Raw genomic sequence first — 43,839 nt, 5'->3', positions numbered from 1 at the left:
GGCATACCGGACGCGCGCGGCGGAGGGTCGAGGGGGATACTCGGCCGCACCCGGACGGTCTTCGCAGAGACCGCCGGCCCGCCGCAGGCTTATGGGGTTAGGCGATAAGACCGCCACCACTCGGCGCCCCGAGCTTGCAGGTCAATCATCCGCGCGGAGCGTCGGACTTCGTCGAAACGGTACTCAAAACACAGAACTCCGGGCGAAGACCCGGCGCTCCGCCCAGCCCTCCATCAACTCCGCCCGATACGGCGGGGCGTCGAGTCATGCCCGCTCTAAATGTTCTTGCTTTGTTCACATCGTGTGGCATTCTCCGGTCATGGAAGCCGCGAAGGGAAGAGGCGCGCGTTCGAATGCGACCGGCCGTTACGAATCCAACAGGCAGGAGGGCTTCGACGACGGCTGGACCGGCGACGACGCCGAGGCCCAGCCGCTGCGCACCGTTCTCACGCCCGAGCACGCGCGCACCATCATCGCCCGGAACGACAGTCCGGACATCGGTTTCGACCGCTCCATCAACCCCTACAAGGGCTGCGAACATGGCTGCATCTACTGCTACGCCCGTCCATCCCATGCCTGGATGGGCCTATCCCCGGGCCTGGATTTCGAGAGCCGGATCTTCTTCAAGCCCGAGGCGGCAGGTCTGCTGGAACAGGCCTTCCTCGCCCCACGATACCGCTGCAAGCGCATCCACATAGGCGGCAACACCGACCCCTATCAGCCGGTGGAGCGGACCTTGAACTCCACCCGCTCCATCCTGGAGGTGATGCAGCGGTTCAACCATCCCTTCAGCATCATCACCAAATCGGTGCTGATCGGCCGCGACGCCGACATTCTGGGCCCGATGGGCAAGGCGGGCCTGGCTTCGGCCTTCGTCTCCCTCACCACCCTGGACCGCAAGCTGGCGCGCGCGATGGAGCCGCGCGCCTCCACCCCGGCCAAGCGACTGGAGGCGATCCGGCGCCTCGCCGACGCGGGCTGCCCTGTCGGCGTGGGCTTCGCTCCGGTCATACCGGGCCTGAACGACCACGAACTGGAATCGGTGCTGGAAGCCGCCGCCAAGGCGGGCGCGACCACCGCCATGTACGTCGTCCTGCGCCTGCCGCTCGAGATCAAGGATCTGTTCGCCGAATGGCTGGCCGACGCCCGGCCCGACCGCGCCGCCCGGGTCATGTCCCTGGTCCGCCAGACGCGCGGCGGCCGGGACTACGATCCCGACTGGTCCCAGCGCATGAAGGGAACCGGTCCCGTCGCCGAACTGATCGGGACCCGTTTCAAGGCCGCGATCAAGCGCTACGGCCTGGACGGCCCCCGTCCCCTGCTGGACGAAAGCCGCTTCCGCGTGCCGCCCGACGCCCGGCCCCAGATGGACCTGTTCGACCTGCCGTCCGCCCACCCGGACAAGGTTGCGTAGGGCGCAATCCGTACAATAGGATTGGGCGTTATTGGGGGATTTCGTCATGCTGAAGCCTCTTCTCAGGACCTGCGCCGCACTGGCCCTTGCCGCACCGCTGCTGACGGCCTGCATGACCGCCGACGTTCCCGAGGACGCCTTCTTCTATCCGGAGGCGCGCATCGCGGCCGAGAAGATCGTGCTGGAGCCCGGCGCCGCCATGCCCGCCACGGCCGAGACCCTGTCCCTGCCCTACCCCGGCGGCGCCGTCGCCGCGACCCGCGTGCGCACCGGCCGCGCCGATGCGCCGCTCATCCTTTTCTGCGGCGGCAACATGTTCCGTCGCCCCGTCTACGGCGGCAATGCGGCGCAGAAGCTGGCGCCCTTCGGCGACGTGCTGATGTTCGACTATCCCGGCTATGGCGACACGCCGGGGACCGCCGACTATGCGACCTTCCACGCCGCCGGCGCAGCCGTCGCCGTCTCGGCCCGCGCCCAGGCCGACGCCGAGGGGCGTCGCCTGATCGCCTGGGGTCATTCGCTGGGCGGCCCTGTCTGCGCCGAAGCCGCCCGCGCCGCCCGCGCCGACGCCCTTGTGCTGGAGGCCACGACCCCCTCGGCCAGGGCCGCCGTGAATGACATGATCGGCTGGAAGCGCGTCTTCGTCCGCGTCCGCCTGGCGCCCGCTCTGGCTGCCGTCGACGTGCCTGCGACCCTGGCCGGCTATCCCGGCAAGGTCGTGGTGCTGGAGGCCGGCCGCGACAGCACCCTGCCGCCGGCCCTCAGCCGCACCCTGGCCCGGGACCTCCAGGCGCGCGGCGTCGCCGTCGAACGCCTAGTCTTCCCCCAGGCCGACCATAACGGCATCGGCAGGCAGCCGGACTTCCAGCCCCGCCTTTCCGCCGCCCTGGCCCCCTAGTCGTTGGCGGCGCCGGGGTCGATCGCGTTCGTCACCAGGTCGCGCCAGGTCGGATCGCTGGCGTCCACCAGATCGACGTCGTCCATCAGCGCCACCGCTCCGCCGCCGTCCGGCAGGATCAGGCCCAGCACCTCCATCGCCTCGCCTTCGGCGTTCAGGTGACTTTCGGCCTGCACCGCCACCGCCGCCTGCTCGCCGTCATCGTCCCACCAGATCACCGGCTGGGGCAGGTCCATCGTGATCGGGCGCGGATCGTCGGTGTCGGCCAGGGCGAACACCGCGCGGCGCGCCTGCACGTCGTCCAGCGTGGCGATCGCGCCGGTGAACGGCTTCAGCCGCGTCCAGTCCTCGGCGTCGAACCCGCCGCCGTCCTCTTCAAAGGCCTCGTCCATCATCGCGCCTACCGCCTGAATATTCCGACCAGTTCGACATGCGCCGACCACAGGAACTGGTCCACCGGCGTGACCCGCTCCAGCCGGAAACCGGCGTCGATCAACACCCGGGCGTCGCGGGCGAAGGTCTGTGGATTGCACGAAATCCCCGCCACGACGCCCGCCTTGGTTCCGGCGATCTGCGCCGTCTGCTCGATCGCTCCGGCGCGCGGCGGGTCGAAGACGATCGCATCGCAGCCCTTCAGATCAAAGGGCGTCAGGGGACGGCGGAACAGGTCGCGCGCCTCGGCTGTGATCGCCTTCATGCCCTTGGCCGAACCCACGCCGGCCTTCAGCGCGTCGATCCCGGCCTTGGATGCATCCGCCGCGATCACCGGCGCGACCGTCGCCAATGGAAAGGTGAAGGTCCCGGCCCCGCAGAACAGATCGGCGATCTTCTTGGCGCCCCGCACCGCCTCGACGGCTCGCGACACCATGGCCGCCTCCGCCTCCGGCACGGCCTGCAGGAAGCCGCCCGCCGGAAGGGGCACGGTCGCCGGCCCGAACGCGATCTGCGGCTGGCGCACCATGAGCAGGGTCTCGCCCGCCAGGCTCAACCGCGCCAGATCGGCCCGGTATGCGGCCCCGATGGCCCGCGTCCGTGCGTCTCCAGACAGGCCGCCCGACCGTCGCTCCACCCCGGTCACGTCGACATCCAGGCCGCTCAGCGTCCAGGTCACATGCAGGGTCGGCGCGGATTTCGGATGCTCCAGGAAGGCGTCGGCCAGTTCGGCCAGCGCCGGGATCGCCCGCACGATCCGGGGATCGGCGACCGGACATTCCCGCACCTCGACCAGCCGCCACGACCGGCGCGCCTTGAAGCCCAGGATCGCCCGCCCGTCGGGCCCCCGTCGCGCATGCAGCGCCACCCGCCGCCGGCTCGCCGCCGGCGCGGCCACCGTCGGCTCGATCTCCGTCTCGATCTTCTCTCGGGCCAGCGCCAACCGGACCTGCTCGCGCTTCCACTCCAGATAAGGCCTGTGCGCCCAGTGCTGAAGCGAACAGCCGCCGCAGTCGCCATACTGCGGCGACACCGGCGCGATCCGGTCCGGGCTGGCCTCGACGATCTCGACCGATTCCGCCCTTCCCTCGCGCACCTCGGCGCACACCGTCTCGCCCGGCAGGGTCAGCGGCGCAAAGACCGTGCCCGACGGCGTTTCGGCGATCCCGTCGCCCTGCCCGCCGATGCGGTCGATCCTCAGCCTTTGCATCGGCCGCTTCTAGACGCCGCAGGGCGGTCGGCTCAAGCGGCGCGCGATGGCGGCGCGCGATGAACGAAGATGAACGGCCCGCTCAACGGCCGTTCACCTGACAGGCGTTATGCGTATGAAACGGACCGGACACGGTTAACGTTAAGCCGAAGGCACAACAGGTTTCAGGAGCCCCGCCATGTCCAAGCGTCTATCCGCCCGCGTTTCGCTCGCCGCCCTGGCGGTCGGCGCCGCGGCGCTCGTCCCCGCCGCCGCCTCGGCGCAGGGCTACTACTACGGTCGTCCCTATGACGCCCGATGCGAACAATACCGCGAAGGCCGCACGGGCGCCGGCGCCCTGATCGGCGGCACGGTCGGCGCCGTGGCGGGTTCGCAACTCGCCGCGCGCGGCCGCCGCACCGAAGGCAGCATTCTGGGCGGCGTGCTGGGCGCCGTCGTCGGCGGCGCGGCCGGCCGGTCCAGCGGCGACGACTATTGCCGCGACTATGCGCGCAACGATCGCTACTACGACGAACGTCGCTACGATGACCGATACGCCGACCGTTATGACGATCGGTACGACGCCCGCTACGATCGCCGATACGACGATCGGTATCGCGATGAACGCTATCGGGGCGACCACTACGACCGTCGCGACAGCTACTACAGCGGCGGCTACTACAATCAGGGCGGCTACCGCCCGCAGGCCTACAGCTACAGCTATTCCAGCGGTTACGCCTACAGCCAGCCCAGCTACAGCTACGGGTACAGCTACCGCCCGACGGTCGGCTACTACCCGCCCCAGCAACATCCCTATTATCCGCCGGTCTACACCTACCGCTATTCCTACGGATACTGAGGACACGGATCGCGGCGCCGGTTATTTTCAGCCCCCCTGTCGATCGGCGACGTGACGGGAGCCGCCGGAGGCGAAAGCCTTCGGCGGCCTTCTCATGTCAGGCCGGCGTCCTCAGGCCGAACGCCTGGCCCACAGCAGGAACTCGACATTGCCGTCGCCGCCGGTGATCGGGCTTTCGACCACGGCCCGGACCGTCCAGTCACGCCCTTCCAGCCAGTCTCTGACGCCCTGCACGGCTGCGGCGTGCGCCTCCGGGTCCTTGACCACGCCCTTCTTGCCGACGGCCTTGGGACCGGCCGCCTCGAACTGCGGCTTGACCAGGGTGATCAGGTCAGCGCCGGCCGCCGCCAGGGCCAGGGCGACAGGCAGCACCTTGGACAGGCTGATGAAACTGGCGTCGCAGACGACCAACTGCGGCGGCTCAGGGATCAGTTCCGGCGTCAGGTCGCGGGCGTCGGTGCGCTCCAGCTTCACCACGCGCGGATCGGCGGCGACGGTCGGATGCATCTGGCCGAAGCCGACGTCGACGGCGAAGACGCGGATCGCGCCCCGGTCCAGGCAGACCTCGGTGAAGCCGCCGGTCGAGGCGCCGACGTCCAGAACGGTCCGACCTTCGACGACGACGGGCCACAGATTCAGCGCATGATCCAGCTTCAGCGCGCCGCGCCCGACCCAGCGGTGGGCGGGCTCGGCCTGGATCTCCGCGTCCTCGGCGACCTGTTCGGAAGGCTTGTTGACCACCACGCCGTCGGCCACGACCCGTCCGGCCTCGATGGCGGCGCGCGCCCGCGCCCGGCTGTCGAACAGACCTCGCGCAACCAACAACTGATCCGCGCGCATCATTCCTCCCCCCGGGCGATGAGGCCCCCTCCACCTCTTCACGGTTTCCCTCCCCCCGATGGGGGAGGATCGGCGCCCTCATCCGATCTCGCTCAGACGCGCCAGGGCGGCCTGGAGCTTGGCCTTTCCGGCCTCTGCCTCCGCCAGCTTAGCGCGCTGCTCCTCGACCACCTCCGGCGCCGCGCGGGCGACGAAGTTGGGGTTGCCAAGCTTCTTGTTCACATGGCCGATGTCGCTGTCGAAGGCGGCGATCTCCTTTTCCAGACGCGCCCGTTCGGCCGTCAGGTCGATGATCCCGGCCAGCGACAGCGCGACCGTCGAACCGCCCGAGACAAAGGTCACGGCCCCGCTCGGCGCGGCCTCGGCCGATCCGACCTCGGACACCCGACCCAGCGTCAGGATCAGGTCGCGATGACGGGCGATCCGCTCGGCGGTGACGGCGTCCGGGGCGACGAAGGCCAGCGGCGGCTTGGCCGACGGCGGCACATTCATCTCGGCGCGCAGACCGCGAATCTCGCCGACCAGATCGACCAGCCAGCCGATCTCGGCCTCGGCGGAGGCGTCGATGAAGGCGTCCGGCAGAACCGGCCATTCGGCGCCGATCAGCAGGGTCTCCCGCGCCGGCCCCTCCTTGCCCAGCTCGGCCCACAGCTCCTCGGTGATGAAGGGCATGACTGGGTGCAGCAGCTTCAGCGTCTGGTCCAGGGTCCAGGCGGTCATGGCCCGCGTCTCGGCCTTGGCGGCCTCGTCCGCCCCCTGGAAGACCGGCTTGGCCAGCTCCAGGTACCAGTCGCAGAAGACGTTCCAGACGAACCGGTACAGCGCCCCGGCCGCATCGTCGAACCGCCCGCCCTCGATGGCCTCGGACACGGCGCGCTCGGCCTTGGTCAGCTCGCCGCGGATCCAGCGGTTGATCGTCTGTTCGACCGTCGCGGGATCGAAGCCCTCGACGCGCCGCGCCTCGTTCATCTGGCTGAAGCGGGCCGCGTTCCACAGCTTGGTGCCGAAGTTGCGATAGCCCTCGATCCGCTGCTTCGAAAGCTTGATGTCGCGCGTGCCCGACAGGATGGCCATGGTGAACCGCAGCGGATCGGCGCCCAGTTCGTCGATGATGCCCAGGGGATCGATGACGTTCCCCTTGGACTTCGACATCTTCTGGCCCTTCTCGTCGCGGACCAGGCCGTTGATGATGACGCGCCGGAACGGGACTTCGTCCATGAAGTGCAGGCCCATCATCATCATCCGGGCGACCCAGAAGAAGATGATGTCCGCCGCCGTGACCAGGTCGCTGGTCGGATAGAACCGTTCCAGATCCTCGGTCTTCTCGGGCCAGCCCATGGTCGAGAACGGCCACAGGGCCGAGCTGAACCAGGTGTCCAGCACGTCCTCGTCCTGGGTCAGGGCGACCTCGGAATCATAGTCCGCCATCGCCTGTTCGCGGGCGTCGGCTTCTGTTTCGGCGACATAGATCTCGCCGTTCGGCCCATACCACGCCGGGATGCGGTGACCCCACCACAGCTGGCGCGAAATGCACCAGGGCTCGATGTTCCTCAGCCACTCGAAATAGACCTTCTCGTAGCTCTTCGGCTCGAACACCGTGTCGCCCTGCTCCACCGCCTTCAGCGCGGGCTGGGCCAGGACCTTGGCGTCGACGTACCACTGGTCCGTCAGCCACGGCTCAATGACGACGCCGGAACGGTCGCCGTGCGGCACGACGTGCTTGGTCTTCTCGATCTCGCGCAGCCAGCCCTCTTCTTCAGCACGGGCGACGATGGCCTTGCGCGCGGCGAAGCGGTCGAGGCCTCGCCATTCCGCAGGGATTCGATCAAAGCCAGTTTCGCCAACAACTTCTTCGTCCGCCAGTGCCGTACCGTCCGCGTTAGGAGCCCTGTGCCCCCACGTGAACAGATCAAACTCTGAAGACAGCAAGCGCCCGAAGGCGTCGAAGATGTTGATCATCGGCAAGCCAGCACGCTTGCCGACTTGGTAGTCGTTGAAGTCATGCGCCGGGGTGATCTTCACCGCCCCCGAACCCTTGGTCGGGTCAGCATACTCATCGGCCACAATGGGAGTACGGCGTCCGGTGATCGGCAGGGTCACGGACTTGCCGACCAGCCCCTTGTAGCGGTCGTCTTCGGGATGAACCGCCACGCCCGTGTCGCCCAGCATGGTCTCGGGCCGGGTCGTGGCGACCACGATGAAGTCGCGCGTCTCGAACTCGGTCGCCTTGCCGTCGTCGTCGAAGGCGACCGGGTGCTCATAGGTCACGCCGTCGGCCAGCGGATAGGCGAAATGCCAATAGGCGCCGTCCACCTCGCGCTGCTCGACCTCCAGGTCCGAAATGGCGGTCTGGAAATGCGGGTCCCAGTTCACCAGTCGCTTGTCGCGATAGATCAGGCCTTCCTTGTGCAGTTGCACGAAGACCTTGCGGACGGCGGCGTTCAGCCCCTCGTCCAGGGTGAACCGCTCGCGGGACCAGTCGCACGACGCGCCCAGGCGGCGCAGCTGGCGCACGATGGTCCCGCCGCTCTCGGCCTTCCATTCCCAGACCTTGTCGATAAAGGCGTCGCGGCCCATGTCGCGCCGCCCGACGTTGCCGGCCGCCGCCAGCTGGCGCTCGACCACCATCTGGGTCGCGATGCCGGCGTGGTCGGTGCCCGGCAGCCACAGCACCGCCTTGCCCTTCATCCGGTGATAGCGGGCCAGGATGTCCTGCAGCGTATTGTTCAGCGCGTGGCCGATATGCAGGCTGCCCGTCACGTTCGGCGGCGGGATGACGATCGAATAGGCGCCGGCGGCCGTGTCCTGGCGCGGTGCGAACAGGCCGCTCTCTTCCCACTGGGCGTACAGGCGGGGCTCGGCGGCCTGGGGTTCGAAGGTCTTCTCAAGCATGGTCATTCTTTGTTGCTAAGGCTCCGCGCGCGGCGCGTCGCTGCATGAGCATATCGGAAATGCAGAAAGGCGGCCCCTTCAGGAGCCGCCCCTCGGATTAGTCTGGGCTGAGGCGAAGGGCTAGGCGCTGCGCGCGATGCGTTCGACTTCCTTCTGTACCGCCGCCTGGACGATGCCCGGCAGATTGGCGTCCAGCCAGTCCTTCAGCATCGGGCGCAGCATCTCGGCGACCATGGCCTCGACGGTGTTGCCGCTGACGAAGGGCATGTCGGAACCGGTGGACGGGGCCGCCGCCGGTTTCTTGAACGAGGCGTGCAGCCCCGCGAAGGCCGAGGCGGCGCTGGCGGCGGCGCTTTCGCCGACCAGGGCGTCATAGTCCGGCGCCGGGGCGGGCGCGGCGACCGGCGCTTCGACCGGCGTCGGATGGGGGGCGGCCGGGAACGGCTCTTCCGCCGGATCGACCACGTCCAGATCGCCGATGCTTTCGGTCGGGGCCTCGTAGCGATCGGTCAGTTCCAGCACGTCGTCTTCGGCCGGCGCCTCGGCGACGGGTTCCGGCTCGGGCGCGACCGCGGCCTCGACGACCGTCGGCTCGGGCTCAGGCGCGGCCTCGGGCTCGGGCGCCGCAGCGGCGGGCGCAGCGGGCGTGTCGGCCGGCGCCTCGTCTTCGGAGATGATCCGGCGGATCGACGCCAGGATTTCCTCCATCGTCGGTTCCTGGGCGGATTGGTCGGTCATGACGCACCCTTGGGCGAAGCCTGGGAAGACTCGCCGCGTCCGGCTTCAGGCCGCACGCCGCGAACGATTTCGACGCCGGAGAATTAGATTTTCCGACTCCGTATGGCTTGTCGTCGCATCAACGCCCGTCGGAATCAACGGGCGTTTTGGCGAAGCGGCGCCGGGACGGGGTATTCAGTCCCGCGGCGCGGTGCGAACGATCTCGCCCTTCAGCTGGCCGTCCACAGGGGCGTCGGGCGCGTCGACGGCGGCCACGATCGGCGGAGAAGCCACGCGGTCCAGCGCCTCGACCACGCCATCCCACGGCAGGCCGCCGCGATGCTGGACGCGGTCATAGTTCGACGCGGGGTCGTAGGTCTCGATCGTCGGGTTCAGGTTCGGCCCCTGCAGGCCGCCCATCGCCGCCAGCAGCGAGGCGCGCGCCACGTATTCGGCGGCGCGGGCGTTGGCCAGCGCGGTCTGGGCCGAGCGCAGAGTCACCTCCTGGTTCAACACGTCCAGCGTGGTGCGCAGGCCGACCTGGGCCTCCTGGCGCACGCCCTCGGCGGCGACGCTGGCGGCGCGCACCGCTTCCTCGCCGGCGGCGACGTTGGAGCGGCTGGACAGCACCTGGGCGAAGGCCGAGCTGACGTCCTGCAGCGTGGCGCGACGCTGGCCCTCGACCGAGATCTGGGCGGCGTTGGCCTGCTCGAGAGCCTGGGCCACGCGCGACCGGTTCAGGCCGCCGGTGAACAGCGGCACCGACAGGGTCGCGCCGGCGGTGAAGGTGCGGCGGTCGGCCAGCTCGTCCAGGTTTCCGACATCGGTCGCGGCCCCGCCGTACGAGGCGGTGGCGCGAACGGAGGGCATGTATTCGGCGCGGGCGGCGGCGACCGCGGCCTCGGCGGCCTGCTGGTTGTAGATGGCCGCCAGCACGCCCGGATTGGCGGCCAGGGCGGTCTCCAGCGCCACGTCGAAGTCGGTCGGCGTCTCGGGCAGCGCCGGCGCCGCCTCCAGGTCGGCCGGCGCCTGGCCGACGACGGCGGCGTAGGCGGCGCGCGTGGTCGACAGCTGCGCCTGGGCGCTGGCCAGGTCGGCCTCGGACTGGGCTAGCGAGGCTTCGGCCTGGGCGACGTCGGTGCGGGTCACCTCGCCGACCTCGAAGCGGGCGCTGGTCTCCTCGAGCTGGCGCTGCAGCACCGTCAGATTTTCCTGGCGGATGCGCAGGATCTCCAGATCCCGCGTCACGTTCACATAGGCCTGGATCACCGAAAGCATCACCTGCTGCTCGATGTCGCGAAGGTTCTCACGCCCGGCCAGAACGCCGGCGCGCGCCTGGTCGATGGCGCGGGCGGTGCGGCCTCCGGTCCACAGGTTCTGCGACAGGCTGATCCCGGCGTTGGCCGTGTCGCTCTCCGACGAGGACGAGGTCACCTGCGTGTCCGGCACGCCGTCGCCGTTGGTGTCGACGAACTGGGTCGTGGAAGGAAAGTCGCTGCGCGTGTAGTCGACCCCGGCCGAGGCGCTCAGCGTCGGACGCAGGCCCGAACGCGCCTGCACCACCGTCTCGTCCAGTGCGCGCTGGTTGGCGCGCTGGGCCAGCAGGCTGGGGTTGGTCTGATAGGCCAGGGCGATGGCGTCCTGCAGCGTCTCGGCCCAGGCCGGCGCGCCCAGACCGGTCACGATGGCGACCACAGCGGCCGAAGCCAGCGCACGAGAGCGATTCAGCATTGTCCGTCCTTAGACTGGCGCCCCCGGGAGCGCCGAATGATCCCCAGCGTAACTGCGACCTGAACAAGCCACACGCCAGTTAAGTTTTTTTCACGCTCGGCGGCGGCGATCCCGTCGTCAGACGCCGGGTCAGAGCGCGAAGGTGGGGGCCGGCGTCAGGGCCGCAAGCATCGCGGGCGTGGAATCGAACAGTTCACGACGCGACAGGCCCTCGCGGCCCTTCACGTACAGGGCGGCCTTGCCCACCGCATTGCGGCGCTCGACCACGACCAGCCGGCCGCCGGGACGCAGGGCCGCGCCCCAGGCTTCGGGCGCCGACACCACGCCGCCCTCGCAGACGATCAGATCCCATCCCGCGCCGACAGGCTGGTCCAGCGGCGCGACAGCCGTCTCGACGCCCTCGGCCGCCAGCGCCGGCCCCGCCACGTCGAACACCGCCTGATCGGCCTCCTGCGCGGTGACCTTCAGGCCCATCCGGGCCAGGACCGCCGCGGCGTAGGGCGCCGCGATGGCCAGGGCCGTCTCGCCCTCGTGCGCCTCGGCGGCCTGCAGCAGCTTGGCCACGTCCCGGGCCGGCATCAGCTTGCGGTCGCCGGCGATCTCCACCGACCCGTCCGCATAGGCGGCGAAGGCGCGGTCGGGCGCGCAGAAGGCCTCGCGCGGCGTCGCCAGCATGGCGGCGTGGATGTGGCGATCGGTGACGTCGTTCACGCGGACCTGGGAATCGACCATGGCCTTGCGCGCGGCGGTGAAATCCATCTTGTCAGCCTTCAACGTTTGTCCGGGAGGAATTCTGGCGCGCTTATAGGTCCGTGCGTTGCAGCGGACAATCCGATCTGATAGCGAACGCCCCTCGCGATGACCGCCCCCTGTTCCGACGGGGTTTCCGGCGGCCTGATGGCGGAGTGGTGACGCAGAGGACTGCAAATCCTTGCACCCGGGTTCGATTCCCGGTCAGGCCTCCATCGCGGGACAAAAAGCAGGGCGCGGCCGCATCGGCCGCGCCTTCTTCGTTTCAGGCGCCGGACAGCGCCGGCGTCGTCAGGTGATGCAGGGCGATGGCGCTGGTCGCCGCCACGTTCAGCGAATCGAATCCGCCCGACATGGGGATGCCGACCGGCTGGCAGCGCGCGATGACGGCCGCCGGCAATCCCGGCCCCTCCGAGCCGAACAGCACCGCCACCGGCCCCGAGCGCCGGCACGTCGCCAACGGCTGACGGGCCGAAGGCGTGAAGGCCAGCACCGTCACGCCCGCCGCCGTCAGGTCGTCCACGATCGCCTCCAGGCAGCCGCCGGCCGCCATGGGCGTGCGAAGGACCGCCCCCACCGACACCCGCACGGCCTTGCGATAGAAGGGATCGCAGCACTGCGCGTCCAGAATCACGCCCTTCGCCCCGAACGCCGCGGCGTTGCGAAACAGGCCGCCCATGTTGTCGTGATTGCCTACGCCGCCGGCGACCACCAGGACGTCCGCCTCGCCCACGTCCTTCACCAGGGCCTCCACCGTTTGCGGCTCAGGCTTTTCGCCCAGGGCGAGGATGCCGCGATGCAGCGGAAAGCCGGCGATCCGATCCAGGACCGCCTGACCGGCCGCATAGACCGGCGCATCCGCCGGCCAGCCCGCGATCAGATCGGCCAGGGCCCCCGTCCGCTTGTCCGCCAGCAGCAGGGCGCGGGGCCGACACAGCGAGGCCGCGGAGACCAGCCCCCGCACCACCACCTCCCCCTCGGCCACGAACAGGCCCTGGCGGCCCGTCAGGTCGCGCTCGCGGATGTCGCGAAAGGCGGCGACGCGGGGATCGTCGGGGTCGGTGATGGAGATCGGAAGATTTTGCACATTTTCCCCGTTGCACGACTCGAAGCCCCGCTGCTATAGGCCCGCCTCCCGAGCACGTTCCGCGGTAGCTCAGTGGTAGAGCAGCCGACTGTTAATCGGCTGGTCGTAGGTTCGAATCCTACCCGCGGAGCCACTCGGGGGCTCCAGCATCGTTCTCGTTGGAAGGTTTCCTTCCGAATCGAGTAACCCCCAAAGATCACCCCGAAAAGCCACCTCGCTCGCCTCTGCGAGCGCAGCCCGCAGATGTGTCGAAAGCGGCAGCGCGGGAGGATCGAGACCGATCGCATGGGCAGGCCGAGGCGCGCGAGCGCGCTCTCGCATGCGCCGCCCGACATCCCGGCTTCGGCGCGGCGCCAGTTTCTCATCCACTGGCCCTGCGGCGCGAGGCGGCGACGCTCGTCTTGGACCGCTGACGCAAGGCGCAAGGCGCACCAGCGACTGACCTCAGGCCCGTGTTCTGAGGTCGCGAAGGGCGTCGCGAAGCGTCGTCGCGGTTTCGGCCACGCGATCCCGGGCTTCGGCGAGCCCAGGCGTCAATCCGGCATGCGCGACGCCGCGGCGTAACCGCCCGAGCGCCCGGGGGGCGGCGATCAGGATCAGGTCCTGATAGTCACCCCCGCGGAGAATCTGGACGGCTCGGGCCGCGACGGCGTCGACGAAGTCGTTCTCTCGCCGCTCCTGCGGCGCGGGACCGCCCCCCGTATGGGAAGCGGGACCGAAGCGGTCGTGGATCCGGCCGCGAAACCCGGAGGCCGCGGGCCGGTGATGCGTAAGATCGCCGAGACGTCCGGTGACCTCGATCAGCGCGCCGCCACGGCGGCGCTCCTCGAAAAGGCGGGCGCGCCGCCCGTCGGCGACGAGCAGCAGGCTCGTTCCGGTCAGGGCCACGCCGTGCTCCTTACGCGCTCTTGACCGGAATCCGGACCTTACGGTCCGCGGCCTGGCCGTCCAGCGGAACGGTGACGGTCAGAACCCCCTGATCGAGTCCGGCCTCGATGGCGTCGACCTTCACCCCGGCGGGGAGACGCACCGAGCGGGAGAAGGCGCCGTAGCGGCGCTCCACGATCCGCAGCCCCTTGTCATGGGACTCGGTCGCCGACTTCTTCTCGCCGCTGACGGTCAGAACGTCATCCTGAACCTCGATGCGGACATCGTCCTCGTTCAACCCGGGAAGCTCCACGGTCAGTTCCAGGCCCCCGTCGATCTCGCGCAGGTCCATCCGGGGCGAGGGTCCGAACCGTTCGGTCAGGTCGAACCCTCCGAACTCCCCGAGCATGCGATCGAACTCGCGCTGGAGCGGGGCGAGGAAGGGGGCGACCCCGCGGGTCGGCGATGGAGCGGGGGCAGGCGTCGATGAAGCGGTCATGGCGATCTCCTCTGATTGCGGACGCCGAAAGGCGCGGACGGAGCGAGCCATGAGAGGCGGGAGCCCGCCTTGATCTGCCGCAAGTCGAGCCTGCGGCGACGGCTTTGACGGGCATCAAGGCGTCGATCCGACGTTGATGCGATGAAGGCGAAACCCTCCGGGAGAGTAGAGATGACCGCACGCGCCGCGCCGCAAGGCTTCGACCGCTTCGCGGAGGCCGTGGACGCCGGACCGCGGCGGCCGATCGTCGACCTCGCGAAGCCGGAGGTTGGCCGTCTGCGCGGCGCTGTCGAACGGTTGTGACGCGTGGACCATCATGTCTCCCCTGCCCGGCGGCCCGGCCTCCGTCGCAACGGATGCCGGGCCCGAGCCGGCTCGCATCCGGTTCTGCCCTGAGCCTGACACCAGCGGAGCCCCCTCGCCGGCTCAGTCCCCGTTCCACGCGGCCGGTTGGCCGAGGCGACGCCTTTTCGCGAGATTGTCCATCGCTATCCCTTGGACCAGTTGCAGGAGGCCTTCGCCGAGGGTCTAGTCACGGGACATCCGGCCATGCCGCCGTTCCTGTTCCGCGCCGGTGAGATCGACGACCTGATCGCTTACCTCGAGACCGTGAAGGCCGAGCCGTGACCGCGCCTCCGCCCATGCACGGACGGGCGGTGACCGCCGTCGTCGAACTGCTGGTTCGGGAGCGCCTAATGACGCTCGCCTGCAACCGGCCGGACGGCTGCGCGTCCATCTGCTCGAACACGGGACGGCCGTCACCGCTTTCGGAGGTGCAGAAGGCCGCGACCGCCGACAGGGCCTCGCGGTGACGGTCCAGATAGGTGCGCAACGGCGCGGCGAGGCGCCCGGCCCAAACCGGCGATCCGACGATCACGAGTCGGTATTGGGACGGATCCTTCCCCGTGGCGATGTCCGGACGCTCCCGACGCCCGGCCTGGTAGACGCAGCGCAGGAAGCCGAGGATCCCGTCATAGCCCTGCAGGGCGACGACTTCGTCCAGATCGGCGTCGAGAATGTTCGCCAGCCGCCGTGCAGCCGTTTCGGTGGTCCCGCTTCGCGAGTAGTAGACGACAAGCACATCGGACATGATCGGCTCCTGACGATGCGCCCATCGTCCATGCCGTGGAGGCGTCCGCCTTGACCGAGATCAAGGCGGCGGAGCGCGGCGTTCCGTTCCGGCGACATCCGTCAGCCGTCGGGCGACCCTCGGGTCAACCTTAAAGGCCCCTGCGGGAGCGGTCGGGAAGGTGGACGAACCGTGACCGTTTCCTTCATAGAGAGGGCGCTTTGCGGGATGAGAATGCACGCACGCCGACCGACCATTGATGACGTGGCGCGCCACAGCGGCGTTGGGCGCACGACGGTGTCGCGCGTGCTCAACGACGGCCCGAACGTCCGGCCCGAGGTGCGCGACCGCGTCTGGGCCTCGGTCCGTTCGCTCAACTACACCGTCAACCCCCAGGCCCGCAGCCTGGCCAGCGGCAGCAGCGGTCTGATCGCCCTGGTCTTTGCGTCCGATCTCGAGGCGCAACCCAACTCCTTCTACACCTCGGCTCTGGAGTTGGGCGCGCTGCGGGAATGCCTCGTCCAGGGCCGCCATCTCCTGACCCATCACGTGCCGCAGGACAGCCCCGACCGGAAACGGCAGGTGTTGGATCTGATCCGCGCCCAGCGCTGCCAGGGCCTGGTGTTGACGCCCCCCTTCTCCGACGATCCGGAACTCGTGAAGGCGGCCGCCGTCCAATGCGCCGTCGCCCTGATATCGCCGTCGCCGGCGACCCGCGGCCTGGCCGACGGCGTCGGCGTGGACGACGAGGCGGGCGGTTACGATGTCGCCCGGCACCTGCTCGCTCTCGGGCATCGGAACCTCGCCTATATCACCGGCCTGGAGAGCCACCGCTCAGCCGCCCGGCGGCTTGAAGGGCTGCGCCGCGCCGTTAAGAGCCATGGCCTCGACCCGGCGTCCGTTCGCGTGCTTGCGGGCGACTTCACCTTCCGCTCCGGCGTCGAACATACGCGGCGCCTCCTCGGCGAAAGGACACCGCCCACCGCGATCCTCTGCGCCAATGACGACACCGCGGCCGGCGCCCTGTCGGTCGCGCACGGCCTGCATCTGTCGGTGCCGGACGACATATCCATCACGGGGTTCGACGATACGCCGATGTCGGAGATCGTCTGGCCGCCGCTGACGACCGTGCACCAGCCGCTGAAAGACATGGCCGGTGCGGCGGTGAACGCCATCGCCCGCCGACTGGCGGGCGAAGACGAGGGGCCCCGCTTCGAGACCCTCCCGCACACTGTGATCGCCCGGGAGTCCAGCGGACCGCCCGGCGCGCCTTGACTTGGAAGTGAGGACGGCCATGCTGGAAGCGCTTCCATAGTGAAGCGCTCATAATCACGACCGGCCCAGCCGGCATGCAGGAGGAAATCGATGCGCCGGATAAAAGCCGCCCTCGGGGTTGTCGCGGCCATGACCTTGGCGACCGCGCTCGGAGAGACGCCAGCCCATGCGCAGGCGTCAGTGCGTCACTGGGTCACCACCGGCGACCAAAGCCTGCGTCTGACCGAGCAGCCCTCCTTCGCGCTTCGACGAGACACGCGCGACGTCCCCGGGATCACGGTCGCGCCGTACGATCGCAAGCAGTCCATAGTCGGTTTCGGCGCCTCCATCACCGACGCCTCGGCCTATCTGATTCAGACGCGAATGACGCCGCCGGCGCGCAACGCCTTGCTGCGGACCCTGTTCGGGCGCGACGGTGACGGGTTGGGCTTCAGCTTCACGCGGGTGACGGTCGGCGCCTCGGACTTTTCGCTCGACCATTACAGCCTGGCCGACGCGCCCGACCGCTCGCTGGCGGGGTTCTCGACGCAGCGCATGGAGGAGGACGTCTTCCCGACGGTGCGCGCGGCCCTGGCGATCAATCCGGACCTCAAGGTCATGGCCTCGCCGTGGAGCGCGCCGGGCTGGATGAAGACCACAGGCAGCCTGATCCAGGGCACGCTGAAGCCCGAACACTATACGACCTACGCCGACTACTGGCTGCGCTACATCCGGTCCGCGGCCGACAACGGCGTGCCGACCCACTACCTCAGCATCCAGAACGAGCCGGACTTTGAGCCGGACAGCTATCCCGGCATGCGCTGGCCGGCGACGCAGCGCGCCGTCTTCATCGGCCGCCACCTGGGCCCGGCCCTGGCCGAGGCCGGGATCGACGCGAGGATCCTCGACTGGGATCACAACTGGGACCAGCCGCAGCAGCCGCTGGACGTTCTGGCCGACGACACGGCCCGCCCCTATGTGTCAGGCGTCGCCTGGCATTGCTACGCTGGCGACGTCGCCGCGCAGGATGCGGTGCGCCGCGACTATCCCGACAAGGACGTCTTCTTCACCGAATGCTCCGGCGGGGATTGGGCGGCGGATTTCGACGACTCGTTCGGCTGGACCATGAAGACGCTCATCATCGGATCCACGCGTCACTGGGCGCGCGGCGTGCTGATGTGGAACCTGGCGCTGGACGAGAACGACGGGCCGCACGCGGGCGGCTGCGGAAACTGCCGGGGCGTGGTGACGATCGACAGTCGCACGGGCGCGGTGACCCCAAACCAGGAGTACTACGCCTTCGGCCACGCCAGCCGCTTCGTGCGGCCCGGCGCCGAACGGGTCGGGTCCAGCCAGGCCGAGGGGATATCGAGCGTCGCCTTCGTCAACCCCGACGGCCAGCGCGTGCTGGTGCTGTACAACGAGCGGACCGAGCCCGTCCCCCTGACCGTCGGCGAAGGCGCTTGGCGGGGCGAAACGGTTCTGCCCGCCCGAAGCGCCGCCACCTACGTCTGGGCGCCGCCCGAAGCCTGAGGTAGCGGCGTCGCCCGCGCGACCCTCGTCACATAGTCTGCGTGGGAAGGCATCCTGTCGACGCACTTCCCCACGACGCGACGGATGTCCGCCAGATAGTCCTCGACAGCCGCCGCTTCGGCCACCTCGACCAACGGATCGGGGCGACGCGGGATGATGCCCTGTCCGAGAAAGACCTGGATCCAGCTCTCCTCGGTGAACAGTTCGTCGTCCTCGCGGAACACCCGGCCGTTGGCGCGGAACAGCTCGATCTTGCGCCGCAGGGTCTCGGGGATCTCCATGTCGCGGCAGTGGGTCCAGAATGGCGTGTCGTCCCGCTCGGTCGCCTTGTAGTGCAGGATGATGAAGTCCCGCACCCGCTCATATTCGAAGTCGGTCTGGCGGTTGAATTCGGCGATGTTGGCGGGATCGAATCCGGCGTCGGGCATCAGCCGCACCAGACGGATCAGCGAGGACTGGATCAGGTGGAGGCTGGTGGATTCCAGCGGTTCGAGGAAGCCGGCCGACAGCCCGACCGCGACGCAATTCCGGTTCCAGATCCGCCGCCGTTTGCCGGTGACGAACCGGATACGGTTGGGTTCGGCCAGCTGAGCGCCGTCCAGGTTGGCCAGCAGGATGCGTTCGGCCTCGGCCTCGTCCATGTGCCGGCTGGAATAAACGTGGCCGTTGCCGGTGCGGTGCTGCAGTGGAATGCGCCACTGCCACCCGGCGTCCCGCGCGGTCGCCCGCGTATAAGGGGTGAACGGCTCGGCGCGGGTGCTGGGCACGGCGATCGCCCGATCGCAGGGCAGCCATTGCGTCCAGGCCTCGTAGCCCGTCTTCAGGGCCCCCTCGATGATCAGGCCGCGGAAGCCCGAGCAGTCGACGAACAGGTCGGCGTCGAGGATCGACCCGTCCTCGAGGGTGACGGATTGGACGAAGCCGTCCTCGCTGCGCAACTGGACGGAGGCGACCTTGCCCTCGCGACGCACGACACCGGCCGCCTCGGCCATCTGGCGCAGATAGCGGGCGTAGAGCCCGGCGTCGAACTGGAAGGCGTGGGCGATCTGGCCCAGCGGCGACGACGCCATCCTGGGATCGGCGCGCATGAATCGGTTGGCCATAGCGGCCGCGGCGTTGATGGAATAGTCGCCCAGATCGCCGACCTCGCCCTCGCCCCGCATCTTCAGCCAGTACTGGTGACAACGCAGCCAGCCGAGGTCTCGGCCGATCACGCCGAAGGCGTGCATGTAGCGATCGCCCTTCCGCAGCCAGTCGACGAACTGGATGCCCAGCTTGAAGCTGCCCTGGGTGCGGCGGATGAAATCGTCCTCGTCCAGCCCGATCAGCGCGTTGAACTTCTTGATCGCGGGGATCGTCGCCTCGCCGACGCCGATCGTGCCGATCGCGTCGGACTCGACCAGGGTGATGTCGTATCGCCCACGGAACAATTTCGAGAACAGGGCGGCCGTCATCCAGCCGGCGGACCCGCCCCCGACGATGAGAATCTTCTTCAGGTGACCCACGCCCTTCCTCCCTAAAGGGTCTTGTCAGGCCTTTAGTCGCAGGTTTGCGGCGGCGTCGGCAAGGGGAGTTCGCCGGTGTGCGCGGGCCGCGCATAGCTGAGCCCGTAACCGCGCGGGAACTGGACCACGTCGCCCGCCGCCTCGCCCGTGCTGCAGGCCGAGCCGGGCCAGGCGAAGGACAGCCGGCCGGTGAAATCGAACCGCCCTCCCAGAAGCACGTCCGCCAGACCCGCTCCTTCCGTCCCCGGCAGGAAGGCGGCGACGAAGGCGTCCGACAGGTTGATCAGGTCGTTGGCGTAGGCCGGCCGCCCGGAATAGAGCACCGACACCACCGGCGCGCCCTTGCCAAACACGGCGCGCAGGGCGGCCAGGTCGCGCGGATGCAGTCGGCTGTGCTGCACGGGCGTCGGGAAGCGGACATCGCCGTTGTATTCGGCGTAGGGCGTCTCGCCCATCACCACCACGACGGCGGAGAAGGCGCCCACGTCCACGCCGGAGCCGTCGGGGGAATAGATCACGTTCTCGGCCCCGAGCTGGGCCTTCAGCGCCTCCAGCAGCGTCGCCCCCGTGGCGAAGTCCCCGTTAGAGTTCTCCGTCCCTTGCCAGGTCAGCGACCATCCGCCGGTCTGGTTCGACAGGCTGTCGGCGCTGTCGCCGACGACCAGCACCCGGCCCTGCCCCCGCTTTAACGGCAGGACGCCGTCGTCGTTCTTCAGCAGCACCACCGACTTGCGCACCGCCTCGCGGGCCAGTTCGGCCGCGTTCACGGTTTCCTGCCGCCCATTGAAGCGGCTGTCCGAGGGCGCCCGGTCGAACAGGCCGGACCGCATCTTGACCCGCAGGATTCGCGTCACCGCGTCGTCGATGCGCGCCATGGGAATGCGACCGGCCTCCACGTCTTCGATGGTGTTCTGGATGAAGGCGCGCCAGTCCTCCGGCACCATCACCATGTCGATGCCGGCGTTGATCGCCTGGGGACAGCGCGACTTGCTGCAGCCGGGCACCTGCTCGATGCCGTTCCAGTCCGAAACCACGAAACCGTCGAAGCCGAGCCGGCCTTTCAGCACCTCGGTCAGCATTTCGCGGCTGCCGTGCATCTTGCCGTAGTCGCGGCCGGCCTGGACGTCGTTCCAGCTGCTGTACGAGGCCATGACGGTCTGCACGCCCGCGTCCAGCGCGGTGTAGTAGCCGGCGCCGTGGCGGGTGATCATCTCGGCGCGGGTCGCGCGGGTCTCGCCCTGGTCTACGCCTTGGTAGGTGCCGCCGTCGCCCATGTAGTGCTTGGCGGTGGCGACCACGTCCCCATCGCCGGTCAACCTGCCCTGAAGTCCGCGCACCAGCGCCGCGCCGTATTCGGCGACCAGCCGAGGATCACTGGAATAGCTTTCGTAGGTCCGGCCCCACCGACGGTTCTCTCCGACCGCCAGCGTAGGGGCGAAGACCCAGGTGATGCCCGTGGCGCGCACCTGCCGCGCCGTCGCCCTGCCTATGCGTTCGATCAGATCGGCGTCATGGGCCGCGCCCAGGCCGATGTTGTGCGGAAACAGCGTCGCCCCCGACACATTGTTGTGCCCGTGAACGGCGTCCGTGCCCCAGATCAGGGGAATGGGCGTCGTCATGTCGCTCTGTAACGCCGCGTCGTGGAAGCGATCCGACAGCGTCGCCCATTCGGCGACGGTGGCGTGCTTGTTCATCGCGGGCCATGCGCCGCCGCCGTTGAGCACCGAGCCGATGTAATACCGCCGAACCTCGTCGGGGGTGATGTAGCGCACGTCCGGTTGGGTGATCTGGCCGACCTTCTGGGCCAGGGTCATGCCCGACACGATCCCGGCGATGCGCGACTCCGTCGCCGCGTCCGGCGCACGGGGCGCCTGGAGCGCGGGCCAGTCCGAACCGTCGAGCGGACGAGCGAAGTCCGTCATGGGCGCCACGGCGCAGCCGGCCAGCAACAGCAGCGGAAGCAGCTTCGTCTTGCGGAAGGTCATGCGCCGTATCTCTTCGTACTGGAAAGGGGGAGAAGACGGGCGGGACGACCAGCGTCCCGCCCAGGCCAGGGCGGGGGAAGACGCGCCCTAGAACCGGTAGTTGACGCCGAACAGGAACTGCCGGCCGTACTCTTCATAGGTTTCCGGCAGTGCGCCGCCGTCGGCGGTGGTGACGCCGCCGCCGTCGAGACCGATGCGGGTCCGATAGGGCGAGTTGGTCAGGTTGTTGACCTGGAACAGCAGGCCCAGCCCCTCCAACGGCCCTGCCTCGAAGGTGTAGCCGATCTGGGCGTCGATCTGCTCGTCGTCGAGGATCTCGGTATAGCCGCGCGTGGCGAACAGCTGGACAACCTCGCCCTTGAACGCCTCGCGGAAGCGCTTGGAGATGCGGGCCTGGAAGCCGTTCCGCTCGTAATAGCCGGTGATGTTGTAGACCGTGCCCGACAGGCCGGGAATGCGCACAATCTGGCCGTCCGGCGCCGGGTTCAGATCCGACTCCGTGAAGGAGATGCTGCCCAGCACGCCAAGCCCGTCCAGCGGCTCCCACACCGTGCCGAAGTTCAGCGCGCCGCTGATCTCCAGCCCCTGCACCGTGCCGCCGTCGCCGTTGGCCGGCAGGCTCATCTGGCCGATCGGACTGATGATCGCGCCGGTCTCCAGAATGGCTGAGGCGGTGGTCGGCAACGGGATGCCTGTGAAATCGAAGGTCCCGTTCTGGATATAGATGTAGCTTTCCAGGTCCTTGTAGAAGCCGGCGATCGACAGATAGGTCGTCGCATCGACGTACCATTCGTAGGCCAGGTCGAAGGCGTTCGCCCGCCACGGCTCCAGTTCCGGATTGCCGCCAGACGCCGACCAGGGATTGACCACCTGGCCCGGCTGACAAGTCTGGCCCGTGCAGACCAGCGAGTTGAATCCGGGGGTGACGTTCGCTCGCATCTCGTCCATGCGGGGCCGCGCCATGGTGCGCGAGGCGGCGAAACGGACGCGCTGTCCCCGTCCCAGGTCATAGATCAGGTTCAGGCTCGGCAAGATATCCAGGTAGTCGGCGCCTCTCGTCACCGAGGTCGGCACGATCGGCTGCCCCTGCTCCGTCCCGTTGATGACGACGCCGGTCGATTCTTGGTGCTGACCGACGAACTGCATGCCGACGTTGCCGCGCCAGTTCCCACCCTCGAAGTCGAGCTTCACGAAAGCAGTCGTGACCTCTTCCTCGATGTCCCAGTTCTTGTCGTAGAAGTTGGCGTCGAGGATCGGCGCCCGGTCATAATAGACGTCCAGGGCCTGTTCGAGATCGATCGACAGCACCTCGCCGAAGCCGGCCCAATCCAGCGAGGTGGGCGTCACCAGATATTGCGGATCGACCAGCACCTGCTGGCGGCCGTTCTTCAGGAACAGATCGAAGTCGTCGACCCGCTTGGACTTGTCGCGATTGGCCCAGTTCACACCGTAGGTAAGGGTGTGGAAGAAGCCGTCCATCGCCGTCTCGCCCTTGACGTCGAACGCCAGGATGCTTTCCTCGACGTCCGGGAACCGGATGGCGCCGTCGTGCGCCCAGCCGCCCCAGGGGGCCCGATCGCCCAACGTCACCGCCGAGGCGTCGGCGTAGTCCAGGCCTTCGGAATAGGTCGGATACCCGTCGTCGTTGATGACGAAGTCGATCACGTCATAGGTGCGGCCGACATTTGGCGTCGCGCCCGTCACACCGCCCACGCCCTGACCATAGCCGGCGTAGGTCTCGAGAATCTGCTCCTTGCGTTGGTTGGTCGAATAGGAGAGATCCGCGACGATTCGCGTCCGGTCGCTCAGCTGGTACTCGGTGTTGAGGCCGGCCGAAAAGATCTCGTCCTGCCGGGTGTTGCGGTCGTTGCGGATGATCGGCACGGCGTTGTGGTGGGTTCCGCTGCGTGCGATCAGCGACCCGCCGACATCCTCGGCCACGACGTCGGTGAAGTAGGCGTTGTCGGCCCAGGCGTTGGAGAACCATTGCGCGCCGCGCGTCGTCTCCTCCTGGTCGAACTTCGAATAGTAGAGGTCAAGGACGGACCGAAGCCGATCGTTCGGTCGCCATTCCACGATGCCGATGACGGCGTCGCGCTGGTTCAGGCGCGAGGTGGCGAAGATTTCCTGCCCGTTGACGATCAGCGCGCCGTCGGCGCTGTCGGGCTGAACCGATTCTTCCCGCTCGACGCCATCCACGACGCAGGTCGCGGCGGGCGCGACCGGCTCGCAGACGCCGCCGAAGGCCTCATAGTTGTACGCCTTGAAGTGCTGGTTCTGCGACGGCGAGTCCAGGTGCGCATAGCCGAAGGCGACGCCCAGGGTGTCGTCCAGGAACTGGTCGATATAGCTGATCGAGAAGCGACCGCCATAGTTGCGCATGTCGTCGTTCAGGGCGTCGCCCTCGGTCATCTCGCCGCGCACGTTCACGGCGACCGCCCGGTCGCCGAACTCCAGCGGGCGTACGGTGCGCAGATCGGCCGTTCCGGACAGGCCCATGCCCGAGATCTCGGCGTCGGGCGACTTGTAGATCACCACCCCTGAGAGCAGCTCCGAGGGATACTGGTCGAATTCCACCGCGCGGTTGTCGCCCGAGCTGGCCTGCTGGCGACCGTTCAGCAGGGTGGTGGTGAAGTCCGGCGCCAGGCCGCGAATGGAGATGACCTGCGCGCGTCCGTTGACCCGCTGCGCCGCCAGGCCCGGCAAACGTGCAATGGATTCCGCGATCGAAACGTCCGGCAGCTTGCCGATGTCCTCGGCCGACACCGCCTCGACGATGGAGGTCTCGTTCCGCTTGGTGGCGATGGAGTCCGCAAGGCCCCGCCGCAGGCCCGTCACCACGACCTCCTCGACCTCTGTCGGCTGGCTGGCGTCCGCCGGCGCGGACGCCTCCTGGGCCAAGGCCGCCCCTGGCAGCCCGGCCGCGAGCGCCAGCAGAGACGCCGTCAACCGCAGTCGCGACCGTCCCCACGAACGTGTTTCATCGAAGCCAGCGAATGCGCTGCCCATGGCTCTCCCCTTCGTTTCCCTCGACACGCCTTTGCGGCATGCCCTTTCTTCATTGGCGCTTGGAAGCGCTTCCATAAGCCTACCGAATCTTGAAGGAACTGCAAGGCCGATCGCGTGGCGGCCTCAGGGAGGTGAACACGCGCGACCATCGGTCATGCGTAGACGGCACCGCCGGGCGTTCCTGAGGGCGGCTGCGCGTCTGTGGAACTTAGCTGGGCGAGGGCGCTAAGAGGGCGTTGAATGTCAGGGCGACGCTGTCGCGTCAGGCGATACGCGTTCTGTCGCGCAGATGAGTTTCCTGGGCCTTGTCCAATCTCAGGCAGAGACGCTCCATCATCCGGCTGGCCGCCAGGAGGTCCCGGTCGCTGAAATCGCTGAACACCTCGTCGCGCAACCGGGCGGCCAGTTGGTCGATCTGGGTCAGGACGGCACGGCCCTCATCCTCGAGGAACACCAGCTTGGCGCGCCGATCTCCGATCAGCGCACGCCGACTCACAAGACCCTGACGTTCAAGCGCGTCGAGCAGCCTGACCAGGGTGGGCCCTTGGATGCCCAGGCGTTCAGCAAGCTCCGACTGGGTCAATCCCTTCGGCGCATCGGCCAGGAAATAGAGCGTGCTCCACCGTGAATCGGTCTGATGCTCTTCCTTCATCAAGTCGGTGAACCGCGCCTTCCATCGTCGGCTGGCGAGCATGATCTGGTAGGCGAGATCCAGCTGCAGCTTTCCCCGGTCGGACGGCAGGGAAAGAGCGGAAACATCGGATAGTCGCGGCAAGTCCCCCCCTTACCCCGTTCTCGGGGTTTCCACCCGTATGAGTGGAAAAAGCTTAAGGACACACACGCGAGATCGCAAGCATGCTAACGGCTTGGTTCCTAGCGATTAGCTGACCACCCGTTCATCGCCTACTCATTAGTCCGGAAACAAGACGCAACCTGCGCGTCAACCGTTGTGTGTGAAGAAGGCTTCGACCGGAGCCTCGATCATGCCCGCAAAATCCGTCCGAACACGTCTGAGCTCGATAGGCGTTCCTATGCGGCAGGTGCTTGGACGAGAGGGACGACCCGGCCGCCTCCGGACGGATCCGCCCCTCGCGGACGGCGCACATTGCGTGGCTTTCGCCGTCGGGGTGAACGATGGCGGCGCCTTCCGCATCCCGGACGACTTTCGCGGGCTCGCAACCGACGGGCGCTCCCAGGCGGGCCACGACGCGGTCTGGCGGCTTCGCGCGCCTGCTCCCTCTGATTGTCCAACTTAGACAGGCTGGAGACCTGCAATGTCGCAAGACGAAGATGTGGCGCGTCGCCTGATCTTCATGAAGCTCGATCAGGCGAGCCGGGACGCGCTCCGCGCCGCCCGGGGACCGGTTCAGGCGGCCATCGGGCCCGCCCTCGAAAGCTTCTACGAACAGGTGCGGCGCTTCCCCGAGACCGCGGACATGTTCAAGGGCGACGCCCACATGACCCAGGCTCAGGGCGCGCAGCAGCGCCACTGGGACCGGATCATGACCGGCCAGTTCGACGCCGACTATGTCGAAAGCGTCCGGCGCATCGGCGCCGTCCACGCCCGTATCGGTCTGGAACCGCGCTGGTACATCGGCGGCTACGCCCTGGTCATCGAGGAATTGATCCGAAGCTTGATCGCAGACGCTGCGCCGCGCGCCCGCGGCTTCATGCAGCCTCCCCGCTCCGACGCCGGGCTCGCGGACCGCCTGAGCGCGGTCGTGAAGGCGGCGCTGCTGGACATGGAGATCGTCGTCTCGGTCTATCTGGAGGCGGCCGAGGCCGAAAGGAAGGCGGCGGAAGAGGTCCGGCGACAGATGGAGGCCGCCCAGGCCCTTGTCGTGAGCGAGACGGCGCGGGGGATGAGCGCGCTGGCCGGGGGCGATCTGACCTATCGGATCACCGAGACCTTTCCGGGCGACTACAGGGCCCTGCAGGACGACTTCAACAGCGCGATGGCCAAGCTGGACGCGGCGATGGCGACGATCAACGCCAACGCCAAGGCGATGCAATCGGGCGCGGGGGAGATCAGCCAGGCGGCGGACGATCTCTCGCGTCGGACCGAGCAGCAGGCCGCGACTCTTGAGGAGACTGCAGCCGCCCTGGACCAGATCACGGCCACGGTGCGTCGCACCGCCGAGGGCGCTCAGCGCGGCGACACCGTGGTGGTTTCGGCCCGTCAGGAGGCCGAGCAGAGCGGGCAAGTCGTGGACGAGGCGGTGCAGGCCATGGGCGAGATCGAGCGCTCCGCCGGCCAGATCAACCAGATCATCGGCGTGATCGACGAGATCGCCTTCCAGACCAATCTGCTGGCCCTGAACGCCGGGGTCGAAGCCGCCCGCGCCGGCGACGCCGGGCGGGGCTTCGCAGTCGTCGCCTCGGAGGTCCGCGCTTTGGCCCAGCGTTCGGCCGAAGCCGCCAAGGAGATCAAGGCCCTGATCTCGGCCTCGACCGCTCAGGTCAAGGACGGCGTCAACCTGGTCGGCAGGACCGGCGAGGCCCTGACCGCCATCGTGGCCCGCGTCTCGGAGATCAGCGTCCTGATGACCGAGATCAACGCCTCGACCCAGGAGCAGTCGACCGCGCTGGCCCAGGTCAACACGGCCGTGAACCAGATGGACCAGGTCACCCAGCAGAACGCCGCCATGGTCGAACAGTCCACCGCCGCCAGCCACAGCCTCACCCAGGAGGCGCAGGAACTCGCGACGCTTGTCGGACGGTTCCACGTTTCGGAGGACGGTCAGGCGGCCAAGGGGGCCGCGGGCGTCCGGCCCGTCGCGAGACCGATCCCACGCGCGCTGCCGCGCACCGCCGGCGCCCTCGCACTGAAGACTTCAGCAGAAGCGGAATGGGAGGAGTTCTGATGACCGCCGTCTACAGCCTGCCCGAACGCCTTGAGCGCCGCGCCCTCGCGACCGCCAGGTCGGCGATCCTGGCCCTGCGGGGCGCGGACCTCGATCTGGAAGGCTCAAGCGTGTCTCACCTTGGCCGCATGGGGCTCAAGTTTCTGTTGTCGGCCTTCCAGGCCTGGCGGGATGACGGGCGAAGACTTCGCCTTATCGATCCCTCCCCGTGCCTTCTGGAGGCCTTCGTGCGTCTCAGCCTGGCGACGGAGACGAAGGGAGAAGCGGCTTGAAGAAGATCGTCCCAACGCTGGACCACCACCGATCAGTCCGGACCGTGCTCATCTCCATCAGCGCGCCGCGTTACGCGGAGGCCTGAGAGTGAAGGCATGGCGATCGGGGCGCGATAGCGCGATCAGGATGCGGCGCGTGGTTGGGCGCCCCAACCTTCGAGCCTTGGGCGGGCGACTCGCTGATCGCTCCGCCGGAAGCAGAGGGCCAGCTGGGGAGCTGGAGGGATGGTGAGCGAAGCCCATCACGTCAGCGACGACGCGCGGTTGGATCTCAGGACCGCGAGGGTCCTCTGCATTGATGAGAACAGTCAGGGCTTGGATATCCTGGGCCAGATCCTGATGGGGTTCGGCGTCGAGAGCACCATGCGAGCGCAATCCGAGACGGATGCGCGGCAGTTGCTCGCTGCCAATCCCTTCGACCTGGTCCTGGTGGATGCGGGGCTTGGCGGCAACGGACATGCGTTCGTCCGATGGCTCAGAACCAGTCCACTGGAGCCAAATCGATATGCGCCCGTGCTCGTACTGTCAGGTTTCACCCCGAGATCACAGGTCGAGAGCGCGCGCGACTGCGGCAGCAGCTTCGTCGTCACCAAGCCCATAAGCGCGAGAACCCTGTTGGATCGCATCTGCTGGGTGGGTCGCTCCGGCCGGCTGTTCGTGGAAGCAGACTCCTATTGCGGTCCTGATCGCCGCTTCAAGAACGAGGGTGTGGCGGGAGGCGGACCCGGGCGACGCAAGACGGACCTGTCCGCCGAGGTGGGCGAGGCGACGGAACCAAATCTGTCTCAGGACGAGATCGACAATCTGATGAAACCTCGGAAGTCGGCCCTGTGACCCGCGTCGTTCTTAGACGGGTCGAACACCGCCTGGCTGCAATGGTGAAGCCGCGACGCGGCGGCGTTCGCGTAGCCGACGCCTTGGCGGCCGCTGCCGAAAATCTGAAGGGGATCGAAGCGGAGTGCCGCCGCGACCTCGAGGACAGCCTTGCCCCGATCATGGCTTTCCTCGCCCGCAATCCCGACGAACGACCTGCGGATGAGGAAATCGCGGCGCTATTGAGCCACGTCAACCGAGCCCTGACCGCCTGTGGCGCCCTCGATCTCCCGCTGCTGGGCAGAACCCTGATCATGCTGGGAGCCATGGCTGACGCGCTCGCCGCCACGCGTCACTGGCCGGCGGGGGCGCTGAACCCTGCGATCAACCTCGTGTGGTTATTCAGTCAGCGCACAGTGCCGAGCAAGGAAGCCGAAGCGCTGATCGCGCAACTGCAGCTCTGTCTCGACCAGTATAGAGACTATGCTCCATCAAGGCCCAGCCCATGATGCGGCGTCAGGCAGACCACGGGCCGCGAGTACGGCCGGTGACCGGCGGAAGGTCAAACGATCCTGTTCAATCGCCATGAAGGCGAGGGACCGCGCCGCTCTCCCACTTCGCGACGGCGAGGCAACCGGCCGATCCAGCGGGCGTTGCCTCTGACGGGCTCGCACAGGCTGGGCTGGAGCCGAAAGGGATACGCCATGCGCGACGATCGCAATTCCGTCCATTTGAACCTGGCCTCGCAGGAGGATCTTGAAGCGCTCGCCGGCGTGGGCGGCCACGCGGCCGCCATCGTCGACCATCGTCCCTTCAGGGACTGGTCCGATCTCCGCCGGGCCGGTCTCTCCCCCGAAGAGATCGACCGGATCAAGGCGTCCGGCGTCGGCCTCGGCGCGCCGTCCGAAGGCCCGATCGGCGAGCCCGGCAGCGGCGGAAGCGCCGACAGCGCGAGTGGCAATCTCGGGCGCGCCTAGCGTTCGGCGCCGATGCTCAGCGACGTCCACGCCTTCATCCAGCCCTTCGCCGTCGTTCTCGAGCTGGCGGGCGCAGGCATCATTGTCGGCGGCGTCCTCATCTCCAGCCTGCTGTTCGTCCTTGCCGGCCGACGGGATGGCGACTGGCGCGAAGCCTACACCCGCTACCGCGCCAATCTCGGTCGCGGCATCCTGCTGGGCCTGGAGTTGCTGGTCGGCGCCGACATCATCAGCACCATCACGGCGCCGCTGACGCTTGAAACCGTCGGCCTGCTGGGCCTGATCGTGCTGATCCGGACCTTCCTGAGCTTTTCGCTGGAGACCGAGATCGAAGGGTGCTGGCCCTGGCGCCGCGCCGCGGTGCTGGGCGAGCGCCGCGAAGATCAGCGCTGATCCTCGAACAGGAAGGTGATGTCGCCGTTGCGCTCCAGGTAGGCCCGCCTGACGCCCGCCAGGTCGGCCCGCCCCTGGCTACGCAGCGCCATCCGCAGATCGCCCTCGCCGATGCCGGCGTCGTGCATCGCGCGTTCGTCGATGGCTCCGTTCCCGACCAGACGCACCCGCCCGCCCTTGACCAGGAAGCTCAGCCACGGCCAGCGCGCGGCCCCGCGCGCCAGCGCGGTATGAACGCCCACCAGGGCCACGGTGGCGACCAGGGTGGCCACGAACGGCGCGCTGCCGGTCATCGCCCGCCCCAGGTTCGACCCGACGATCACCGCAAAGATGATGTCGAGGGGACTCCACTTGCCGAAGGCGCGGGAGGCGGCCACCCGCGCGGCGAGGACGCCCACCATGAAGACGAGCAGACCGCGCAACGTCATCTGCCACCAGCTGATGGCCCCATCTTCCGAGCCGATGAGCGCGTGCAGCGTCTCCATTGATCAGGTCCCCCGCCTGAGGGCCGTCAGCGATCCGTCCGTTTCCAGAAAGACGGCTTTGAGCTGGTTCGGGCGCTCCACGCCGGCGCCGCGCGCCGCCGCCTCGATCTCGCCCGCGGTGATGCGCGCCCGGCGCATGGCGCGCGCCAGCATCCGACCGTCGCGAAGGAGCAGGGCCGGCTCGGCCTTGATCACGCGGTTGAAGCCCCCGAACCGGACCGAGGCCGCGGTGACGAGGAACTGCATGGCGACCAGCAGACCGAGCGCGACCAGCCCCTCGACAAGCGCCAGGGACTTGCTGGTGATGATGGACGCCAGGGTGGAGCCGATGGCGATGGTGATGACGAAGTCGAAGGCGTTCAGCTTCGACAGGGTGCGCTTTCCGGACACGCGCAGGATCAGGACCAGGGCCGCATACGCGGCCGGAGCGATGATCAGGACGCGCAGCACGCCGGACCGACCGTCGAACAGCGCCTCGGGAAGCGGATTGGACTGCATCAGATGGCAACGGCGGCGGCCCGAGGGAGTTGCTTCGTGACGACTGGAGCACGACGCCGCCGGCTTCCCGGGCGGTTCGACATGCGGGATCCCTGAGAATGCCGCTCTCCTTATCCCTCGACGCCGCAACGCCGTCGATCATCCTGCCCGCCGCCCTCGGCTGGATCAATCACCGCTATTTGCCCTTGCCGCTATCACCTCCCAGGCGGCCAAGCTCGTCATGACGCCGGGATGTCCTGATACGGCAAAGCCCGCCTGCAGGCGTCGCCCACCCGGACCGTGACCTTGCTGGCGGTCTTACTTTCCCTGAAGGCGAACACCCAGCGCGGGAGGCGTAGCTCGGTCAGGCGCAGCGCCGACTTCGTGATTCGGGCGACAGGAGTTTCCGGCCGTCAGCCCATGTCGATTCACGGCGTCAGCAGCCACGCGGCGTTTCCGTGGCGCGGTTGTGATGGTGCAGCAGAGCGGCGGAAACGGGACGCCATGTCGACATGGAGCGTTGAGGCATGAATGTCAGTATAGCCGGCGCCGCAGCCTCCCGCCCCTGCCGCATCGTCGGCACCTGATCGGCTTCTATCCTCTAGCGCCCCTTCCGGCCGAACAAGATCGCGCCGTGGCAGCCGCCGTGGTTCGTGTGCTGCATGAGGATATTGTGGAAGCCGTGGCGGGTCGCGATCTCGTAAAGACGGCCGAGGTCATAGTCGTACATCATCATCGCGCCCTCGCCCGGCTTGGTCTGGTCAAAGATCACCAGGTTCTCACCGTCCCACCGGCCGCTCGTAACCGCCCCGAAGACGTGGGGGAGGAACGATGCATCTTTGTGGGTTGTGAAGTGGAGGCTGATGGCCCCGCCAGCGTTCACCCGCGCCAACAGATCGTCGAAGATGACATAGCCGCGCTGCGGGGGGATGTGCTGGAACACGATGACAGAGTTGATCCAGTCGAAGGTCTGATCGTCCAGCTTCAGGAGAAACTCAGCGTTTTCTGGCGGATTGCGCTTCGCTTCGGCGATCATGCCTGGCGAAATGTCCAGACCGACGACGTGTTGGCAGATGGCCGCCATGCCGTGTGTCAGCCGGCCGACGCCACAGCCGAAGTCCAGGCCTGTCGCCGTCGAGAAGTCGCCGTAGTGCGTCTTGAGCAGGGTGTACCACCCCGCGACATCGTTGATGCCGGTTTGCCAGAACTGAGCGAGGGTTTCCTTCGTCAGGTTCTCGCGGAGATACTCGGGCTGGCTCAGCACGCCGTAGTACGGCTCCCCCTCGCCCCAGATGCTCCAGTCGGCGTCAGTATCTTGCATCTCGTGCTCCCTCACTTCCACGTTGTATTTCGCACGTCAGGATTTGACTGTCACGACCCGCTCAGACCGTCACAATCCGTCCTTATTTGCAATAAAATCAATGGTTTATCTGTCATAAGAGTCCAGAACAGTCAGACGAAGACCTGCTTTTTCAACCACATGACGCCGAGTGTTAATCGGCTGGTCGTAGGTTCGAATCCTACCCGCGGAGCCACTCGGCGTGAATGACGGCCTCAAAGGCCGCGCCCCTCCCTCCTTCGCTTCAGACCTTCAACCGCCGTGGCGCGAATCCTCCGCGGGTCCTATCTTGGCGGGCTCATGCCCATTCGCCGCCTTCCGCCCGAGACCGTCAACCGCATCGCCGCCGGCGAGGTGGTCGAGCGGCCGGCCAGCGCGATCAAGGAACTGGTCGAGAACGCCCTGGACGCCGGCGCCGCCAATATCGAGATCCAGGCCGACGGCGGCGGCCTGTCGCGCATCCTGATCGCCGACGACGGTAAGGGCATCCCGAAGGCCGAACTGCCGCTGGCGATCGAACGCCACGCCACCTCGAAGCTGGAGCCTGACGACGCCGGCGACGTGGACCTGCTGCGCATCCACACACTGGGCTTCCGGGGCGAGGCCCTGCCCTCCATCGGCTCGGTCGCGCGCCTGTCGATCACCACCCGCGCCCGGGGCGAGACAGAGGCCTGGGCCATCCATGTGGAGGGCGGCGACCAGCGCCCGCTCAGCCCCGCCGGCTTCCCCGGCCCGCACGGCGCGCGGGTCGAGGTCCGCGACCTGTTCTACGCCACCCCGGCCCGGCTCAAGTTCATGAAGTCCGAGCGGTCCGAGGCCATGGCCATTTCGGACGAGATCAAGCGCCAGGCCATGGCGCACGAGGCCGTCGCCTTCACCCTGTCGCTGGACGGCAAGACCACCTTGCGCCTGCCCGCAGAACACCCAGGCGACGAGGGCCGCCTGCGCCGCCTGTCCGCCCTGCTGGGCCGCGATTTCGAGGCCAACGCCCTGCTGATCGACCAGGAGCGCGACGGCGTGCGCCTGTCGGGCTACGCCGGCCTGCCCACCTACAGCCGGGGCAATGCGGCGCATCAGTATCTGTTCGTCAACGGCCGCCCTGTGAAGGACCGCCTGCTGCAGGGCGCCCTGCGCGGCGCCTACGCCGACTTCCTGGCGCGGGACCGCCACCCGGCCGCCGTCCTGTTCCTGGACATCGATCCGCTCTACGTCGACGTCAACGTCCACCCCGCCAAAGCAGAGGTCCGGTTCCGCGATCCGGCCCTGGTTCGCGGCCTGATCGTCGGCGGCCTGCGCCACGCCCTGCACGCCGCCGGCCACCGCGCCTCCACCACCGTCGCCGCGGACGCCCTGTCAGGATTTCAGGCCCACACGGGCCTGGGCGCCTACAGCCCTTCATCGCCCCCGGCCCAGGGGTTCAGCGGCTGGACTGGCTGGTCCCAGCCGGCCGCCGCCGCCCAGGTCCTGCCCGGCCTGAACGAACGCTCAGCCCGCGTCGAGCCCAGCTGGGAAGCGCCCGCCTGGCGCCCGTCCGCGCCGACCGCGCCGACCGGCCCGGCGCCCTCCCCCGCGATCGACCCCCTCGACTACCCCCTGGGCGCCGCGCGGGGCCAACTCCACGCCAACTACATCGTCGCCCAGACCCGCGACGGCCTGGTCATCGTCGATCAACACGCGGCGCATGAGCGGCTGGTCTATGAGCGGATGAAGGCGCAGATGGCCCAGGGCTCCGTCACCCGCCAGGCCCTCTTGACGCCCGAGGTGGTCGACCTGGACCCGGCCGAGGCCGAACGCGTCGCCGCCCGCGCCGACGAACTGGCCGAGATGGGCCTGATCGTCGAACCCTTCGGCGCCGGCGCCGTGCTGGTCCGCGAAACCCCGGCCATGCTGGGCGACACGGACGTGCAAGGGCTGATCCGCGACATCGCCGACGACCTGGCCGAACACGGCGCCGCCCTGTCGCTGAAGGAGCGCATGGCCGAGGTCTGCGGCACCATGGCCTGCCACGGCAGCGTCCGCTCCGGCCGCGTCCTCTCGGCCCCCGAAATGAACGCCCTGCTCCGCCAGATGGAAGCCACTCCGCACTCGGGCCAGTGCAACCACGGCCGCCCGACCTATGTGGAGCTGAAGCTGCACGATCTCGAGAAGCTGTTCGGCCGGCGGTGACCTACTCCATCCTCTTCGTCTGCCTCGGCAACATCTGTCGCTCGCCCCTCGCCGAGGCCGCCCTGCGCGCCGAGGCCCAGCGGCTGCGGCTCGAGCTGGTCGTCGATTCCGCCGGGACCGGGAACTGGCATGCGGGCGAGGCGCCGGATCCCCGGGCGCAGGCGACGGCGCGGCGGCATGGGGTCGATATTTCGGGCCTGAAGGCGCGGCAGGTGAAGCCGGCGGACTTTCGCCGCTTCACCCACATCGTGGCGCTGGACCACGACAATCTGGCGAACCTGCGCCGCCTGGCCCCGGCGGATGCGACCGCCGAACTCAGCCTGCTGCTGGACCACGTGCCGGGCCGCGAGGGCCAGGCCGTGACCGACCCCTATTTCGGCGACGACGCCGGGTTCGAGGTGACCTGGGCCGAGGTGACGGCCGCCGCCCGGACCCTGGCGCTCAACCTGCGCGGCCGGTGATCTTGCGCCAGATGCGCTTGCGCGCCTCGACCACCGAGACGCCCAGCAGGGCCGCCACGGTCCAGAACAGCGCCTCGGTCGTCACCGCCGCCACGATCGCCAGGATCAGCCGCGTCCCCCGCTCCACGCCCAGGTAAAGGCCGATCCCCAGGGCCGCCCAGGCCGCGACCGCCGCGACCAGCAGCAGGACGGCAAGCACCTTCAGGAAGCCCTTGCCCCGGCTCAGGACGCCGGGCTTGGCGGCGGAGGTTTCGATGTCGACGGTCATGGCGAACTCCTTTGGTTTTTTGACGCCTGACGTGAAAGTCTCGACTCCTGGCCGAGTCTTTCATCCCGACCGCCGATTTATTTCCGGAGAGCGCCGCGCTTGGGACGCGACCAGACCTTCGAAGCCCTGCTGGCCGAGCACGGCGCCATGCTGCGCCGCATCGCCTCGGCCTATGAGGCGGATCGCGAGCGGCGGCGCGAGCTGGAGCAGGACATACTGCTGGCCGTCTGGCGCGCCCTGCCCAGACACCGGGCCGAGGCGCCGCTGCGCCATTTCATCGCCCGCGTCGCCCACAACCGCGCCATAACCCACGTGGCGCGCGAGGCCGCCGAGCCCCGCCGCCAGCCGCTGGACGAGGCCGCGCCTTCGGACGCGCCGACGCCGCACGAAACGGCCGAGACGCGGGACCTGCACGACCAGCTGGGCCGGGCCGTGCGCGCCCTGCCTCTGTCGCTGCGCCAGCCGGCCCTGCTGACCCTGGAAGGGTTCACGCCCGCCGAGATCGCCGACATGCTGGGCCTGAACGCCAACGCCGTCTCCATTCGCCTGACCCGCGCCAAGGCGGCGCTGCGCGAGGCGCTCGATCCCGCCCTGCCTGAGAAGGTCCGCCCATGACCCCGCCCCCCGACAATCATGCGGACGACTGGACCGACCTGACCCAGGCCTGGACCGACGTCCCCGATGACGAGCCGCGCCTGGACGCCGAGCTGATCCGGTCGCTGCGCCGTCGCGACCTGTTGGCGCGACTGAACTTCATCTCGGAGATGGTCGGCGGCGTGGTGGTGATCGGCGTTCTGGGCTGGGCCCTGTGGCGCGGCCTGCCCCTGCCAGCCGCCGCAGCGGCGTTGGGCTTCGCCGTGTTCGCCCTGGGCATGACCCTGTGGTCGCGGCGTGGCGACCCCGGCCTTCTGACCGAGACGCCCGAGGCGGTGTTGCGCTCGGCCATGGGCCAGGCGCGCACCGGCTATCGCTGGGCCATGGCCGGCGTGACGGTCAGCCTAGCGGGAATGGTCTTTCTGGCCGTCATGCTGTCGATCGTCGGCCTGTCCCACTCTGAAAACCGGCTGATCTTCGGCGTGGCTGCCGTCTTCCTGGCGGTCTGCATCGGCTTGTATCTGCGCCACGCCCGCCGGTGCCGCCGTCGGATGGCGGCGCATCAGGCGGCGCTGGACGCGCTGGGCGAGCGTGAGGCCGCGCCCCGCGCATCCTGACGACGCGCGTTCTTCCGTCGCTCAGCCGGCCGCCGGCAGCCGCCGGAGGAACAGCACGCGCGCCGCGCCGTAGTCGCGGGCGTCCAGCCGTTCATAGCCGGGGGTGTCGATCTCCGGCTCGTCCGAACCGCGCTCGAAGACCACCAGGGCGCCGGGCTTCAGCCAGTTCCCCTCGATCAGCCGCGCCAGCGTCTGCTCGCCCAGACCCTTGCCGTAGGGCGGGTCCAGGAAGGCGACGTCGAACGCCTCGGCGACCGGGCCGGGCCGGACGCCCAGGTCGGTCGCGCTGCGCCGGTGCACCCGCGTGCGCCCCATCAGACCATAGGCGTCGGCGTTCTCGCGTATGGCGCCGCGCGCATCGTCGTCGATCTCGACGAACAGGCAGAACCCCGCCCCCCGGCTGATCGCCTCGAACCCCAGCGCGCCGGAGCCGGCGTACAGGTCGATGACCCGCGCGCCGTGCAGCGTGTCGGCCCAGGCGGCGTGCTCAAGCACGTTGAACACGGCCTGGCGCGCGCGGTCCGAAGTGGGGCGCGTGTTGCGTCCCTCCGGCGCGACGATGGCGCGGCCCTTCAGGCTTCCCGCGACGATGCGCACGGATCAGCTCCGGGGCGTGCGGGGCTTGCCCCCCGGTCCGCGGCCGCTGGTCCCCGAGGGCCCGGCGGGCTTGCCGCCCGTGCGGGGCTTGAAGTCGCGCCCGCCGGGCTTGGCGCCCGCGCGCGGACCCGGCTTGGCCCCGGAACGGCCCGCGGGCTTGCGCCGGTCGTCGATGAACTGGTCGTCGCGGGGCTTGAAGGGACGCTTGGGCCTGTCGCCATCAGTCCGCGCCGGGCGCTCGCCCTCGGTGGCGGTGCGCTCGCGCGGCTTGAAGGTCTTGGAATGCTCGAACTTGGGCGCGGCCTTGGCCCAGCCCGCCTTCTTGACCGGCCGTTCGCGACGCTCGACCGCGTCGGCCTGGGCCGTCTCGGCGGCGCGGACCCGGCTGGGCTTGCGCGACGGATCCGACATGGCCGAGCCGGAGCGGCCCTTGACGATCGGGGTCGAGATACGACGCCCGGGGATGGGCGCGGGCGTCTCCACCGTATTGCCGGTGGGCAGGTTCTCGGGCCGGATGTGTTCGCCCAGCAGCTCGCGGATCACGCGCGGACCGACCTCCTCGACCGACCCCACCGGCAGGACGTCCAGGCGGAACGGACCATAGGCCAGGCGGATCAGGCGATTGACCGTCAGGCCGATCGACTCCAGCACCTTGCGGACTTCGCGGTTCTTGCCCTCGGTGATCGAGACCGAAACCCACAGGTTGGCTGGCGCCTTGCCGTCTTCGGACTTCGACTCCTTGGCCTTGTCCAGCGTCGCCTCGATGGGGCCATAGGACACGCCGTCCACGACCACGCCGTCCTTCAGCTTGTCCAGGTCAGCCTGGGTGATCTTGCCGCGCGCCCGGGCCCGGTACTGACGCACCAGGGCGGTCGAGGGCAGCTCCAGCGCGCGGCTCAGCTCCCCGTCGTTGGTCAGCAGCAGCAGCCCTTCGGTCGCCAGGTCGAGCCGTCCGACCGAGATCACCCGCGGCAGGCCCGCCGGCAGGGCGTCGAACACCGTCGGCCGCCCGGCGGGGTCGTTGTGGCTGGTCAGCAGGCCCGCCGGCTTGTGATAGCGCCAGACGCGCGTGGCCTGCGCCGCGCCGATGGGCTTGCCGTCCACGGTGATCACGTCGTCGCGCGTCACCAGGGTCGCAGGCGTGTCCAGGATGCGGCCGTTCACCGCCACCTTGCCCAGGCCGATCAGCCGCTCGACCTCGCGGCGCGAGGCGATGCCGGCGCGCGCCATCGCCTTGGCGATTCGCTCGCTGCGGACCGGCGCGTCGCTCGCCTTGGCGGGCTTGCCGTCCTTGGCGGCGCGCGGACGATCTCCCGTCGGCTTGTCGCCGAACGGCTTTCTCGGCCTGTCGCCGAAGGGGGCCTTCCCGTCACCGCTCTTGCGGGGACCGGAGGATTTGAAGGGCCGGGGCGACCGTTCGTCTTGACGGGCGCGGGGCTTCTTGTCGTTGTCGTCTGTATGGCGGACCATGATGAGCGGTTCATGCGCATGGCGCTGGACCAAGCGCAAGCGGCGGCAGACGCAGGAGAGGTGCCCGTGGGCGCGATTCTTGTCGATCCGGCCTCCGGCGAGGTGATTTCGACCGGCGCGAACGGCCCCATCGCCGCACACGACCCCACCGCACACGCCGAGATCGTGGCGATGCGGCGCGCCGCGACCACGCTGGCGAACTACCGACTGACGGGCCTGACCCTTTATGTGACGTTGGAGCCCTGCGCCATGTGCGCCGGCGCCATCAGCCATGCCCGCATAGGCCGCGTCGTCTGGGCGGCCGACGACCCCAAGGGCGGCGCGGTCGTCCACGGGCCTCGCGTGTTCGACCAGCCCACATGCCACTGGCGCCCCGCGGTCGACTCAGGTCCTCTGGCGGAAGAGGCGTCCGCCCTGCTGAAGTTCTTCTTCCGGCAACGGAGGGGAACGGCGGCGACGGGCGCACGTTAGGACGCCGCGCCAAGCGGCGCCGTGGGAGGGAAATCGTCTTGATCAAGCTGGATCCGCCGCAGTCGATCCTGTTCGCGGGCCTTGCGGCCTTGACTGTGATGACCGCCTGCGGTCCTGATCCCTCGCGGGTGCCCACGACGGGCGACGAGGTCAAGGAACGCGCCATCGAAGCCCAGACCGCCCGCAAGCGCACCGGCGCCGAAGTGCAGGACCGCATGCTGAACCGCGTCGTTCACACCGTATATCTCTGCGACAACGGCGAACGCCTGACGGCCGATTTCGACAACCCCCGCCAGATGGCCACCATCCGCAACTCGTCGGGCGAGGCGGTTGATCTCTATCAGGAACGCGCCGCGGACGGGATCTGGTACCGCGCCTCGGGCGTCGAACTGCGCGGCAAGGGCGTCATGGCGACCTGGTCCGTCGAGGGTCGCCAGCCGACCGAATGCCGGGCGGTGGACTAACCGGCCGCGCCCTCCTCGATCAGGAACGCCCTTACACGGTCGGCGTCCACGTTCTTGGCCACGAAGGCCTGGCCGATCCCATGCGCCAGGATCAGGGTCAGCGCCCCCCCTTCGGCCTTCTTGTCGCCGGCCATCAGCGCCAGCAGTCGGTCGGCGGCGAACGCGCCTGCCTGATCCAGACGTGTCGGCAGGCCCGCGGCCTTGATGACCGCTTCGGCCCGCTCGGCGTCCGCGGTCGGGCACAGGCCCAACCGCGCCGAATAGCGGAAGGCCATGCAGCAGCCCAGCGCCACCGCCTCGCCGTGCGCCAGCGCCGCCTCTTCGAAACCCAGTTCCGCCTCGATGGCGTGGCCGAAGGTGTGGCCAAGGTTCAGCAGGGCGCGCCGCCCGGCTTCCTTCTCGTCCTCTCCGACGACGGCGGCCTTGATCTCGACCGAGCGCACCACGGCCCGTTCCAGCGCCGTCGGATCGCCCATCGCCCCGGCCGCGCCCTCGCCCGCCAGCCAGTCGAAGAAGGCCGCGTCGCAGATCAGGCCGTGCTTCAGCACCTCGGCCCAACCCGATCGCAGTTGCTTCTCCGGCAGGGTGGCCAGCACGTCGATGTCGGCCAGCACCAGCCGGGGCTGATGGAAGGCGCCGACCAGGTTCTTGCCCCTGGGCGTATCGATCGCCGTCTTGCCGCCGACCGAGGAGTCGACCTGCGCCAGAAGCGTGGTCGGAACCTGCACGAAGTCGACGCCGCGCATGTAGAGCGCCGCCGCCAGTCCGGCCAGGTCGCCGACTACCCCGCCGCCCATGGCCACGACCACATCCCGCCGATCCAGCCCGATCTCCAGCAACCGGTCCAGAACCCGCTCCAGCTGCGCGAAGGATTTGGACGCCTCTCCGGCCGGCACGGTCACCATCTCGCTTCGCACGCCCGCGCCCTCCAGCGACGCCCGCAAAGCCTCGCCATGGATCGCCGCCACGGTTTCGTCGCTGACGATCACCGTGCGGCCCCGGGCCAGCGGGGCGACGCGCTGGCCCGCCTGGCCCAGAAGGCCGCGTCCCACCACCACGTCGTAGGTCTGAAAGCCGGCGCCGCTGACCGGGATGATCGTCATGTCTTCGTCTCCGCGCGCCGCTTCTGCTTCCAGTGCCGGCGCAGTTCGCGATGGATGGCGTCGACCGCCTGGCCGTGCGAGCCCAACCCCACGTCCACCGTCAGATCGGCCTGCGCATAGATCGGATATCGCGCCTCGGCCAGGTTCGTCAGCACCTCCAGCGGATCGCGCCCCCGCAGCAGGGGCCGGGTGTCGCGGCGCGCCACGCGCTCGGCGATGACGTCCAGCTCGGCCCTCAGCCACACCGTGTCGGCCTGGGCCTTGAGCAGCGCCCGCGTCTCGGCGTTCATCATCGCGCCGCCGCCGGTGGCCAGCACAATGGGCGGTCCTTCCAGCAGACGGCGGATCACCCGCGCTTCTCCGGCGCGGAACTCGGTCTCGCCCAGGCTGGCGAAGATCTCCGAGATGGTCATGCCGGCCGCGGCCTCGATCTCGACGTCTGCGTCGGCGAACGGAAGCTTCAGCCGATTGGCCAACCGGCGCCCGACGGAGGATTTGCCCACCCCCATCAGCCCGACCAGCGCTATGGTGCGCCGGGGCGGCGGAATCGCACGGCGCCTCATCCGGGTTTTCCGGCGGACAAGGGCATGGCGAAGGCGACGGCGCGGGCGGACATGATCGACCAACCCTCTACACCAAGCGTCGCCTCGCGCCATCCGCTGGCCGGGCGGATCGTCCGATGACGCCCCAGATCGAGGCCTTCCTGGAGATGATGGCCGTCGAACGCGACGCCTCGCCCCACACTCTTTCCGCCTATGCGCGCGACCTGACGGACGCCGAAACCTCGACCGGAGGCCTCATGCAGGCCGACGCCGAGGCGGTCGAGGCCTGGTTCGCGGACCTGTCGCGACGGGGACTGTCGGCCGCCACCGCCGCGCGCCGCCGCTCGGCCGCGCGCCAGTTCTACCGCTTCGCCCTGGCCGAGGGCTGGCGGACCGACGACCCCTCCCGCCGCCTCGACGCGCCGAAGCAGGGCCGCTCCCTGCCCAAGGTTCTGAGCCGTGATGAGATCGACGGCTTGCTGGAGGCCGCCGCCCGCCGCGACGCCGGCGCGGGCCTGCGCCTGGTCGCCCTGGTCGAGCTGGCCTACGCCTCGGGCCTGCGTGTTTCGGAACTGTTGGCGCTGAAGGTCGAGGCGGTCCGCCGCGATCCCGCCTATCTGATCGTGCGCGGTAAGGGCGGCAAGGAACGCCTGGTGCCGCTGAACGCGGCCGCACGGACGGCGGTGAAGGCCTGGCTGACTGCCCGCGACGCCAAGCGCAAACGCGAAGCGCCGGACAGTCCCTGGCTCTTTCCGTCCTCCGGCAGGTCCGGCCACCTGACGCCGCGCCGCTTCGCCCAGCTGCTGGACGAGGCCGCCCTGGTCGCCGGAATCGATCCGGCGCGGGTGAGCCCCCACGTCCTGCGCCACGCCTTCGCCACCCATCTGCTGGAGGGCGGCGCCGACCTGCGCGTCGTCCAGACCCTGCTGGGCCACGCCGACATCGCCACGACCCAGATCTACACCCACGTCGCCACCGACCGCCTGGCTCAGGTGGTGCAGCAGAACCATCCCCTGGCGAAGGACGACTGAACCGCCGCTTGCCCGGCGGCGTTGACGTCTCTAGGTTCCGCCGCCTTCCCTTGGGGCGTCTTTCGCTCGCCCTGCTGTTTCGGACGCCTTGATGGCCACGCACTACCTCGATTTCGAAAAGCCGATCGCCGATCTGGAAGCCAAGATCGCGGAGCTTTCGGCCCTGTCGGAAAGCGCGGGCTCGTTCGAGACCGAGGTCGCGGGTCTGCGCCGCAAGGCCGAACAGCTTCGCAAGAAGACCTACGCCAACCTCGATCCGTGGATGAAGACCCAGGTCGCGCGCCATCCGCAGCGGCCGCACTTCGTCGACTATGTCGAGGGCCTGTTCACCGATTGGAACGAGCTGCACGGCGACCGCCAGTTCGGCGACGACCAGGCCGTGCTGGGCGGTCTGGCCCGCTTCCGCGGTCGTCCCGTGGTCGTCATGGGTCACGAGAAGGGTCACGACACCGCCACCCGCATCACCCACAACTTCGGCATGGCCCGGCCCGAGGGCTATCGCAAGGCCGTCCGTCTGATGGACATGGCCGAGCAGTTCGGCCTGCCGGTCCTGACCTTCGTCGACACTGCCGGCGCCTATCCGGGCCTGGGCGCCGAGGAGCGCGGCCAGGCCGAGGCCATCGCCCGCTCGACCGAGCGCTGCCTGACCCTGGGCGTGCCGTCGATCGCCACAATCACCGGCGAGGGCGGCTCGGGCGGCGCCATCGCCATCGCCGCCGCCAGCCGCGTTCTGATGCTGGAGCATTCCATCTATTCGGTCATCTCGCCGGAGGGCGCCGCCGGCATCCTGTGGCGCGACGGCGCGCGCGCGCGCGACGCCGCCATGGCCATGAAGATCACCGGCCCGGACCTGATGGGCCTGAAGATCGTGGACCGCTTGATCGACGAACCCGTGGGCGGCGCCCATACCGACCGCGCCGCGGCGATCGCGGCCGTCGGCAACGTACTCGCCGAAGAGCTGACGCGGTTCGAAGGCCAGACCCCGGCGCAGATACGCAAGGCGCGCGCGGATCGCTTCTACGCCATCGGCGCCGTGGGATAACCTTGGCCTTACTGGCTTTCGAAGAACGGCGTTAACCCCCTATCCACCCTGAATTGCGAGCTTTCAGGGATTACGGGGAACGGATCATGGTCAGTACGACGGGATCGACAAGGCGCGGCGGCGCATGACCAGGCTCGGCGAATCCCTGCGCGAGAGCGCCGTGTTCAACCTGGGCGGCGCGGTCACCATGATCGTGGACGATTCGCCCTTCTCGCTGACCCTGACCGCCAACGCCCTGGCCGGTTTCGGCATACGCCCCGCCTTCACCGTCGGCAGCGGCGGCGAGGCCAAGCGCATCCTGCAGGAAAAGACCATCGACCTGCTGGTGATCGACACCGACATGCCCGACATCGACGGGTTCGAGCTGGTGCGCTGGCTGCGGCGGTCGGGCCTTGATCCGAACGCCTTCTGCCCCGTCATCATGACCGCCAGCCATATCCGGCGGGGCCGCCTCTACCAGGCGCGCGACTGCGGGGCGAACTTCCTGGTGACCAAGCCCTTCAGCGCGGCGATGCTGCTGGAGCGCATCCTTTGGGTCGCGCGGGACAACCGGCCGTTCCTGGAGGTCGGCGACTATTTCGGCCCCGACCGTCGTTTCCGGGACGAGCCGTGGGAGGGCGCAGAGCGACGCGCCGACCGCATGCCCGCGACTCAGGATCACGACGCCGCCAGCGTGGAGACCGCATGACTGTCATCACTCACATGCAGCACAAGTCGCGTCTGGCCCAGATGGTCGACAAGCCAGGGGGCGTCAGCGTCGGCGTCGCGCTGGCCCAGGCCAAGGCCAACCTCGACACGCTGAAGGATCAGGCGCGCGCCGTGATCGCGCAGAACATCACGGCGCTGCTGGTCGAACCATCGTC

At 68.8% G+C, this 43,839-nt stretch carries 45 protein-coding genes and 2 tRNA genes (1 of these 47 cut by a window edge); 24 read left to right on the top strand and 23 right to left on the bottom strand.

The genetic code is table 11. The features are described from left to right. Window positions 1–319 precede the first annotated feature (319 nt). Together ACE3PU_RS10475 and ACE3PU_RS10470 are read left to right on the top strand one after the other, a co-directional pair. Window positions 320–1,414, top strand: a complete 1,095-nt coding sequence (locus ACE3PU_RS10475; protein WP_374389443.1) for a PA0069 family radical SAM protein — start codon at window positions 320–322, stop codon at window positions 1,412–1,414. 46 nt (window positions 1,415–1,460) lie between these two features. Beyond that, the gene (locus tag ACE3PU_RS10470; RefSeq protein ID WP_374389441.1) at window positions 1,461–2,312 is read left to right on the top strand and encodes an alpha/beta hydrolase; all 852 of its coding nucleotides are present in this window, start codon (window positions 1,461–1,463) and stop codon (window positions 2,310–2,312) included. On the opposite strand, the gene ACE3PU_RS10465 is transcribed toward ACE3PU_RS10470, so the two are convergent. Continuing rightward, window positions 2,309–2,704: a hypothetical protein gene (locus ACE3PU_RS10465; protein WP_374389439.1), complete on the bottom strand. Its 396-nt coding sequence runs from the start codon at window positions 2,702–2,704 to the stop codon at window positions 2,309–2,311. The genes ACE3PU_RS10470 and ACE3PU_RS10465 overlap by 4 nt on opposite strands. A gap of 8 nt (window positions 2,705–2,712) precedes the next feature. Beyond that, the gene (locus ACE3PU_RS10460; protein ID WP_374389437.1) at window positions 2,713–3,954 is read right to left on the bottom strand and encodes a class I SAM-dependent RNA methyltransferase; all 1,242 of its coding nucleotides are present in this window, start codon (window positions 3,952–3,954) and stop codon (window positions 2,713–2,715) included. A 178-nt stretch (window positions 3,955–4,132) separates the two neighbouring features. On the opposite strand from ACE3PU_RS10460, the gene ACE3PU_RS10455 reads away from it, so the two are divergent. Next, window positions 4,133–4,792 (top strand): glycine zipper 2TM domain-containing protein, encoded by a 660-nt coding sequence (locus ACE3PU_RS10455; RefSeq protein WP_374389435.1) that lies wholly within the window; start codon window positions 4,133–4,135, stop codon window positions 4,790–4,792. 111 nt (window positions 4,793–4,903) lie between these two features. Here ACE3PU_RS10455 and ACE3PU_RS10450 read toward each other — a convergent pair whose 3' ends face one another. From ACE3PU_RS10450 to ACE3PU_RS10430, 5 genes are all read right to left on the bottom strand, one after another. Beyond that, complete coding sequence (locus tag ACE3PU_RS10450) at window positions 4,904–5,632, bottom strand: TlyA family RNA methyltransferase (RefSeq protein WP_374389433.1); 729 nt, start codon at window positions 5,630–5,632, stop codon at window positions 4,904–4,906. Window positions 5,633–5,710: 78 nt separating this feature from the next. Then, window positions 5,711–8,524: a valine--tRNA ligase gene (locus ACE3PU_RS10445; RefSeq protein WP_374389453.1), complete on the bottom strand. Its 2,814-nt coding sequence runs from the start codon at window positions 8,522–8,524 to the stop codon at window positions 5,711–5,713. Between the two features lie 120 nt (window positions 8,525–8,644). Further along, window positions 8,645–9,262, bottom strand: coding sequence for a DUF2497 domain-containing protein (locus tag ACE3PU_RS10440; RefSeq protein ID WP_374389431.1), 618 nt, complete (start codon window positions 9,260–9,262; stop codon window positions 8,645–8,647). A 174-nt stretch (window positions 9,263–9,436) separates the two neighbouring features. Next, window positions 9,437–10,972: a TolC family outer membrane protein gene (locus ACE3PU_RS10435; RefSeq protein ID WP_374389428.1), complete on the bottom strand. Its 1,536-nt coding sequence runs from the start codon at window positions 10,970–10,972 to the stop codon at window positions 9,437–9,439. 129 nt (window positions 10,973–11,101) lie between these two features. Further along, window positions 11,102–11,746, bottom strand: coding sequence for a protein-L-isoaspartate O-methyltransferase (locus tag ACE3PU_RS10430; protein WP_374389426.1), 645 nt, complete (start codon window positions 11,744–11,746; stop codon window positions 11,102–11,104). A gap of 117 nt (window positions 11,747–11,863) precedes the next feature. Between ACE3PU_RS10430 and ACE3PU_RS10425 the strand changes: the two genes are divergently transcribed. Further along, a tRNA-Cys gene (locus ACE3PU_RS10425) sits at window positions 11,864–11,937 on the top strand. Between the two features lie 50 nt (window positions 11,938–11,987). Here the strand turns inward: ACE3PU_RS10425 and ACE3PU_RS10420 are convergent. Continuing rightward, the gene (locus ACE3PU_RS10420) at window positions 11,988–12,809 is read right to left on the bottom strand and encodes a TrmH family RNA methyltransferase (protein ID WP_374389424.1); all 822 of its coding nucleotides are present in this window, start codon (window positions 12,807–12,809) and stop codon (window positions 11,988–11,990) included. Between the two features lie 58 nt (window positions 12,810–12,867). On the opposite strand from ACE3PU_RS10420, the gene ACE3PU_RS10415 reads away from it, so the two are divergent. Beyond that, window positions 12,868–12,942 (top strand) — tRNA-Asn (locus ACE3PU_RS10415). Window positions 12,943–13,253: 311 nt separating this feature from the next. Here ACE3PU_RS10415 and ACE3PU_RS10410 read toward each other — a convergent pair. Both ACE3PU_RS10410 and ACE3PU_RS10405 read right to left on the bottom strand, forming a co-directional pair. After that, on the bottom strand, window positions 13,254–13,697 hold the full coding sequence (locus tag ACE3PU_RS10410; protein WP_374389422.1) for a host attachment protein: 444 nt from the start codon (window positions 13,695–13,697) through the stop codon (window positions 13,254–13,256). A 10-nt stretch (window positions 13,698–13,707) separates the two neighbouring features. Continuing rightward, on the bottom strand, window positions 13,708–14,175 hold the full coding sequence (locus ACE3PU_RS10405) for an Hsp20/alpha crystallin family protein (RefSeq protein ID WP_374389420.1): 468 nt from the start codon (window positions 14,173–14,175) through the stop codon (window positions 13,708–13,710). A gap of 171 nt (window positions 14,176–14,346) precedes the next feature. Between ACE3PU_RS10405 and ACE3PU_RS10400 the strand changes: the two genes are divergently transcribed. Beyond that, on the top strand, window positions 14,347–14,478 hold the full coding sequence (locus ACE3PU_RS10400; RefSeq protein WP_374389418.1) for a hypothetical protein: 132 nt from the start codon (window positions 14,347–14,349) through the stop codon (window positions 14,476–14,478). Window positions 14,479–14,707: 229 nt separating this feature from the next. Here ACE3PU_RS10400 and ACE3PU_RS10395 read toward each other — a convergent pair whose 3' ends face one another. Continuing rightward, window positions 14,708–15,265 (bottom strand): flavodoxin family protein, encoded by a 558-nt coding sequence (locus ACE3PU_RS10395; protein WP_374389416.1) that lies wholly within the window; start codon window positions 15,263–15,265, stop codon window positions 14,708–14,710. A gap of 171 nt (window positions 15,266–15,436) precedes the next feature. Between ACE3PU_RS10395 and ACE3PU_RS10390 the strand changes: the two genes are divergently transcribed. Together ACE3PU_RS10390 and ACE3PU_RS10385 are read left to right on the top strand one after the other, a co-directional pair. Beyond that, entirely contained in the window at window positions 15,437–16,519 is a 1,083-nt protein-coding gene (locus ACE3PU_RS10390; RefSeq protein ID WP_374389414.1) for a LacI family DNA-binding transcriptional regulator, read from the top strand. Between the two features lie 90 nt (window positions 16,520–16,609). Further along, on the top strand, window positions 16,610–18,031 hold the full coding sequence (locus tag ACE3PU_RS10385) for a glycoside hydrolase family 30 beta sandwich domain-containing protein (RefSeq protein WP_374389412.1): 1,422 nt from the start codon (window positions 16,610–16,612) through the stop codon (window positions 18,029–18,031). Here ACE3PU_RS10385 and ACE3PU_RS10380 read toward each other — a convergent pair. The 4 genes from ACE3PU_RS10380 to ACE3PU_RS10365 form a co-directional block, all read right to left on the bottom strand. Next, complete coding sequence (locus tag ACE3PU_RS10380) at window positions 18,004–19,536, bottom strand: tryptophan halogenase family protein (RefSeq protein WP_374389410.1); 1,533 nt, start codon at window positions 19,534–19,536, stop codon at window positions 18,004–18,006. The two genes, ACE3PU_RS10385 and ACE3PU_RS10380, sit on opposite strands and share 28 nt — an antisense overlap. A gap of 32 nt (window positions 19,537–19,568) precedes the next feature. Further along, complete coding sequence (locus ACE3PU_RS10375; protein WP_374389407.1) at window positions 19,569–21,521, bottom strand: glycoside hydrolase family 3 protein; 1,953 nt, start codon at window positions 21,519–21,521, stop codon at window positions 19,569–19,571. Window positions 21,522–21,608: 87 nt separating this feature from the next. After that, the gene (locus ACE3PU_RS10370; protein WP_374389405.1) at window positions 21,609–24,470 is read right to left on the bottom strand and encodes a TonB-dependent receptor; all 2,862 of its coding nucleotides are present in this window, start codon (window positions 24,468–24,470) and stop codon (window positions 21,609–21,611) included. Between the two features lie 322 nt (window positions 24,471–24,792). Continuing rightward, on the bottom strand, window positions 24,793–25,305 hold the full coding sequence (locus ACE3PU_RS10365; RefSeq protein ID WP_374389403.1) for a MarR family winged helix-turn-helix transcriptional regulator: 513 nt from the start codon (window positions 25,303–25,305) through the stop codon (window positions 24,793–24,795). Window positions 25,306–25,804: 499 nt separating this feature from the next. Here ACE3PU_RS10365 and ACE3PU_RS10360 point away from each other — a divergent pair, with 499 nt between their 5' ends. From ACE3PU_RS10360 to ACE3PU_RS10335, 6 genes are all read left to right on the top strand, one after another. Continuing rightward, on the top strand, window positions 25,805–27,394 hold the full coding sequence (locus ACE3PU_RS10360) for a methyl-accepting chemotaxis protein (RefSeq protein WP_374389401.1): 1,590 nt from the start codon (window positions 25,805–25,807) through the stop codon (window positions 27,392–27,394). Further along, entirely contained in the window at window positions 27,394–27,666 is a 273-nt protein-coding gene (locus ACE3PU_RS10355; RefSeq protein ID WP_374389398.1) for an STAS domain-containing protein, read from the top strand. The genes ACE3PU_RS10360 and ACE3PU_RS10355 overlap by 1 nt, the downstream gene beginning before the upstream one ends. A 228-nt stretch (window positions 27,667–27,894) precedes the next feature. After that, window positions 27,895–28,500, top strand: a complete 606-nt coding sequence (locus ACE3PU_RS10350) for a PleD family two-component system response regulator (RefSeq protein ID WP_374389396.1) — start codon at window positions 27,895–27,897, stop codon at window positions 28,498–28,500. Beyond that, window positions 28,497–28,988, top strand: coding sequence for a hypothetical protein (locus ACE3PU_RS10345; protein ID WP_374389394.1), 492 nt, complete (start codon window positions 28,497–28,499; stop codon window positions 28,986–28,988). The genes ACE3PU_RS10350 and ACE3PU_RS10345 overlap by 4 nt, the downstream gene beginning before the upstream one ends. Window positions 28,989–29,183: 195 nt before the next feature. Next, window positions 29,184–29,456 carry a ComEA family DNA-binding protein gene (locus tag ACE3PU_RS10340; RefSeq protein ID WP_374389392.1) on the top strand — a complete coding sequence of 91 codons (273 nt, stop codon included), beginning with the start codon at window positions 29,184–29,186 and terminating at the stop codon, window positions 29,454–29,456. A gap of 12 nt (window positions 29,457–29,468) precedes the next feature. Next, window positions 29,469–29,849: a DUF1622 domain-containing protein gene (locus ACE3PU_RS10335; RefSeq protein WP_374389390.1), complete on the top strand. Its 381-nt coding sequence runs from the start codon at window positions 29,469–29,471 to the stop codon at window positions 29,847–29,849. Here ACE3PU_RS10335 and ACE3PU_RS10330 read toward each other — a convergent pair. The 3 genes from ACE3PU_RS10330 to ACE3PU_RS10320 form a co-directional block, all read right to left on the bottom strand. Continuing rightward, entirely contained in the window at window positions 29,840–30,334 is a 495-nt protein-coding gene (locus ACE3PU_RS10330) for a DUF421 domain-containing protein (RefSeq protein WP_374389388.1), read from the bottom strand. The two genes, ACE3PU_RS10335 and ACE3PU_RS10330, sit on opposite strands and share 10 nt — an antisense overlap. Before the next feature lie 3 nt (window positions 30,335–30,337). Then, on the bottom strand, window positions 30,338–30,832 hold the full coding sequence (locus tag ACE3PU_RS10325) for a DUF421 domain-containing protein (protein ID WP_374389386.1): 495 nt from the start codon (window positions 30,830–30,832) through the stop codon (window positions 30,338–30,340). 580 nt (window positions 30,833–31,412) lie between these two features. Continuing rightward, complete coding sequence (locus ACE3PU_RS10320; protein WP_374389384.1) at window positions 31,413–32,132, bottom strand: class I SAM-dependent methyltransferase; 720 nt, start codon at window positions 32,130–32,132, stop codon at window positions 31,413–31,415. Between the two features lie 318 nt (window positions 32,133–32,450). Between ACE3PU_RS10320 and mutL the strand changes: the two genes are divergently transcribed. Continuing rightward, window positions 32,451–34,316, top strand: a complete 1,866-nt coding sequence (gene mutL / locus ACE3PU_RS10315; RefSeq protein WP_374389382.1) for a DNA mismatch repair endonuclease MutL — start codon at window positions 32,451–32,453, stop codon at window positions 34,314–34,316. After that, window positions 34,313–34,777, top strand: a complete 465-nt coding sequence (locus ACE3PU_RS10310; protein WP_374389380.1) for a low molecular weight protein-tyrosine-phosphatase — start codon at window positions 34,313–34,315, stop codon at window positions 34,775–34,777. The genes mutL and ACE3PU_RS10310 overlap by 4 nt, the downstream gene beginning before the upstream one ends. Here ACE3PU_RS10310 and ACE3PU_RS10305 read toward each other — a convergent pair. Continuing rightward, window positions 34,758–35,045: a hypothetical protein gene (locus ACE3PU_RS10305; RefSeq protein WP_374389378.1), complete on the bottom strand. Its 288-nt coding sequence runs from the start codon at window positions 35,043–35,045 to the stop codon at window positions 34,758–34,760. The genes ACE3PU_RS10310 and ACE3PU_RS10305 overlap by 20 nt on opposite strands. Window positions 35,046–35,144: 99 nt before the next feature. On the opposite strand from ACE3PU_RS10305, the gene ACE3PU_RS10300 reads away from it, so the two are divergent. Continuing rightward, window positions 35,145–35,660: an RNA polymerase sigma factor gene (locus ACE3PU_RS10300; RefSeq protein WP_374389376.1), complete on the top strand. Its 516-nt coding sequence runs from the start codon at window positions 35,145–35,147 to the stop codon at window positions 35,658–35,660. Next, window positions 35,657–36,256: a hypothetical protein gene (locus tag ACE3PU_RS10295; protein WP_374389374.1), complete on the top strand. Its 600-nt coding sequence runs from the start codon at window positions 35,657–35,659 to the stop codon at window positions 36,254–36,256. The genes ACE3PU_RS10300 and ACE3PU_RS10295 overlap by 4 nt, the downstream gene beginning before the upstream one ends. A 21-nt stretch (window positions 36,257–36,277) precedes the next feature. On the opposite strand, the gene rsmD is transcribed toward ACE3PU_RS10295, so the two are convergent. Both rsmD and ACE3PU_RS10285 read right to left on the bottom strand, forming a co-directional pair. After that, window positions 36,278–36,853, bottom strand: a complete 576-nt coding sequence (gene rsmD, locus ACE3PU_RS10290; RefSeq protein WP_374389372.1) for a 16S rRNA (guanine(966)-N(2))-methyltransferase RsmD — start codon at window positions 36,851–36,853, stop codon at window positions 36,278–36,280. 3 nt (window positions 36,854–36,856) lie between these two features. Continuing rightward, entirely contained in the window at window positions 36,857–38,323 is a 1,467-nt protein-coding gene (locus ACE3PU_RS10285; RefSeq protein ID WP_374389370.1) for a pseudouridine synthase, read from the bottom strand. 12 nt (window positions 38,324–38,335) lie between these two features. Here ACE3PU_RS10285 and tadA point away from each other — a divergent pair, with 12 nt between their 5' ends. Continuing rightward, a complete protein-coding gene (tadA, locus tag ACE3PU_RS10280; RefSeq protein ID WP_374389451.1) occupies window positions 38,336–38,794 on the top strand; it encodes a tRNA adenosine(34) deaminase TadA in 459 nt (152 codons plus the stop codon). 38 nt (window positions 38,795–38,832) lie between these two features. After that, window positions 38,833–39,258 carry an MliC family protein gene (locus ACE3PU_RS10275; RefSeq protein WP_374389368.1) on the top strand — a complete coding sequence of 142 codons (426 nt, stop codon included), beginning with the start codon at window positions 38,833–38,835 and terminating at the stop codon, window positions 39,256–39,258. Here ACE3PU_RS10275 and aroB read toward each other — a convergent pair. Together aroB and ACE3PU_RS10265 are read right to left on the bottom strand one after the other, a co-directional pair. Further along, entirely contained in the window at window positions 39,255–40,361 is a 1,107-nt protein-coding gene (aroB, locus tag ACE3PU_RS10270) for a 3-dehydroquinate synthase (protein WP_374389366.1), read from the bottom strand. The two genes, ACE3PU_RS10275 and aroB, sit on opposite strands and share 4 nt — an antisense overlap. Next, on the bottom strand, window positions 40,358–40,924 hold the full coding sequence (locus tag ACE3PU_RS10265) for a shikimate kinase (RefSeq protein WP_374389364.1): 567 nt from the start codon (window positions 40,922–40,924) through the stop codon (window positions 40,358–40,360). The genes aroB and ACE3PU_RS10265 overlap by 4 nt, the downstream gene beginning before the upstream one ends. 116 nt (window positions 40,925–41,040) lie before the next feature. On the opposite strand from ACE3PU_RS10265, the gene ACE3PU_RS10260 reads away from it, so the two are divergent. The 4 genes from ACE3PU_RS10260 to ACE3PU_RS10245 all read left to right on the top strand — a co-directional run. Then, window positions 41,041–41,934, top strand: a complete 894-nt coding sequence (locus ACE3PU_RS10260) for a site-specific tyrosine recombinase XerD (protein ID WP_374389362.1) — start codon at window positions 41,041–41,043, stop codon at window positions 41,932–41,934. Window positions 41,935–42,025: 91 nt separating this feature from the next. After that, window positions 42,026–42,976, top strand: coding sequence for an acetyl-CoA carboxylase carboxyltransferase subunit alpha (locus ACE3PU_RS10255; RefSeq protein WP_374389360.1), 951 nt, complete (start codon window positions 42,026–42,028; stop codon window positions 42,974–42,976). Between the two features lie 124 nt (window positions 42,977–43,100). Then, a complete protein-coding gene (locus ACE3PU_RS10250; RefSeq protein ID WP_374389358.1) occupies window positions 43,101–43,664 on the top strand; it encodes a response regulator in 564 nt (187 codons plus the stop codon). Then, window positions 43,661–43,839, top strand: the 5' portion of a protein-coding gene (locus ACE3PU_RS10245) for a chemotaxis protein CheE (protein WP_374389356.1). It continues 295 nt past the right edge of the window; only the first 179 of its 474 coding nucleotides appear in the window; it begins with the start codon at window positions 43,661–43,663; its stop codon lies off the right edge, out of view. The genes ACE3PU_RS10250 and ACE3PU_RS10245 overlap by 4 nt, the downstream gene beginning before the upstream one ends.

Source organism: Brevundimonas sp. (assembly GCF_041911375.1).
Taxonomy (GTDB): Bacteria; Pseudomonadota; Alphaproteobacteria; order Caulobacterales; family Caulobacteraceae; genus Brevundimonas.
The sequence above is the reverse complement of the archived record's forward strand: the minus strand, read 5'-3'. Positions and strand labels throughout refer to the sequence as shown.

Excerpts from the sequence above, each read along its gene's own strand:
- ACE3PU_RS10330 (WP_374389388.1), bottom strand. The coding sequence starts at position 30,334 with ATGGAGACGCTGCACGCGCTCATCGGCTCGGAAGATGGGGCCATCAGC.
- ACE3PU_RS10265 (WP_374389364.1), bottom strand. The coding sequence starts at position 40,924 with ATGAGGCGCCGTGCGATTCCGCCGCCCCGGCGCACCATAGCGCTGGTC.
- ACE3PU_RS10470 (WP_374389441.1), top strand. The coding sequence starts at position 1,461 with ATGCTGAAGCCTCTTCTCAGGACCTGCGCCGCACTGGCCCTTGCCGCA.
- ACE3PU_RS10355 (WP_374389398.1), top strand. The coding sequence starts at position 27,394 with ATGACCGCCGTCTACAGCCTGCCCGAACGCCTTGAGCGCCGCGCCCTC.
- ACE3PU_RS10250 (WP_374389358.1), top strand. The coding sequence starts at position 43,101 with ATGACCAGGCTCGGCGAATCCCTGCGCGAGAGCGCCGTGTTCAACCTG.
- aroB (WP_374389366.1), bottom strand. The coding sequence starts at position 40,361 with ATGACGATCATCCCGGTCAGCGGCGCCGGCTTTCAGACCTACGACGTG.
- ACE3PU_RS10440 (WP_374389431.1), bottom strand. The coding sequence starts at position 9,262 with ATGACCGACCAATCCGCCCAGGAACCGACGATGGAGGAAATCCTGGCG.
- ACE3PU_RS10445 (WP_374389453.1), bottom strand. The coding sequence starts at position 8,524 with ATGCTTGAGAAGACCTTCGAACCCCAGGCCGCCGAGCCCCGCCTGTAC.
- ACE3PU_RS10435 (WP_374389428.1), bottom strand. The coding sequence starts at position 10,972 with ATGCTGAATCGCTCTCGTGCGCTGGCTTCGGCCGCTGTGGTCGCCATC.
- tadA (WP_374389451.1), top strand. The coding sequence starts at position 38,336 with ATGCGCATGGCGCTGGACCAAGCGCAAGCGGCGGCAGACGCAGGAGAG.
- ACE3PU_RS10460 (WP_374389437.1), bottom strand. The coding sequence starts at position 3,954 with ATGCAAAGGCTGAGGATCGACCGCATCGGCGGGCAGGGCGACGGGATC.
- ACE3PU_RS10405 (WP_374389420.1), bottom strand. The coding sequence starts at position 14,175 with ATGACCGCTTCATCGACGCCTGCCCCCGCTCCATCGCCGACCCGCGGG.
- ACE3PU_RS10375 (WP_374389407.1), bottom strand. The coding sequence starts at position 21,521 with ATGACCTTCCGCAAGACGAAGCTGCTTCCGCTGCTGTTGCTGGCCGGC.
- ACE3PU_RS10450 (WP_374389433.1), bottom strand. The coding sequence starts at position 5,632 with ATGCGCGCGGATCAGTTGTTGGTTGCGCGAGGTCTGTTCGACAGCCGG.
- ACE3PU_RS10395 (WP_374389416.1), bottom strand. The coding sequence starts at position 15,265 with ATGTCCGATGTGCTTGTCGTCTACTACTCGCGAAGCGGGACCACCGAA.
- ACE3PU_RS10340 (WP_374389392.1), top strand. The coding sequence starts at position 29,184 with ATGCGCGACGATCGCAATTCCGTCCATTTGAACCTGGCCTCGCAGGAG.
- ACE3PU_RS10400 (WP_374389418.1), top strand. The coding sequence starts at position 14,347 with ATGACCGCACGCGCCGCGCCGCAAGGCTTCGACCGCTTCGCGGAGGCC.
- ACE3PU_RS10475 (WP_374389443.1), top strand. The coding sequence starts at position 320 with ATGGAAGCCGCGAAGGGAAGAGGCGCGCGTTCGAATGCGACCGGCCGT.
- ACE3PU_RS10325 (WP_374389386.1), bottom strand. The coding sequence starts at position 30,832 with ATGCAGTCCAATCCGCTTCCCGAGGCGCTGTTCGACGGTCGGTCCGGC.
- ACE3PU_RS10360 (WP_374389401.1), top strand. The coding sequence starts at position 25,805 with ATGTCGCAAGACGAAGATGTGGCGCGTCGCCTGATCTTCATGAAGCTC.
- ACE3PU_RS10335 (WP_374389390.1), top strand. The coding sequence starts at position 29,469 with ATGCTCAGCGACGTCCACGCCTTCATCCAGCCCTTCGCCGTCGTTCTC.
- ACE3PU_RS10455 (WP_374389435.1), top strand. The coding sequence starts at position 4,133 with ATGTCCAAGCGTCTATCCGCCCGCGTTTCGCTCGCCGCCCTGGCGGTC.
- ACE3PU_RS10305 (WP_374389378.1), bottom strand. The coding sequence starts at position 35,045 with ATGACCGTCGACATCGAAACCTCCGCCGCCAAGCCCGGCGTCCTGAGC.
- ACE3PU_RS10385 (WP_374389412.1), top strand. The coding sequence starts at position 16,610 with ATGCGCCGGATAAAAGCCGCCCTCGGGGTTGTCGCGGCCATGACCTTG.
- ACE3PU_RS10255 (WP_374389360.1), top strand. The coding sequence starts at position 42,026 with ATGGCCACGCACTACCTCGATTTCGAAAAGCCGATCGCCGATCTGGAA.
- ACE3PU_RS10465 (WP_374389439.1), bottom strand. The coding sequence starts at position 2,704 with ATGGACGAGGCCTTTGAAGAGGACGGCGGCGGGTTCGACGCCGAGGAC.
- ACE3PU_RS10320 (WP_374389384.1), bottom strand. The coding sequence starts at position 32,132 with ATGCAAGATACTGACGCCGACTGGAGCATCTGGGGCGAGGGGGAGCCG.
- ACE3PU_RS10260 (WP_374389362.1), top strand. The coding sequence starts at position 41,041 with ATGACGCCCCAGATCGAGGCCTTCCTGGAGATGATGGCCGTCGAACGC.
- mutL (WP_374389382.1), top strand. The coding sequence starts at position 32,451 with ATGCCCATTCGCCGCCTTCCGCCCGAGACCGTCAACCGCATCGCCGCC.
- ACE3PU_RS10285 (WP_374389370.1), bottom strand. The coding sequence starts at position 38,323 with ATGGTCCGCCATACAGACGACAACGACAAGAAGCCCCGCGCCCGTCAA.
- ACE3PU_RS10295 (WP_374389374.1), top strand. The coding sequence starts at position 35,657 with ATGACCCCGCCCCCCGACAATCATGCGGACGACTGGACCGACCTGACC.